The organism is Herpetosiphonaceae bacterium (assembly GCA_036374795.1).
Classification (GTDB): domain Bacteria; phylum Chloroflexota; class Chloroflexia; order Chloroflexales; family Kallotenuaceae; genus LB3-1.
On record DASUTC010000231.1, the window covers coordinates 1 to 47419 of the forward strand.

A 47419-nucleotide genomic window follows, 5' to 3' on the forward strand; every position below is an offset into this window, starting at 1 on the left:
GTTGCGTCTTGCCGATCCCGCCCAGCCCCGTCGCGGCGGCAATCTCGACCTGTCCAATGGCTGCCGTCTCGCTCACGGTGAGGGCATGGGCCAGCTGGCGCAGATCGGCGTCCCGCCCGACAAACAGCGGATTGCGGCTGAGCGGCATCCGCGAGCCCGCAGGCAGCGGCGCAGGTGGTGGGACGGTGTCGAGCGGCAGCAGTGCAACCGGTCCTGCCACGCGGGCGTGCGGCGCGGCACCCCGAGGGGGTCGGGCCGGGGGTAAGCGATCTGGGCCGCGTTCCCCACGCGCGACCTGCAGAAACACCGCCCGCTCGTCGGGGGAAATCTCCAAACAGCCGACGAGGCGCTCGGCAATCTGGCGCGAAGGCCGCTGCACGCCTGCTTCCAATTTGCGGATCGTCACCTCGGCGCAACCGACGCAGTGGGCGAGGGCGGCCTGGGTCAGATCGAGGGCTTTCCGCCGCTCCCGCAGCCATGATCCAAAAGACTTATGCGCTTGATCGTTGGGCATCGCATCGTCTCCAAACGCGCAGGTGACCGGAGCAGCCAGTGCCACCATCCGAGACACGGTGGGCGGTTCACTGTGGTCACCCGCAGCGTCCCTCCGCCCCGCAGCGACGAGCGCGGGCGCGGACGTGCGCCTGGCTGAGCAGGTAGCTGTTCCCACTATTTTAACACTATCTTAACCGGATCGGTTTTTGGATCGGTTGCCGATCCCGCAATCTGGCAGCGATCTGGTCTACTAGACCAACGGGATCGGCCTGGGGTCGATCCGCCCTGGCTGTGTTGGGTACCGCCTCAGCAGGTTCCCGGCGCAGGACATAGCGTATGCACCGCGGTCAGACACCCATCTGAGCAGTCGACCTCATGAGGAGGACTACGATGATTCGGATTGTACTCGTTGATGATCACCCGGCGTTCCGGTGGATCACCCGCCGCCTGCTGGAGCGGTACCCCGAGGTGGCGGTCGTCGGCGAAGCCGCCACTGGCATCGAGGCGCTGGAGGTGGTGGCGCAGGTCCAGCCGGATGTCGTGCTGCTGGATGTGCAGATGCCGCTGCTGGATGGGATCGCTACGACGACGCAGCTGCGGCGTGCCTATCCCGATGTGCAGATCATCCTGTTCACGGGGGGTGGCGACGATGACGCCGTGCGGGACGGCCTGCGGGCCGGGGCAGTCGCCGCTCTCCCGAAAACCACGCGCCCGGATCGGCTCGTCGCCGCGCTGCGGGCGGCGCGTGAACGGAACCAACGGGGCGTGGCGTGCGCGGCTGGGAGCGGTGGCTGACCAGGCTCCCCGCTCACACCATGGGAGGACGATCGATCAGCGGTGCGGTGCTCATCAGTTGCTCCAGCTAGGATGAAAACGTGTACGAGAAGGCGGCCGATCGCTTCGCGCATGGCCACCCTGATCGCCCGGACGAGATCCGCATTGCGCAGGCGCGGCACGAGGCTGTGGGTCGCCACGCCGTCGCAGCCCTTTCCGCTGCTCCAGTCCCACACTGGTGGTTGCGGAAATCCTGGTTTAATAGTATAAACAGGCATTCACATCCGTCCCTTACATCGGCTGCCGATCGCCGGGAGCATGCCCATTTCACACCTAACTGAGATCCCAGCATTCGAGCTGCGTTGAGCTACCATAGGTCACCTGCATCGGAGCCTCCAGGCTTCCTCGCAGGATCTTGCACCCCCCTCCTGCCCGACATTTAACGTCACAGCGTTCGAGCCGAACCACGCCCACGCGACACCACGCGTCAAGTGCATCGTGGAGGAAGCGCATCGGCTCGCGCACGGGAGGACCGCCTGCCCATCCGTGGCCGCGCCGTCTGCGTCCGCATGACCAGCAGCTCGTCGGCTCGGCCATCATCTGTCCGTTTTCATCCACCCGTTCGTTCGTGGGCGGTATGGGGCAGCACGCTGTCGCTGGACCTGCCGGTTGTCACGCGGGAGCGTTCGGATGCTCCACCGCCGCCAGACAGCGGCGTTATCTGCCCGGATCCACCTGTTCGTCTCCGTTGCCCTGATCGTCCACGGCCGTGCCGTGTCAGCCCGTGGTCCTGTTTGGCGAAGCGCACCTGGCAGACGGCACTTGGAACGCCCAGCGTGGAGCGATGGCCGACCCTGCCGGCCAGCTGAGTCATGCCGATCCCGCGCAGGCCCAGGGGAGATGCTGCTCATAGGATCGCTTTTGTATCGGAAACCGATCCCGCAGTGTGCGCGAACTATGATGTACTAGATCGGTCATCGTCGATCGATCAGGGCAACGCCCATGACGACGCTGCCCTGATGCGACCGCACCGGTTCCGCCATTCGCCCCCTCGCGCTACCCCCGGTGCGAGCGTGGGCGGCTGGCGGTGTCTCGCGTCCACGTGGGTCGGCTCCGCCGACTGAGTCCACCAGAAATCTCGATCGACCGTCCGTGCGTGTCGGTTCAATCGCACCATGTTGTCGCTGTCCCCTGCCATGTGTCACAAGGGAGTGTTCGGATGCACCACCGCCGTCTGCCGCTGCTGTCCAGCCTGATCCACCTGTTCGTTTGTGTCGCCCTGCTGCTCCAGAGCAGTGCCTGGCCCGCCCCCACCAGGGCCGCCAGCCTTGCGGTCACCCAAAATCGTCCACCTGTGGCGGACGGTGGCGGCCCCTACACCGTCGCGGAAGGCGGCACCGTCCAACTGGATGCCGCCGCATCCACCGATCCTGATGGTGATTCCCTCACCATCGCCTGGGATCTTGACGACGACGGCACGTATGAAACATTCGGGCAGGCGGCGACCTTCTCGGCGGCACCCCTGGATGGCCCGCGTACCTTTCCGGTCTATCTCCGGGTCTGCGATTCGCACAGTGCGTGTGACACCGACTCGGTGGATCTTGAGATCACGAACCGCGCGCCGACGATCGGCGCGGTGAGCGCGCCCCGCGATCCCCTCACCGTGGGCAGTGTCGTCACGGCCACTGCCACCTTCACCGATGCCAGCGTGCTTGATACGCACACGTCACGCTGGCACTGGGGTGACGGGACGACCAGTGGTGGCACGACAACCGAGACGGGCGGATCAGGCTCCGTCACGGCGACGCACCGCTACCCCACCCCTGGGGTGTACACGCTGAACGTCGATCTGTTCGACGACGACTGCGGCACGGCGCAGGCCCCCTTCCAGTATGTCGTGGTCTATGATCCGAGCGGCGGCTTTGTGACTGGCGGCGGCTGGTTCGAATCGCCCGCCGGTGCCTATCCCGCCGATCCGACACTGCGCGGACGGGCCAACATCGGCTTCAACGCGAAATACCAGGCGCTCTCGACCACCCCCACCGGCCAGACCGAATTCCAGTTCACCGCCGGCAACTTGGCCTTCCGCAGCACGCGCTACGACTGGCTGGTCGTCGTGGGCGGGCAGGCGCAGTACCGCGGCACGGGCACGATCGGCGGCGGCACCTACAGCTTCCTGATGACGGTGGTGGACGGCGACTATGCCGGCGGCAGCGCCGCCGACACGTTCCGCATCAAGATCTGGGACGACGCGCGGGCCTTCGTGGTCTACGACACGCAGCCGGGCGCGAGCGAGCGTGCGGCGCCAACCACACCACTCGGCGGCGGCTCGATCACGGTCCGCACGTTGGGTACCATCCCTCCACCCACGCCGGTGCCGACGCCCAGCGCAACTGCCACGCCGGAGCCGGGCTGTGTTCCTTCGGCCACGCCCACACCGGCGCCGACGCGCACGCCCGTGCCGACGAACACACCGACGCCGACACCGACGAATACACCGACGGCCACGCCCACGGATACGGCAACACCTACGGCCACCAGCGAGCCACCGACGCCGACTGCCACGCCGACGGACGGCCCGCCATCGGATCTGACGCCGCGCGGGCTGTGGTGGAGCAGGAAGACGACCACCACCATCAGCCTGACCTGGGAGCCGCCCACGGACGCGGCGAGCGTCACCGGCTACGACCTCTACCAGGGGAGTACCCGCCTGACGACCACGACCGACACCGCCTACATGGTCACCGGGCTGACCCCGGATACGGAGTACACCTTTACGGTGCGCGCGCGGGATGCCGCCGGCAACCTGTCGCCGCCGAGTGCGTCGGCCACTGTGCGGACCACGGCGCTTGAGACCCTGCCGCCTGATCCGGCGGTGATCGCGCCACCCTCGGATCGCACGGTCAGCAGTGATCTCGCCAGCGATACGGCCTTCCTCTACACCGGCCCCAATCCGATCCAGGTTGGCGTCGCGCCCGGCACGATCGACACGCGGCGCGTGGCCGTGCTACGTGGGCGTGTCACCGACGACGAAGGCGATCCGCTCCCCGGCGTCACTGTCGCGGTGCTGGATCACCCGGAGTACGGGCATACACGCACGCGCACGGATGGCATGTTCGATCTGGCCGTCAATGGGGGCGGAATCGTCACGCTGACGTACACCAAGGAGGGCTATCTCCCGCTCCAGCGGCAGATCCCCGCGTCCTGGCGTGACTACGAGTGGCTGCCGGAGGTGACGCTCCTGGCGCTCGATCCGGTGGTGACGACCGTCGAGCTGGATGGATCGAGCGAAGCCCTGCTGGCCGTCGGCAGCGTGGTTACGGACGCCGACGGCACCCGCCAATCGACTCTGCTCTTTCCGTCCGATGTTACCGCCACGCTCCAGCTCGCCGACGGCTCAACGGAGCCGCTCTCGACGCTCCATCTGCGGATCACCGAGTTCACCGTGGGCGAGCGCGGTCCGAGCGCCATGCCGGGCACCTTGCCGCCCAGCAGCGGCTATACCTACGCCGCCGAGTTCAGCGTGGACGAGGCACTGGCGGCGGACGCGACGGTGGCATTCAGCCAGCCGCTGGTCAACTATGTCGAAAACTTTGTCGGCTTCCCGGTCGGTGGGATTGTGCCGACCGGCTACTATGACCGGACCAAGGCGGCCTGGATCGCCTCTGACAACGGGCGGATTATCAAGCTGGTAGGTATCACCGCTGGCCTGGCCGACCTCGACATCACGGGCGACGGCGTGGCCGACGACGCGGCCGGCCTCGGCGTGACCATCGAGGAGCGCCAGCAGCTCGGGAGCCGCTATGCCGTGGGTCAGGAGCTGTGGCGGGTGCTGATCCCGCACTTCACGCCCTGGGATCACAACTGGCCATTTGGCCCGCCGGATGGCGCGATCGGTCCAAACGGCGGCCCGCCGAAGGATCGCGATACCCCGGAGGACAATCCCTGCACGCGCGGCGGCTCGATTATCGCGTGCGAGAATCAGACGCTTGGCGAGGAGATCGCCGTCAGCGGCACGCCGCTGCACCTGCGCTACGACAGCGATCGGGCCAAAGGACGAACAGCCGCGCATACGCTGGAGATTCCGCTCAGCGGCGCGAGCGTGCCCAGCAGTCTGCGCGAGGTCCGGCTGGGTGTCTCGGTCGCCGGGCAGCAGTTCACACAGACGCTGGCGCCGGCAGCCAACCAGACGCAGACCTTCACCTGGGATGGTCGCGACGCCTACGGGCGGCGCGTCCAAGGGAGCCAGACCGCAACGGTTTCCGTTGGGTTCGTGTATGGCGCGGTCTATCAGGAGCCGGCCGCGTTCGCGCAATCGTTTGGGCGCTTCGGCACGGGCGTTGCAATCACAGGGAATCGGTCGTTGAGCGAGGTCACAACCTGGCAGCAGTACAGTTCGACGCTCGAATTCCTGGACGCGCAGGGGCAAGGGCTGGGCGGCTGGACGATCGATGCTCACCACACCTACGATCCCGTCGGTCAAACATTCTTTCCTGGCAGCGGCGATCGGTACACCGCTCAGGGGATTGGCCACACGATTGAGACAACCGCAGGCGGTGGGCCGGGCGTACCCGGTGACGGCGTCCCTGCCACCTCGGCACCGCTGTACAGCCCGGAGGATGTGCTGTGGGCGGCTGACGGCAGCCTCTACATTGCCGACACCGCGAACCACCGTATCCGCAAGATCGCGCCCAACAGTGTCATCTCGACCGTCGCGGGCAACGGCACGCGCGGCTTTGCGGGCGATGGCGGTCCGGCGACCAATGCTCAACTCTACAACCCGTCAGGCATCCTGCAAGACGCGGACGGTGGCCTCTTCGTCGCCGATACCGGCAACGACCGCATCCGTAAGCTGGACAGCACGGGCCAGATCAGGACGGTTGTCGGGGGTGGGCCTGGCGCACCCGGCGATGGCGGGCCGAGTACGTCCGCGCCGCTATCCAACCCGGAGGATGTGCAGTGGGCGGCTGACGGCAGCCTGTATATCGCCGACCGGTCTAACCACCGCATCCGCAAAGTCGCGCCGAACGGTATCATCTCGACCATCGCCGGAAACGGGACGCAAGGCTTCTCAGGCGATGGCGGCCCGGCCACGAATGCCCAACTCTACAATCCGGAAGGCATCTGGGTAGGGGCCGACGGGACTTTGTATATTGCAGATGACGGAAACCACCGCATCCGCAGGGTCAGTCCCGACGGCATCATCACCACGGTGGCGGGCGGCGGCAGCACGCTTGGCGATGGCGGCCCGGCGACCAGCGCGCGACTCTTCGATGCCTACGACGTCGTGCTGGGACCAGATGGCAGCCTGTATATCGCTGATGCCTGGGATGGGCGCATTCGCAAAGTTGCGCCCAACGGCGTCATCACGACCGTCGCCGGGAATGGGAACTATGGCTTTTCCGGCGATGGCGGCCCAGCGACCAGTGCGACCTTGGGGTTCCCCATTGGCTTGGCACTCGGACCAGATGGTAGCCTGTATATCGCCGATGCCGGGAATAATCGTATTCGCAAAGTCAGTCCCAGCGGCATCATCACCACAGCGGCTGGTACAGGAGCGCAAGGCTTCTCAGGCGATGGTGGCGTGGCGACAGCGGCGCAGCTCAATTTCCCGACCGACGTGCGTGTAGACACGGCAGGGCGGCTATACATCACGGACTCCAGCAACCAGCGCATTCGGCGCGTGGACGCCAGCGGCGTGATCACCAGCCTCGTGGGTGGCGGCAGCACGCTTGGCGATGGCGGCCCGGCGACCAATGCCCGACTTGCCAATCCATCAGGCATCTGGGTCGGTGTCGACGGCAGTTTGTATATCGCCGACGCCTCTCACCACCGCATTCGGCGCGTAGACACCAATGGCATGATCAGCACGATGGCCGGCACCGGCAGCGCCGGATATGTTGGCATCGGCGACGGCTATGCCGCCACTCAGGCCCGCTTGAACGATCCGTCCGCCATGGCGTGGGGACCAGACGGCAGCCTGTATATCGCCGATACCGGCCAGCATCGTATCCGCAAGGTCAGCCCCGATGGTGTGATCACGACCGTTGCCGGGAACGGGACGCCAGGCTTCGGAGGCGATGGTGGTCAAGGCATCTACGCGATGCTCGGCTATCCAGGTGGCATTGGCGTCGGTGCGGACGGCAGCCTGTATATTGCCGACACCTGGAATAACCGCATTCGCAAAGTCAGTTCCGATGGTGTGATCACGACGGTCGCTGGGAACGGCACCCGAGGTTTTATGGGTGATGGCGGCCCGGCAATCAATGCGCAACTGGACAACCCCGAAGGCATCCGGATGGGGGCTGATGGTAGTGTGTATATTGCCGACACCTGGAATAATCGCATTCGCAAGATTGCACCTGACGGGATCATCACCACCGTCGGCGGCGGCGGTGGTTGGGGATCTCGGGGCGATGGCGGCCCGGCGACCGCTGCCGAGTTGAACAGGCCGAACAGCGTTGCGCTCACGGCAGATGGCAGCCTGTACATCGCCGATACCGGGAACCACCGCATTCGGCGCGTCGGATCTGACGGCGTGATCACCCGCGTGGCAGGCACCAACACGGCAGGCTATGGACGTCCCGGCGACAACATTCCCGCCACGCAGGCCAAGCTGTATCTCCCGTACGACGTAGCACCCAGCGCGGATGGCAGCCTGTACATTGCTGATGAGCGCAACGCCCTCATTCGTCGCGTCGGGCCGGACGGGATCATCACCACGGTTGCCGGCACGGAGGGGACGGCGGGCTTCTCAGGCGATAGTGGCCCGGCGATCAATGCTCAGCTCAATGGTCCTGAGAGCGTCGCCCTCAGCCCAGATGGCAGCCTGTATATCGCCGATACCCGCAACAACCGCATCCGGCGCATCGGACCCGATGGCATCATCACCACCGTGGTAGGTACCGCCACCTGGGGTTTTAGCGGCGATGGCGGCCCGGCGATCAACGCCCAGTTGGACTGGCCGACCGACCTCTCCGTCGCAGCAGACGGCAGCCTGTATATCGCCGATGCCGGAAATAACCGCATCCGCAAGGTCAGTCCCAACGGGATCATCACCACGGTGGCGGGGAGCGGCGATTGGGGCTTCTCAGGCGATGGCGGTCCCGCCCTCAATGCACAGTTCGATTGGCCACAGGGCATTGCGCTCGCGGCAGACGGCAGCCTGTATATCGCCGATGCTTACAACGACCGTATCCGCAAAGTCGCGCCCAACGGCATCATCACCACGGTGGCCGGTACCGACACGGATGGATTCAGCGGCGATGGCGGCCCGGCGACTGCTGCCGAGTTGGACTATCCACACGCTGTGGCCGTTGCCAGAGACGGCAGCGTGTATGTAAGTGATTATTCCAATCGCCGCGTCCGCCGGATTGGGCCGGATGGCGTGATCTGGACCGTGGCAGGGACCGGCGCCTGGGGCGATGGCGGCGATGGCTTCGTGGCCACCAGGGCGCAGCTTGGCGGTCCGGCAGGTCTTGCTGTCGATGCCGCCGACCACCTGTATATCGCCGACATGGATACGAATCGCGTGCGGCGTATGCAGCCACCCCTGTCGGGCTTCAGCGGCGTCGACGAGGTTGTCCTGCCGTCGGCAGATTTGGCCGTGCCGTCGGCAGATGGACGCGAACTCTATCTGTTCACGGCGACCGGCCGCCACCTGCGCACCCGCGATGCGCTGACGGGCGACATCCTGTACAGATTCGACTATGACGCGGCGGGGCGGCTCATCACGATCACCGACCGCGTTGGTCTCCAGACCCGGATCGAGCGCGACGCGGACGGTACCCCGGAGGCGATCGTCGGCCCCTACGGCCATCGCACCAGCCTGACCCTCGACGCCAACGGGTGGCTTACACGCATCACCAATCCGGCCAATGAAACCACGCAGGTGACCTACACCGCGGATGGCCTGCTGACGTCGCTGACTGATCCGCGCGGTGGCGTGCATACCTTCAGCTACGACGCGCAGGGCCGGCTGATCCGTGACGCCAATCCGGTCGGCGGCGTGACCACGCTCACGCGCACCGGAACCGCGCAAAGCTACACCGTGACCGTGAAGAACGCGCTGGATGATGCCACGCGCTACACCGTCGAGCAACTCCCCAACGGCGATCGACGGCGGACGACCACCGCGCCCAACGGTGCCGTCACCACGACCCTGACCAAGCCGGACGGCACCGAGATCACCACCGCTCCTGACGGCACGATCACCACACTGGTCAAATCACCCGATCCCCGCTGGGGCATGCAAGCGCCCTATATCTCCTCCCTGACCATCACAACGGCGGACGGCACGCGGTTCCTCACCATCACCGCCAATCGCACGGTCACGTTCAGCTATCCTGGCGATCCGCTGACTCTCCTGACCCAGACCGATACCCAGACGGTGAATGGTCGGACCACGACCAGGGTGTACCAGGCCACGACCCGAACGTTGACCACGACGACACCGACGGGTGAGCGCACGAGTGTGGTCCTCAACCTCCAGGGCCAGCCGATCCGCACAGACACCACCAATCTGGCGACCACGCTCTTCGACTACGATGCCCAGGGCCGCCTGATTCGCACCAGCGAGGGTACGGGTGTCATCACGCGCACCCAAACGCTGGCCTATACCGCCCAGGGCGATCTGGCGAGCCACACTGACCCGCTCGGCGCGACGACCAGCTTTACCTATGATGCCGTCGGTCGCGTGACGACCCAGGTGCTACCGACCGGGCAGACGCTCACCTATAGCTACGACGCCAGCGGCAACCTTCTGAGCAGCACCGATGCGCAGGGCGTTCTCACCACCTCCACCTACGATGCCCAGAACCGCCGGACGAGCCGGACACTCGATCCCGATGGCCGGGCCGTCCGCACGACCTATGCCTACGACACCGCCGACCATCTGATGGAGATCGTGGAGGATGCGGGCAGTGGCCGTCTCAATGTCACCACGCGCTACGAATACACGCCGATCGACGACCAGGGCTACGCGATCAGCGAGCACATCGATCCGCTGGGTGGCATCACCCGCACCGGCTATACCGTCTTCGGCGAACCCAGCAGCATCACCGACCCGCTGAACCGGACCACCACGATCGGCTATACCGCCCAGGGCTGGGTCGCAAGCGTGACCACGCCCGGCGGATTGCGGACTACCACCACCTACACGAGTGACGGGTTGCCTGCCCGCGTCTCCGATCCGCGTGGCAGCACCACCGTGATGACGTATGATGCGGCGGGCCGCTTGGCGACACTCACCACGGGTGCGACGGCGATCGGCAGCGTACCCGCGCTGAACCACACGACGACCTACGCCTACGATGCGAACAGCCGCGTCACCAGCGTGACTGATCCCCGCGGCACTGTGACCCGCTATGCCTACGATGCATTCGATCGCCAGACCAGCGTGACCGATCCGCTCGGCACGCTCACGACCTATGGATACGATCTGAATGATCAGCTCACCGGTGTCATCCAGGCCGCCAATGTGCCGAGTGAGGCGCTCGCCGTCGCCTACAGCTACGACGCGGTGGGCCGCCTGCTGACGGAGCGCGTTGATCCCGATGGGCAGAACCTGCGGACGGAGTACCGTTACAGCCGCGCGGGTAGTAGCGATACCTGGAATCTCCAGCAGGTGATCGATCCACGCGGCAACGCGACCGCCTACCGCTACAACACGCTGGGCCTCCGCGATCAGACCACCGATGCGCTCGGCAGCACCTGGAGCCTCAGCTACGACAACCTGGGCCATGTCACGGCCCAGACTGATCCGCTCGGTCGGAACAGTACGACCAGCTACGATCCGCTGGGCCGCATCACGGCGATGACCGAGGATGGCCGGACCCAGCAGTGGAGCTATCACGGCGACTCGACCCTCGCCAGCTTCACCGATTTCCTGGGGCGGATCACCCGCTACAGCTACGATCTGGACCGTCGGCTCACCGGGGTGGACTATCCCACGGGCACTGCCGATCCCAGCTATACCTACGATCCCGCTGGCAATGTCACGCGCATGACCGACGGCTTGGGCACGACGGACTACACCTACGATGCCGCGAACCGCGTGATCAGCCGGGCGCGCGGGGGTCGCACGGTCGGCTACACCTATACCCCGAACGATCAGATCACCGCGATCAATTATTGGGGCCAGGGCCAAGTCAGCTACGGCTACGACGCCGCCGGGCGACTCACCAGCCTGACGCCGTGGAACGCCAGTCCAACCAGCTACACCTACCGCGCGACGGGGCTGCTGAAGACGCAGACGCGGGCGAATGGCACGACGACCGCCTATGGCTATGACAGCGCCAGCCGCCTGACCAGCATCCGGCACGCGCGCGGGACGACGCTGGAGCAGATCCAGTATGGGCTCGACGCCAACGGCAACCGGACGCAGCAGACCAACGGCGATGGCGTGACCACCTACACCTATGACGCACTCAATCGCCTGGTGGAAGCCAGCTATCCGGCGATCGCTAGCGGTCCCGCTGCGAGCAGCGTGGCGTATGGCTACGATGCGCTCGGCAATCGGACGACCGTGAACGGTGTCCCGACCTACAGCTACGACGCCAGCGGGCGGATCACCAATCCGGGCTTCAGCTACGACGCCAACGGCAACCTGCTCAGCGACGGCACGACCGCCTACAGCTACGATGCTGCCAACCGGCTGATCCAAACGGTGCGCGGCGGCACGACGACCAGCTACGCCTACGACGGCTGGGGCAACCTCGTGCGCGAGACGGTCGACGGCGTCACCACGGACCTGATCGTGGATGAAGCCACGTCGTTGCCGACGATTCTGGGCGAAGTCGGCGCAGACGGCACAGTGCTGCGCTATACCTATGGCCCCGATGGTTTCGCGGCGCAGCAGCGTGTGAGCGGCAGCGCGCAACCTGTCGCGTTTGCGCTGCTCGATGGCCTAGGCAGCGTGCGGCAGCTCACGGATAGCACCGGTACCAGCGTGCGTACGAGCAGCTACGACGCCTTCGGCACCATCCGGCACCAGACCGGCTCCGCCACGACGCCGCTTGGCTTTACCGGCGAGCGCAGCGGCACGGCGGACGGCCTGCTCTATCTCCGCGCGCGGCACTACGCGCCGGAGCTGGGCCGGTTCCTCCAGCGGGATACGTTCGCGGGCTTCATGGACCGACCGCAGTCGCTCAACCGCTATACCTATACCGAGAATAATCCCGCGACGCTGATCGATCCGAGCGGGCATGCGGCGGCCAAACCCTGTCCGAGCAAGCCGAAAGACAATGACGGACCCAGGCCGGATGGTGGCATGGTGCCATCGTGTAATACCAAGGCTGCCCTCAGCACCGCCCTGGACTTTATCCCGGTGGTCGGCGATGTGAAGGGCGTTGCGGAAGCGTTTACCGGCTCTGATCTCGTGACGGGCGAAGACCTGGGCAACTGGCGCTGGGCAGGTTTAGTCGGAGCAAGCGAACTGCGATCCTTGCGTCACCTTGACAAGGTGACGGTCGGCGGGACGGGCAAAGCGTATGACGCCGCCAATGGGCAGGGCTTGTATGTGCTCCGGGACAGCGCGGGGAACGTGAAGTATGTCGGACGCGGTGATGCGCCGGCGCGAGGAGGGCAGCACGCGAAACATCCAACCAAGGGCCAGTACTGTCAGGAGATTCTGGCAAACAATAATCTGACGGAGGCGCAAGCCACAGGGCTGGAGCAGCGCCTGATCGATGAGTTTGGACTGTCAAAGAACGGCGGGCAGCTTGACAACAAACGGAATGAAATCGCGAAGACCAATCCGAAGTATGATGAGTATATGCAAGCAGCGGAGGCGCTCTTCAACGAGATCTTGAAGCGGGCTGCATCGCGACCGTGATAATCTGTGAACGGTCGTGGGGGTAGGCACGGCCTCGTCGCGGCGATGCGTTGTCGTGGTGGGGCCGCCACACCCTGCCGCTAGCCGTCCATGCACAGCCCGCGGGCATGCCGGTCTGGGGGTACCGCATCTCGCCACGTGGGCCCATCGCGGGTCATCAGACCACGACCTTTCGTGACCGATCCATGACCGTCAACGTGACCCAGGGAGGACTCCTGGCTCCCTGGGTCGTAGCGCCACTGAAACATCCGTGGCGTTCGCGTCAGCCGGAGTACAACAAGGAGGATCATGACGACCAAACACCAGGTGAAGGAAGGCGATATTATCGCCATCCCGTTCGACGACCAGCGCGTCGCTGCCGCGCTTATTCTGCATGTCTCGAAGGTGTTCCGCAACGCGATCCTGATTGGCATCTACGAGCAGGTCTTTCCGTCGATCGACGCGATCGATCTGCAGACCCTCGGCGGCCCCTTCATTGGGGTGCCGAATTATACCGGGAAGCAAATGGTGCGCGATGGCGACTGGCCGGTGATTGGCAACAGCGCCGCCTTGTTCGCGGCAGCCACCATTCCTGAATTGCGGGTCGTCGATACGGTGTATTACAAAGACACCCCCGTCCGCCTGCTTTCTGCGGAGGAGGAAGCACGCTATCCGGTGCATACGGTAGCGGGAAAGGGCTATGTCGAACAAACGTTGCAGCAGCACTTTGGGAAGCGTTGAGCGACCTCTTTCAATCCTGCGCTCCAGTCTCAGCCAGGTCGAGCAAATCGGTGAAAACGTGAACGAGGCTTGGACCGCAGAGGCCGGAGCAGCGGTCCAGCCGGTCGAGAATTTCCGTGGCGCTCGGTGAGAGCAGCGCACTCTATCGCTGCTCTTTGCTTCGTTTTGCCACGATCCTCTCCTCACGCCGTCTCGAAGTACGGTGGACGTGCGGGGCGGGACGATGGTCCCCGCCGTCGATTCCTTCCCGTTCGGGTTAGACCTGATAGGCAACGCGCCACAGGTACGGCGCACAGGATTCCGTCAGCAGGACTCGTGGTCGTTGGCCAAGGTTCGACCGAACCCGGGTGGCAACGGCGGCCTTTGGGGAATAGGCGTGTCCATGCCAGATCAGGCCACCGAGCGGAATATCCGCCTCGGAGTAGCGACCGACGACCAGGTCCTGCGCGTCGCGCCCAATCAGGTACATGCGTGACTCACCGGTTGCCGCTCCCTGAACCCACCCGGGCACGATCCCAAACTGATAGCTGGATAGAAACCCGTCCGTCGGCTTGCCGATCGAGATCGGCGGCGCGGACAGATAGACAAACTGCTGGAGCACCTGGAGGATCTCTGCCGCGTGGGCCACATCCTGCCGCTCACCAGCGACGGCGAGCTGATCCACCGTGATGCCCCCAGCGCCGTGCGTGTTCCAGGTGGATGGCTCAGGAATGATGTGGCGCAGCGCGCCGCGGCGGTGCAACTGCTGCGCCTGTGCCACATCAAAGGCAACGGGGTGCTTCTTCCAAAGGCGATGTGTTGGCGTCGTCACGTGCATACCGGTGTTCCTCGTGCCGCTAGGCTGCCTCGTGCTGATCCGATCGGGCGGGCTGCGGTGCCGGAAACGGAATGATCGTCGGCTCCGGTTCGGCGCCGAGGCCATGTTGGCGCAGCACGGCCTCGGCGCGGAGGATCGTTCGGCGCATCCCGTGTCCATTGAGTCCATACAAACGGAGGTTGATTTCTCCCATGAGGCAGCAGGTTTTGTCTATGTCTTGCCCGAAGTACCGGACGAGTCCCAACTGGTTCATCCAGTCGTCAAAACAACTTGCGCTGGCGAGCAGCATCGCGCCGCTTCCAACACAGGGGTCATAGACGGTGACGGGTTCGTAGTGCTCGATCGCATGGGGGGATCACCCGTGCGATGAACCACGCCTGCGCCACCTCGCCTTCGAGGAGACTGCCCGCCAGGAGCGCCGCCTGCGCTGCGGGCGATTGTTCAATGGCGGCCTGAAGGTGGCGATGGACCTCCGCCCGACCATCGCCGATGAGCAGTCGCGCCATGACGGTCGTGACCGACATGGGAGTAAAATACTGGCCCAGCCCCGTGTGCGGCCAGCCCCACGCCATGTAGATGAGGCCCACAATGTCCATGTACCCGACCGTCGCGCTCAACCGCAGCTCGGCAAACGCCTGGAGGAAATAGTCGAGATACTGCTCGTTCGCGCCCTCGCGGAACGGATAGGTCGTGCGCAGCCGCGCCAACAGCGCAGCGACGTGCGGCGGATCTGCGGCAAGGTCGCCCGTCTCGGCGAGCGCCTGCTCGTGCTTCGGCTCCATGTCCAGCAGGGCATGCACCAGCTCCAGCCAGTCGGTAAACACATCGTCTGGACGGCGACCGACGACGGTGCAGCGTTCGAGCAGCTTGATGATCTGCTTGACCGTCCGCGCCTCAAACGCCTGGCCGTCATCAACGGTAGGCGTGGATCGCGCCGGCGGGATGATCTGCCCCTCCACATCGGAGGGTGCGCGGTTGCTCGCTGTTGCTGTTCGCTTGGGCAGAGTACGTTTAGACGCCATGTGCGGCTCCCGGAGTGAAGAGTCGTGCGCGGTCGAGATTGGGTCGCTGGAGGACCGATCGCTCGGCAGCGGAGGGTGGGATGTCCCTCGCTGGTCTGAGCACGGTGGGCTGCTGAACGCGCTGCCGGGTCTGCTGCCCGGCGCACTGCCGTCCCGTGCTCGGCGGGCACGGGCTGGCGACGACGGCGCGGTGCCAGCAGAACCGGTGATGCAGGAGATCGCTGGTGTCCATGGTCACCCACCAGCCGATGTGCGCAGCCAGCGCGTCAGCTGCTGGCGCTGCGTGCCCAGGCCGCCCTGGGCGATGACCAGGCCGGGGAGATCCAGGAGGGCGTCCGCGCGAATCAGCGTTGAGCGGTACTGGTAGCCCATGACCACGAGTGTTGACGTGATACCCGCGAGCATCGGAACCACGATCTGCGTCCACTGCGCGCGGAGCGTGGATTCGATCTCCAGCACCCGTTGAGCCGTCATCCGGCGATCGTAATCGGGGATCGGATCGGTTGGCCGGAGGAACCCAAATTCGGCGCTCAGAATTAGCACCTGCGGCAGCGGAACGCCCTCGCGTTCCGCCTTGTTCAGAATCTGGTAGGCTCCCCCCGTGTAGCGCGCACGTGCCGGCAGGAGGCCAGGATCAGGGCGCTTCGATTGGGAGCAGGCGATCAGCAGTAATCGCTGGGACGCTGGCTGGAACATGGGGTGATCCTTTAACGTGGTGGTGCGGGAGACAAAGACTCGAACGTTGTACCCTCCGGTTTTGAAGACCGGCGCGCTACCAATTGCGCCACTCCCGCCCGTGGGGCGCACCCGAGGCCCGCCCAGGATTCCGTCTTAGGCCGCCCGCCGCTGCTCGCCGGTCAGCCAGAGCGTGGTGTCCGGCAGCGTCCAGGTGATGATCGTGATGTGTGGCTCGTCGCTCGCCGACTCGCGGGCCTCGCTCTGATCCAGATCGGCGGCGGTGCAGCCATGCGCGGCGATGGCGTGCTCGCGCAGCGCCGCCAGCTCGTCGTGGCCGGCCTGCTGGGCCTCCGGCAGTGCCGCCGCCGACGCGCCGCAAAGCTGGCACTGGAGGTTTGACACCCCCGGCTGCGGCGCGGGTGTCATCTGCCGCAGCTCGGTGGCGAAGCGGCAGTCCGTCGCCAGCTTGTCACCGGCGGGGCGAATATCGAGCAGGACCGGGCGGTTGAGCTGCCCGTTCATGGTCATACGCTCCGTGCGCACCGTCACGACCATAGCACGCTCCCCAGCGTCCCAGCGGCGCTGGAGCTCGTCGCGCTGCGCGTCGGTCATGCCCGAACCCACCTCGCCGATCGACACGAGCGTGCCGCCCTCGTCGTACAGGCCGCATGCGATCGCGCCGACGCGGCCCGTGTTGCGTCCCTTGCCCGGCTGGATGCCCATGACCACGACATCGAGCGTGTTGAAGCCGAACTTGACCTTGGTCCAGGCCCGCGTGCGGGCGTCCTGGTAGGTGGCGGTCGCGTCGCGGAAGACGAGGCCCTCCCAGCCCGCAGCCATGCCGCGCGCAAACAGCGCGCGCTTGCCCGCCTCGTCGGCGGCGACCTCGACCAGCAGGATCGTGTCTTGCTGCCCCAGCGCGCCGATCACGGCCTTGAGCAGCGTGAGGCGCACATCCTGACGGGTGGCGAGCTTGCTGGTCATCGCCGGGCAGGCCAGCAGGTCGAAGGCGACAAAGCACTGGCACGTGGCATCCATACCGACGTAGAGCGCTTCCTGCCCATCATCCGTTAAGCCAACTAGCTCGCCATCCAGTGATGTCTCAGCGGGCAGCTTTGCCGCGATCGCCGCGATGTGTGCCGGGCATGGAACTTCGCCCCCGCTCCGGTTGGTCATGATCACCTCGCCACCCGCCAGCACATGGATTTGTGCGCGCCGCCCTTCCATCTTGCGTGTCGCAATCCAACCTGGATTGCTCAGGAACGGCTCGGCCATCGCCCTGATGCGGGCCACATCGTCGGCGATCGGCAATTCCTTTGCCGCTTCGCAGAGCATCACTGCCACCGGATAGGGCGTGGCGGGTGCAGCACCTGGGGTCGGAGCGGCAACCGGCGCGCTCACCGGCGCAGCGGGGTGTTCCGGCGGGCTGGGGTGCGCTGTGGCCTGGGCGGTCGACGCAGCCTGGGGTGCCGGAGCGGGTGCTGGCTGGGCGGGCGCGGCGGGCGCGGGCGTGGCCGGAGTCGTCTGGGCTGCCTGGGCGGCAGCCTGCCGACGAGCAAACGGCAGCAGTGTCAGCGGACGACCGACCTGCCAGAGCTGATCGTGGAGCGGCAGATCGCCGTTCGCATCCAGGCTCTTGCTCCAGGCTGCCGCGCCGTAGGCGCTCATCGTCCCCGCCAGCATAGTCACATAGGAGCGCGGGCTGCCTTTTCGTTTCTTGTCGGCCTGTTTGAGCAGCGCCTTGAAAGCGTCCTCGCGGCTGGAGCCACTGTAGAGGGTTCCCTGGGCGATAGTGCCCTGCGTGTAGGCGTTCACGACGAATGTGCCGCTTCGGTCCTCAACGAGAATCTCGTAGGTGGCTCCAGTGTGGGCCATGCCCCCAAAATATCCAACCAGCATCTCTGCGCTCCTTGAACGATGGCGAATGGGTCGCGTGCGCGGGTCCGTTCTTTCCTTGCTATAATTGTAGCATAATAGGTTACAGTTGTCAAAATACCAAAACGTTTTGCTATGATACGGGTTTTTTTTGCTGGTCCCTGCGTCGGAGGTGGGGCAACGAGGTGGTGCGCCCAAGGTCTATTGGGCGTACCTGGGGGAATGGGGAACGGTGGATGCGGAGGTCACGGACGCCCGCGACCTCGAAGACCCAGGCGACGACCTAGACCGTGCTGCTGATCAGGATTGGCGTGGGGCCGCCGGCCATCGCTTAGGCAGCCGGTGGCCCCACCATCGCTGCGTGCGCGACCGTTAGCGCCGCATTGAGTCAGGCCGCTCGTTCGGCTTCGTTCATAAAGTACGACTCAGGAAGGTCATATGCCGCGCCGTCGGCCTGGCGGATCAGATATTCCCACTCCTGACGCCGAATAATCCCGATGACCCGTCCGATCGGCGCGCCGTCGTCTCGGCTATACAGGAGCTCACCGAAGGTATAGCGCGGCACCGTCTCGCTCGCTGCCGATGGCATACACGCCAGGATGGCCTGCCAGCGACCAATGCGCGTCTGGATCATCGCGGGCGTTACGCGCGTGAGCACATCGACTGGCAGCTTCCGCGCAGGCCCGCGATACGGCTGCTGGCTGGAACCGAAGCGGGGTTCGAGGGTCGCAGGGGAAGAGAACGGCGCGCCCGCGACGGAGCCGTAGCGGAATGGCCATCCCACGGGATGCCACGTGGATCAGAAACACCAGGATGCGCTTCTGCCGCGGTCGATGCCGATCACGGTGGCAGCGTCACCAATCTTGATTCAACAACATCTGCAATTCGTCGAGCGTCTGCATGATCGTGCGTTGGTTCTCCAATAACCGCTGAATAATGACCCGCGGATCGTCGTACTGGATCTCAGGTGTGCGTTGCGGCTGGTAGCGACGCGCATCGAGTTCGTAGGCTGAACCGAGCGCTTCGACGGGCGTTTCCCAGGTTTCCATGGTTTCCAGATCAATGCTCACTGGTTCGGGTGATCGCCGTGAACGGTGCGCACGCTGCGGCGCCACTGGATAGGCGTAGAACCGGATCTGCGTTGTTCGACCTTCCGCCTGCACCATCAAGATGCTGGTACTCACGCCAGCAAATGGGTAAAACACGTCGCTGGGCAGCGAAATAATCGTCTGCAGCATGTGGTCTTCAACCAGTGTTTTGCGGAGTTTCACCAGCACCTTGGTCGAACCAAACAGCATGCCGTCGGGGAGAATCACGGCGATCCGGCCACCGCGGCGCACCTGCTTTAAGATCGCAGCCGTGAACAGGATCTCGGTTTTGGTTCCCCAGGCTTTCAAGTCGGGACGCACATCGGGCAGATAGCACGCTCCGCCAAATGGTGGGTTGCTCACGATAAAGTCATGCTGCGTTTCATCAGCGTCGGCGAGCGTATCGCGCTGGGCGATCACCTGGCGCGGTACACGGGAGCGCCCAGGGTGCTGGGCGGCGGATCGGGGCTCGGCCGATGGAATCCAGCCGGCCGAGCGTACGAGCAGGGTACTGCTGCCTAGATCGGCCATGTGGTCGGGTCGTCGTGGTGCGGTGATGGTCGTCATGTCGCTGCGCGCATCGTCGCGGGCATGGGCAGGTGCCATGCCTCGCGCGTCGTTCAGGAGATCTGGCGCGACGAGCCGCGCCGATCCTCGTTGGTCTGCAGGCCATTGGGGACCACCGGCTGCCGGACCCAATTGTGGACGGTTTGCACATGCCCCGCTCGCACATATTTGGCCACCGACTGGCGGAATGCGCTATACGGGAAGGCATCGGCCAGGCGCACGACGTAGCCTTCGCACGGGTCGCCATCGAGGACGGGCTGGTACATGCCCTGAATCAGCTGCTCGTCCCAGATGCCGCGATACAGCACGGGGACCAGGCTCAATTCCAGTAAGGCGGTCCATTCTTCGGTTTCCGCCCACGAGAGGCAGTGGTTGCGATCGCTCCACATGCTGAACACCTGGAAGTAGCTGCCGAGATGGCTGTAGGCGATCGAGTGGCGCGCATACAGGTTTTCGCCGCACACGCGATAGCCAGGTGGGATGTCGTAGGCAATCTGCGCGTGCAGCTGTTTGACCCAGCTTTGTGAGGGATGCGCCGCCGACGCCACCGAGCGCCCGTGGATGCCATCCCGGTAGAGCGTGGTATTCGCGCCGTCCATCTTCGCCGTGACGACGACCTCGCATCCGACGAAGGCACGCACATCGGCCAAGGCCAGGTCGTCCTCGGCGCGACCGGGACTCCACGGCAGATGCGGCGTGCGTGGATACTTGACCCGATCGCTGAACAGATGGTGGACGCCGCCAGCGCGCAAGATCCGCTGCACCGACTCGTCGTCAAAGAGTTCGCCGCGCAAGCGGGTCCCGTTCGCTACTTCGTAGTTGCCCCATTTGTCGATGCGATCCGCGTCATAAAACTGCGGTGGTAACAGAATCTGGCGAATGCCGGCAGCCTGGCGGATGTCGTCACAGCTCAGCGTCGTTTGTTCGGCGGCGATATGATGATCGGCGCAGAGCGATGCACCGTTCTGGAGATAATAGCCGCCATCCGGCCACAGCCGCCGCTCGACGATATGGTGGGCGTCCTGAGCGGGCGCGCCACAGATGACACAGCGGTGGTGGTCGCGCTCAAAGACAGCATCGCGGAATTGGGTGCGTGTTAACAGCATCGACCGCCTCACGATCGGGTTGCAGGCCAAAAGAGTAGCGTACCAGGCAGATGGATGAACCGCTAGACCTCCCGGATGATCGTTGGCGTTTCGTCCGTGAGACCGGGAATCACCAGCCAGAACCACTGTCGGCATTTGAAGAGCCGCAGTTCCAGCAGGTCGTCAGGAAAGGTCTGGCCGCCATGGCCCTGCCAGTGGCCCAGATGCGTAAGCTGCTGCTTGGCGCACGGCGGACAGAGATCGCCGGGCTGGCCTTTGTCGATGGTGTAGCCGTCAGCGGCGGGATCGAGCGGCTGGGGAGCCGGGATGCGTCCGTGATCGGCATCTGGGCAGGGCCTCCCGCCGAGCTCCGCAGCGACGATCCCAGAGCAGATCAGCGTGTCGGGGTAGATCGTGCCGTCGGGACTGAGAAACAGCGCCCGGGGGGCCTGCATCAGATGATTGGGCTGGGTATCGTCAGGAAGCTGCCTGTGGGGGAACGTCGTCATAGATCGCTCGTCCTTTCATGGGGTGACACAGAGCACCAGATTAAACCAGTGTCGGCGACACCATGTGCTGATGGTCGGTCATGCATGCTCGCCGTTTACTCGAGGTAATCCCGCAACCTGGCTCCGAACGCTGGATGGCGCAGCTTGCGCAGGGCTTTGGCTTCGATCTGGCGGATACGCTCGCGAGTGAGGCCATCGACGAGTGTGCCCACCTCTTCGAGCGTGCGGCTCTTGCCGTCGTCGAGGCCATACCGCAGCCGAATTACGCGGCGTTCCCGATCGGGAAGCCGATCCAGGATCGTGTTGAGTTGCTCCCGCAGCTGTGCGTGGGCAACCATCTCGAAGGTTGCGGTACATGTGTGATCGGCAACCAGCTCGCCGAGCCGGATCTCGTCGCCGTCCTTCCCCTCAAACACCGGTGCCTCCAGCGATTCCGGCAGGGCCGTTCGATTCAGATACGTCATGTACTTCTCAAGCTCCCATCCGAGGGCATCCGCCATTTCTTGGTGGCTCGGCGTACGGTTCAGGGTGTCCGCGAGCGTCGATCGAGTGCGGTTCACGAGCACGATCGTCTCGGTCATGTGGACGGGCAGGCGAATCGTGCGGGACTGGTCTGCAATCGCGCGCGTCACCGCCTGGCGAATCCACCACGTCGCGTAGGTCGAGAACTTGTGCCCCTTGGTGTAATCGAACTTGCCGGTCGCGCGCATCAGCCCGATATTCCCTTCTTGGATGAGATCGAGGAAGGTTAACCCGCGGCCCCGATAGTTCTTCGCAATGCTGACGACCAGGCGCAGATTCGCCTGGATCATCTGCGCGCGGGCGTCCGCTCCCGTCTGCACCAACTGCTTGAGGGTGCGTTTGGTCTCGCCGTCCAGGTTCGCATCCGGATCATCGAGCTGGTCCTGCGCGAACATTCCCGCCTCCATGGCCTGGGCGAGGTCGACTTCTTGCTGCGCCGTCAGTAATGGGGTCTGCCCAATTTCACGCAGGTAGCGCCGCACCGGGTCGTCATCCACATCGACATCCACATCGGGATCGGGTTCGTCCGCTTCCACCTCCAAAAGGTCTGAAGCGGTTGGCTCGTCCGCTGGCCCGGTTGCGCTACGCTCGATCGGTTCACCAGTCACCATGGTGGACCTGCATGATGGTAGGTCACGAACGGCTGGTGCGATCTGTGGGTTGCCTGGCTGTGCAATGTCTCCCGTCTCAGTGGCCGGAACCTCGGTACGCACACCGCCCGTACTCATTCCACGCGATGGTGGTGCAGCGACCTGAGGTACCTCGCCACCCGTCAGCTGGTGCGCCTTGATGCGATGCAGCTTGATCGGACGACCGTCTGGCTTCTGAACAGAACAGCCGGGGTAGCCACAGGGGACAGGGTCGCGATCATCCGTTCGCGTGTCCGGCATCACGCGCGTGCCCGTACCACCATCCGTATCAATCGCCTGAGCGGCGGCGAGGCTGGGCCGGGGGGGAATAATCGTTATGAGCGCCATACCATCTCCTTGCGACGAAGCCACGTCGTCTCTGCCGCCATGCGCGCTGCTGCCGGTGCGGCGACCGATTGTTGAGTCAGTCGTGTGCTCGCGCTGGACGCGCATCTGTACCAGATACAAATGTAACATCATGGATTATAGTTATCAATATGTGGAATGGTGATACTACAATCATTGTCGCATGCTCGTTTCGGTCTCATGCTATACTTGTGGCTCAGAGACACGGGGGTACTGATCTGCTCGCTCGTACGAGGTACGCGCAGCGCTGGAGCGACACACCGATGGCTGAGGATCGTGTGACCATCTCGATTGCCGCATCGCTGAACCGCCGGATCGGGCGCGTGGTCGATCGGCTCCGCGAGCGCGAGCTGCTCGCTGGGGGCGATCCCGCGCCGCGCCGCACGCCGCTGATCATTGCCCTGCTCGAAGCTGGCCTGCAGGAGGCGCAGCAGCTCCGCCAGCAGGGGCAGATTCCGCCCGCAGTGCGGCGGCGGTACCCGGAGCCGGGCACGACAGTCGCCGTGCCGCGCGCTTTGCAGCAGCGGCTCCAGATCGAGTGCCACGCCCGGACCAACGAACTCCCACCGGCGCAGCGGCAGACCGTCGTCGTGCGGCACCTGGTCGACACGATCTTAACCGCCGCCGTGGAGCGCTACGAGGCTGCGCTCGCGGCGGGCGAGGGAACATCGGATGGCTGACATCACCGACTATGAAAGCCAGAATCCGCGGGTGGCGCTGCCCAAGGCCGTCTTTCTCCGCGCGGAGCTGGCCGCGCTGCGCCGCTCCCGCGAGCAGGCGCGGCGTGTCACGCGCCGGGAGGTCGTCGAGGCGGCGATCCGCGCGTATCTCACGCAGGCCGCGCAGGCCCGCGCCGCGCAGCAGCCGATGCAGGCGGAGCGCGTCGTGATTCGCTCGGGGTCGCCGACGGTGCGGATCAGCGCGGCAGTGCGCGCGCAGCTCGCGGCGGAAGCGCGGCAGCAAGCGATTGAGCAGCAGCAGGACGTAGCGATCGGGCAACTCGCGACGGCGGCGGTCACGCGCTACCTCGACGACCACCACGTGCCCTTCCCGAAGACGAGCGGCTAGCGCCGGCTGGCTGGCGGGAAGGCCCGTCGTCGCAATCGCGCGGAGGTCCGGGATCGTGCCGTCTGCGCCTATTGACAACTGTAATGCACATTGGTACAATGCTGCTGGCGATCAACGAACAGAAAGGACGCAGCCATGCCACGCATCACGCCACAAGAGTCGCCGGATAAGCGCCCAGTTGCCAGTTGGTCGACGGGCAAAGAGCGGCTCGATAGCGACAAGACCTTTCGCGGCTGGTTCATCGACGTCGGCCTGGACGACCGGCTCGACGCCGCCGCCACCGCCGCCGGCTGGGAGCAGGGCACCCTGGGCCACCTGGGTGGCAAAACCGGCCTGCATTGGCTGCTGCCCTCGCCCTGCCCGCTCTATATCCTCATTGAGGGCATCCCCTACACCGCCATGTCGGCGCTCGTGAAGACCGATGTCTCGTACAGCGGCCTCAAAGCCTGCTGGCCGCCCGACGGCCGCAGCGTCCTCGGCTTCCAGGCGCTGCATCCCGATCTGCTCGCGGCAGGCTATCAGGAGCCAATCCCGTTCTCGGTCAAGTCCACCTCGACCGACGATCTGCTGGCCGCGTTGCTCAAGCACAATACGATCCTGGATGCCTGCGAGGCCGCCGCGAGCAGAAAAGGGACGCCCCGCACGTTCGAGTTTTGGGAAGTGGCGCTGCCGCTCGGTCCCGGGGCGAAGGTCACGCGCGGGAAGGAGCTGCAATCGCCGATTAGTCCGATCGTGTGCCTGCATCCCGAACGGCCCGACACGGCGTACTTGCGCACGCTGCTGGCCCCGAAGCTGGTCGGCGACATCGTGCAAGCGAAGTGGGCGCAGATCACGACCTGGGCGGCGGATCGGCAGAGTCGGACGAGTGGCGGCGAGTAGGCTAGGACGGTCCTCGCAGCAGTCGTCAGCTTCTGGAAGCCCCTGATGCCTGATCGTCCACCACCTGAACCAGCGGACATCGTGTGCGAGCCGGGCGGTGCGAGCTATGATCCCGCTGCGTCGATCCTGGATGACGCACGAGCGGCGGCGCGACGCCCGTGGCCGTACGATATGCTGCCGAAAGACTATTTGATCGTCAGCGGACGGTACCAACGATTCCGATCGTCCACCGCGCTGCCTGCGGAACCACGTGAGCGACCTCAACCGACGGTGCTGTCCGAGCAGGTATCGCTGCATGCCGTGTGCGACCGCGACCAACCGAGCGATCCGCATGGCTCCGCTTCAGACCCAGGACCGACCACCACGCCCACCACCCTCCCGCCGCGGAAGCGTCCACCAACCGATCCCAGGCTGCGCAAACGCTCTTTCGCGCTGCGCACCAAGGCAAACACGGTGCGCGCTCAGCATCCAAGGCAGGCCCGGCTGCTGGACGCGCAGGCGGAGGCGCTGCTGGAGATCATTCCCGACGATGCCCCAGAGCGGGCGCGCAGCACCACACGTCCGCCTGCTCCAACCGCTGAGACGGTCGTCGGTCGCGACATCGATCTGATCTGGCTGGCCGGGAAGCGGCGACAGATCGAACGGCTCGCGCACGGGACCGTCGAGGAGCAGGAGCGGGCGCGCGGGCTGCTGGCGCTGCTCACGCCCGTGTTTCAGGCCGTCGGGGAGCCGCTGCCGATCGTTCCACCGCCAGCCCGGGTCATCGTGCTGGCCGACCATCACGCGCGAAGCGCGGAGACCCAGGATGTCTATGCCGCCGATTCCACGTCGGAGGCGCAGTGTGCCGCGTAGATGGGCGCGGTCCGTGCCTGACCGGCGGCGCGGACCCCGTGTTGACAATCGCAAGCCAGACTGGTATATAACCATCCACAACCAAGGGACGACCATGCATGTATTCCACCACACCCTACGGGCCGTCCGTACCGCCGTTCGTATCGGGCTGCTCGCGTGCGGGACCGCAGCGGTCGCAGCCGGAGCCGCAGCTGTGCCGAACCAGACACCCGCCGTGGCCGTCGTCTACGTCCCGCTGATCGTGGCGGGGACGGGCGTGAACGTGGCGACGCCGACGCCGACCCTGCCCGCGCTTCCGACCCCAACGCCGGTGGATCGCGCCGCCTATCAGGCCGAGGTGATCCGCCTGATCACCACCTATCGCATGGACAAGGGCTGCCCGGCGGCGATCGAGCAGCCGATGCTCATGACCGGCACCCACACCTGGAATCAGACGATCGTCGAGACGACCGTCATCGCGCATTCGCCGATGGGCTACTACGGGCAGTTCGGCTACGACAGCACGAACCAGCGCCAGGGGCCGGTCGAGGTGATCCAGGTCGGCGGGGCCAGCCCGGCGGATGCGGTGCAGGCATGGATCGACCATGCGCCGCACGAGCGGCTGCTGCGCTGGTGCCCGCTGACCGGCGGGACCTATGAGATCGGCGTGTCGTATCTCGAACCTGGATATTGGGTAGGTGCCATCGGCTGGTGGGACGCGCCGACGGCGACTCCCACGGCGTCGCCGACCGCGACGGCGACGCCGACCCCAACCGCCGCACCCGAAACGCCAACGCCGACGGCAACGCCAACCGCACCCGCGACGCTCACCACCGCACCACCCACGCCGCCTCCCCCCATACTCACCCCGACGCCGATGCCGTCGGCTCCCCCCACGCCGACGGCCACGCCCGTCGATGCCGCTGCGTACCAGGCGGAGCTGATCCGGCTGATCAACACCTATCGCGCGGAGCAGGGCTGCCCGGTGGCCCGTGAGGAACCGATGCTGATGGCGGGCACCCACGCCTGGAATCAGACAATGGTCGAGACCGGCGTGCTGGCGCACGCGCCGATGGGCTATGACCAGCAGTTTGGCTACGAGGGCACGAACAACCGGCACGGGCCGGTTGAGCTGATCCGCTTCGATCCGGGCACGCCAGCCGAGGCGCTGCGCGCCTGGACCGCCGTGTCCGCGGACGAGCGGCTGCTGCGGTGGTGCCCCTTCGCGGGTGGGACCGACGAGATCGGGGTGTCGTATCTCGAACCTGGGTATTGGGTCGCCGCCATCGGCTGGTGGGATCAGTGAGGAGCTTTGCATGACCGAATCAGGAGGCCACCTCCGCGTGCGCGTACGCCTGCCGGAGCTGATCGCCGCGGCGCAGGCGCAGTGGGGCCGGGTGCGGACGCGGCGGCCCGTGACGCCGATGCAGGTGCGCACAGGCGTGCAGGCGCATCAGGCGACGATCGAGGCGTACCTGGACGACAGCGCCGCCAAGGTTCGCTTCGAGATGCTGGCCCGCCTGTGCTGGTTTTTCGGCTGTCCGATCGACTCGCTGCTCGGCGTTGAGCAGGACGGACGCGCGCCGGCCCCCGTCGTGATCGGCCGCGCGACGATGCCGGAGCAGTTCCCGCCTGCCGGCAGCGGCGCGATTCGCGTGCTGAACTTCATGCCCGGCGAGGTCGCGCTGCACGTGCCGGGCGTGCGCGCGGCGACCGATTGGCATCGGGAGGCCGTGCTGCAGCTGGCCGCCGGTGGGCAGACCGGGGTCGGGCGGCAGACGCTTACGACGCTCCTGACGGTGCTGGGCCTGGCGCGCGTGAGCCAGTTGGTGGAGGTCCAGTGCGATCTCGATGCCGCCGACCCATCGGCGACCAAGCTCGCCGATGCGATTCGGATCATTGAGCCGCGCCCGACATGGCTGGCGCACTGGGAGGAGACCGTGCAGCAGTGGCGGGGCCTGGCGGAGCAGACGCCCGCTCCCGGTGCCGTGACGCCGGTGGACCTGGCCGCCCTGCGGTATCTCGCGCGGCAGTGGCAGCCGACCATGCTGGGGCGGCTCGATCTCCTGGCGGCGGGGCTCGGTATCCGCCGGAGCTTCCTGCGCGCGATACTGGAGCAGCAGGTCCACCCGGAGATCAGCCCCAACGATCTCCCGCCCCCGGTCCAGCGGTTCCTGGACGACGTTGCCCCGATCGACTGGCATGCCCAGGCGGCGGCGGACGCGGAGCAGGCGTATCAAGAACACCGCTCGCGCACCACCTGAGCCTCAGTCACGCGCGAGCGGTTCGAGCACCTGGGATTGCACCAGGTGCCGCCAGTGCGCGGCCACCTGTTGCGGCACGGGGCCGCCGCGCACCAGCACCCCCAGCTCCATGTTGAGATTCAGCGCGTAGTGTGTGAGGTTGGCGCTCGACACGTAGGCCAGCGTGCCATCCGCGACGGCGCACTTGGCGTGGAGCGCGCCGGTCTTGCCGCTCGCGTCCTGCGGTCGCCGGTCGCGCGGCCAGCGCAGCACCGTCGCGCGGTCGACCACCTGCGCGCCCAGCGCGGCCAGCCCGTCGTAGGCGATCTTCCCGGCGCTCGCCTGGGGCGACTCGACGATCAGCCAGAGGCGCGCGCCCCGGTTTGCCGCCCGCGCCAGCGCCAGCCCGATCTCCGGCACGTCGTAGACCGCGAAGGCCACGATGATCAGCTCGTGCCGCGCCGCGTCGATCACCTGCTGGAGCGCCTGGGCCGTGCGGCGGAGCGGGATCGGGCTGGCCGGGCCGGTCCAGACCAGCTCGACCTGCTGCTGGGCCTGCACCTGGGCGGCGGTCGCCGCGGCGGACTCCAGCGCCAGCGCCAGGCTCTCCGGCGTGACCGCGGGTGCCGCCTGCTGCCAGGTCGCGATCAGCCCGGCCAGGGTGTTCCGGGCGTGCGGCGTGCCGGCGGCCTGCTGCGCGCGGGCCAGCAGCGTGCTCCACGCGCCCGGCGGGACCGTCCGCAGCGCGGCGGCGACCTGGCCGATCACCGGCGCGGGCAGCTCGAGCGCCAGGGTCGTCAGCGCGGCGAGCAGGGCCGGCGGCGGCGCGCTCATGCGATCCCCGGAAAGAACGCCAGCGCGCCGGTGTCGAGCGTCGGCACCAGCAGCGTCCGGTCCAGAAATTTATTGCCGCGCTCGCACGAGGTTTCGGGCGCGTGCAGACAGGCGTGGCAGGCCGCGCCCTGGACCACCTGCGCGTCCAGCAGCGGCGTATGCTCCGCGCAGAGCGGGTCGGAGGTACACAGCCGCATCGCGCTCAGCGCGGCGTCGAGATGGCGGCCCAGCTCGCCGGGCGATCCCAGGCTGACCAGCCCGCCGAGCGTGCCCTCGCTGTCCGGCGCGGCGGTGTAGAGCAGCAGGCCGGCCATCGGGCCGTCCTCGGCGGTCGGCGGCAGGGCATAGATCCGCTCGCGGATGCTCGCCAGCGTGTAGCCGCATTCGAGCGCCAGCTGGCGTATCAGCGCGTGGCTCAGCGAGTGCAGCAGCACATAGCGCAGGCCCGGATACGGCACCGTCGGGTCCAGGCGGCGGCGCCGCCGCCACTGCCGGTGCGCCTGGGCAAAGGCCCGGTCGCGCTCGGCCAGCGCTGGCCGCGCGCGCAGCCACTCCATGATCGCGTCCTCCCGGAACTGAAGAAACAGACCCTCGCCATGCACTTCGGTCGCCGGCACCCAGGTCGGCGCTTTGCGGGCGAGCGGCGCCCGCGTCTGCTCCGGCAGCTCCAGCGCCTCCTCGAAGTCGCCCGGCGAGGCGATGCGCGTAAAGCCGAGCAGCGCGCTGACCTCGCGCAGCCGCTCGACCAGCACCACCCGCTCGATCACGCCGGCATACGCCGACGGCGGCGGCACCTCGACGACCTGAAAGTGGGGCAGGCTGGGCGCGGCCTGCGGCGCGGTCAGCACCTGCCACTCCGGCGCTTTGAGCGCGCGCGGCTCGGACGCTGGGCCCGCTCCGCTGCGCTTCCGCTCGATCGCCGCCCACACGTCACCCGCGCCGTAGTCGATGAGCTGCGGCAGGTTGCCGAGCTGCATCAGCAGCTCGACGTTCTGCTGATTGACCAGCTTATCCAGCACATGCCAGTGCGCCTCGACGAGCTGGCCGAGCCGATCGACCGCCACGGGCACCGAGAGCGCCGTGAGCGTGATGCCGAACCAGCTATTGGACGCGCCCAGCAGGATCGTCTTGAGCGGCTGCGCGCAGCCGGTCTCGGCGAAATCGCGCAGATGCGGGCGGCGGCCCCGGCAGGCGGGTAGATTCTGCTGTGCCTCCTCGCCGAAGGCATCCGACATGCGTCGGCGAGCGCCGCAGCCGGCGCACTCCACGTCGATCTCCGCCGCCTCGCCGGAGGCCCCCAGCTCCTTCAGGCGCAGCGGGCCGTTGCACGCCTGCGCGCCCCGGTGGACGAAGAAGCGCCAGGGAAAGTCGTCCAGGTGGCCGTGCTCGCAGGCGACCAGAAAGCGCGCGGGCAGGACCGCGGGCGGCGCGCCGGGCCGGGCGCAATTGCTGTGGATGTAGCGCGTGCGCTCCGGGCGGGCCAGATCGGTCTTGAGCTGAACGAGGCCGGAGTCGAGCGGTGCCAGCAGGCGGCAGTAGGGGCACAGCAGCCAGCGCGGAAAGGTCGCGACGGGTACGCCGACCTGCGGCGGCTGCGCGAAGGGATTGGCCGTCGGCGGCGTGGTGTCGCGCGGCGGTCCGAGCAGCCGCTCCACCTGCTGGCCCAGCTCGCGCTGCACCGCCGTCAGCAGGCGATCCTCGCCAATCTCTTGCGCGCGCCGGGTATCCCAGTCGTCCAGGCCCATGATCATCACCGACAGGTGGGGCAGGTCGATCACCGCGCCGACGCCAAAGGTATGCAGCAGCTGGCTGGGTCGCACCTCGCCGACGGAATATTTCTCGAATATGGTCATCTCGCGTCCTCTCTACTGCGACGGCTGCGGCTGCTCGGCGCTGGGATCGGGCACCAGCGCGGCGACAAAGGGCGGCTCCTCCTCGCTGCTCAGGCCGCGCTCGTCGAGGATCAGATCGACCGTCGGCTCGACCTCGCGCAGCGAGTTGAGGCAGGTGAAGGTCTGCCAGGGGCCTTCTTCCGGGCGGTGGAGCAGCCCGACGGTCAGGCCGTCGCGCTGGCTGCGATAGCCCAGCGTGCGACCGCCGGCACTGCGCTGGGCCTCCTGCTCCCACGCATCCACGCGCTGCTTGAGCGCCTGCTCGATGAGCGCGGCGGTCGTCTGCCGGGTCGTCACCAGCGCGGCGCGCCGGGCAATCGCCGTCATCGCCGTCGTGATATACGGGTGGCTGCGCTCGATGCGTCCGGCGCGGTTATTGGCGTTGAACTCCATGCCGAGCAGCCGGACATACGCCACCAGCAGCGCCGAGAGGCCGCGATCGATCGCGCGGGCCGCGAAGGGCGTGACCGAGAGCGCCTCGACGTGCTGGTAGAAGGTGGCGTGGTAGTGCTCGAAGCGCTCGTAGTGGCTGAGGTCGCGCGGGCGGGTCCAGTTATACACCGTGCAGACCAGGCCCGGCGTCGCGCGTCCGACGCGGCTGGTGGCCTGGATGTACTCCGCCGTGGTCTTGGGCTGCCCGGCCACGACCATCAGGCCCAGGCGGCTCACGTCGACGCCGACGGCGATCATATTGGTCGCCAGCAGCACATCCAGCGGTCGCGGCAGATCGACGGCGCGCCCCGCCTTGCGTGCCTGCGTCCGCTGCGCCTCGATCGCCGGATCGAAGGGCGTCTCCAGCAGATTCAGCACGCGGGGAATATCGGTCGAGCCTTTGCGCGAGGTCAGCTCTTCGAGCAGCAGCCCGCTGCGCTTGGCGAGGCCGCGCTGGTCGGTCTTGGCGAGCCGCGAGCGCACGTCGTCTTCGACCAGCCGCCGCATGCCGCCCAGCTCGCGCATGGCGTTGAAGTAGCCGACCAGCGTCATGTACGGGTCCGCCGCTCTGCCGTAGCGCTCGTAGAGCCGCTGGCTGGCCGCGAGATAGGCGACATACACGCGGATCAGCACGGCCTTGAGCCGCTTGCCCGACGCGCAGATCCCGATGTATTTCCGCCCGGGCGTGTCCGGGCCGGGCGCGCGCTGCGTCGCAAAGAAGTTGTCGCCGGCATCCAGGCCCTGCGGCGGGAAGACCGCGACCGTGTGCAGGAAGAGCGCCTGCATCTGGTCCGCCGCCCGCCGGATCGTCGCGGTCGAGGCGATCACCTTAGGCCGCACGCGCATGCCGCCGACCTCCCAGGACGACAGGTGATCGACGCCGGTTTCGTACAGCCCGACCAGCGTGCCGAGTGGGCCGCTGATCAGGTGCAGCTCGTCCTGAATGATCAGGTCCGGCGGACGCAGCGGGCCGTGCGGTCGGGTCTGCGCGGCGGGCAGCCCATCCTTGGCCGGGTGGCGATCGGCGTCCGCGATCTCCGGCGAGCGAAAGCCGTGCCGCTCGCAATAGCCGTCGACCTGGCCGAAGAGCATCTGGACCGGCCCTTTCCAGGGCATCTGCGCGAACTTATCGACGGTGGCGATCAGCAGCGCGGGCAGGCGGCGGTAGATCTCTTCATCGACGACCAGCACCGGCAACCCCTCGCCGGGAGCCTGCCGCTGGCTGAAGGGGCAGTCGCCGAGCTTGTCGCCACAGTAGAGCAGCGTGCGGCCAGCCGTCTTGTTGACCACGACATGCTTGCCGGGGTCGATCGCGGTGCCGCACCAGGGGCAGTGGGTGAGCTGATGGGGCGAGCCGCTGCCGCCGAAGGCGCTGGGCTGGCCGCCGTCGCGCTTGAGCGCCTCGGCGCTGCGCTCAGTGGTATTGGGCGTGGTGCGCTCGCCGACCCACAGCCCGATGCGGAAGGGTGTGGTGCCCCAGCGGTGATCGCCCTGGGCAACGGCAGCGCGCCGGATCGTCTCGCAGGCGCAGATCAGCGCGGTGGCCCGCTGGAACTGCTGGAGCGTCAGCAGGCGCAGCGTGTAGCGCATCAGCACCGCGACGCCCTCCAGGCCGGAGCGACCGGCGACCACGCCCTGCAAGCGCCGGATGCCCAGCGTGTAGGCCGTCAGGCCGAGATACGCCTCGGTCTTGCCGCCGCCGGTGGGAAACCAGAGCAGATCGGCCAGCGCGTCGCCGTCGCCGGTGCGGTCGGGATGGCGCAGATCGGTCAGCGCCGGGAGATTGATCAGGATAAAGGCCAGCTGGAAGAGCCGCCACGAGCGCTGCGTCGGCACGTCAAGCTCCTCAATCGTGGCGGCGCGCCCCCGCCTGCGCTCCTCGGCCCAGCGCGTATGGACGCGCTGCTGCCACATGGCGCGGTTCATGAAGCGAAACGCCTCCGCCGCCTGCTCGTCGGCATCCAGCAGCGCGATCCCCGCCGCAATCCGGTCGCGGGCCAGCATGCAGCGGTCGAGCACCTCCTCGGCGACAGGCGCGTACTCGGCCAGGCCCTCCGCAGGGTCGCCGATGCGTGTCCGCTGCCGGGCGATCCAGCGCGTATACGCGGCGATCAGCGGCTCAAGCGCGGCAGAGAAGCCACCACGCGGCAGCTCGGCGAGCGCGCGCATGTCCAGCTCGACGCGGGCGATCTCCGGAATCTCGTCCGCCGTCGGGCTGATGGTGGGGCCGACCTCGTAGCTGGGCACGACGCGCGTCACGATCGCGGTGGCGCAGGTGGGATCGGCAGGCCAGAGCTGGGCATGGACGGCCACGCCGTGACCGACGGCAAACTCGACCTCGTGGCGGTAGAGCATCGCCATCGCCTGGTCTTCGGCGGCGGCGACGGCATCCGCGGCGGGCGGGCGGCGCAGATCGGCACGTCGGCGGAAGATCGGCGCGCCATCCGGCGCGGCGACGCGCAGCTCCGGCTGGAAGATCCAGGCGGTATCCCGGCTGCGCTCCGGCTCGTCCTGCTCGTTGATCAGAAAGACCGTCACGCTCCAGCAATCGCCCATGCGCCGCGCCGCCGCGCGCACGCGCACCTCCGGCTGGTCGGGATCGGGACTCCAGCTTGCCGCAGCGCCGTCGGCGAGGGCGAAGGGCGGGATCTCGCCGCCCATCGGCTGGCGCTTCCAGATCATCTGCGGCTGCTCGGTCGTGGCCGTGGTCAGCGTCGCGCTTCGCGCGCGCTGGTAGCGGCCCCAGTGGGCGGCGATCCGCACCGCCGTCGCCGCGCCGTCGACGGTGCAGGTCAGGCCAAACGAGGAGGGAAACATGCTCGACGCCTGGCTGACGCCCGCATCGACCGGCCCATCATCGGGCGCGTCCTCGCCCGTGACCTGAAGGCTGTCGAGCGTCTCCTGGACGAGTTGCTGGCGACGCGGCGCGAGCATGCCGACGAGGTAGCGGTCGCGCACCTGGCGGTCGGTTAGCTCTTCCTCTTCGCCGCCGACGGGTCCAAGCAGGTCGGCGAGCACGAGCTGCTCCAGCTCGTCGCGGAGCGCGGCTGGTGTGGGTGGGTGGAGAATCACCGGATCTATCGTCATGGATACCTCTACGTTGCGAACGCATCATCAATGGTTGCTTGTCACTGAGCAGGTGGTCATGACGCACACCTGGACAGGACACGTATAACCTGCGTTACTCACGCTTGAGAAGCTGCCCAATAAGGGGCAGACCGACTAAAATGCCTTGAATACCGCTGCCTAAAATGAGGAGCGAAATATAATCCGATGCTGTTCCGAACGCTTTGCCCTCAGCAAAGTACACCGTTTGTAGCCCGGTGAGCACGGCGAGGAGTACAGCAAGTACGATCAGCCCTCGTGTCAGGACATCCCGTGTAAGTCTCAAGATTTCCACTGGGGCGTGTTCTGGAGAAAGAAGCGCATCTCCAATCGCCTTAAAGGGGTGACTATATCATTTTGGGAAAATTGTACGCTAAGGGGGAAGCAAGACCATTCAGCTGCCTCTATCTGTACGCTAAGGATTTTTTTACCTGTTTACGATGTTCCCAGCTGCATGGCCTGTTTCTGTAGGACTCCCGTGTGGCGGAGATTCCAGCGATACTCGCCGGTCAAAATAATCTTCTCCCAGCCCAACGGGGCCAGATGTTCCAAGTGTTCTTCCACGATGGCCTTCCCTTGGGTTTGTAACGTGGTGATCGCCTCTTCCAAGGCCAAGGTATTCCAGAGGATAATGGCGGCGAGCACCAGATTGAGGCCACTCGCTCGGTTGCGTTGATCTTCGTACGAGCGATCCTGGACGATCCCGCGTCGGTTAAAGAACACGGCGCGGGCGAGGGCATTTTTGGCTTCGCCTTTATTGAGGCCAATCGTGACCCGTCGCCGCAACTCCACATTCTGAAACCACTCCAATGCATACAGCGTGCGTTCAATACGTCCCATCTCCCGTAGCGCCAGCGCAAGTCCATTTTGGCGTGGGTAGGCTGCGAGTTTCCGCATGATCAGCGACGCGGTGACGGTGCCACGTCGAATCGATGTCATCAGTCGCAACACATCATCCCAATGTTCTTCGATCCGTCGCGCCTGAATGGTTCCGCCAATCAGGGGGGCTAACCGCGGATACAGTGATGGCGCGTCGATCGTGTAGAGTCGCCGATCGCCCAGATCGCGAATGCGTGGCGCAAAGCGAAAGCCTAACGGGGGACATAGGCCAAAGAGATGATCGGTGACGCCGCCGGTATCCGTGTAGTGCTCCTGGATCTGGAGATCGGTTTCATGGTAGAGCAGGCCATCCAAGACATATGGCGCTTGATGTGCTGTCGCGCTAATCGCTTTGATGTAAAAGGGCGCGTACTGATCGGAGACGTGCGTGTAGAACATGATGCTTAAATCATGCCCGTATTTCGCGTTCACTTGCGCCATGGATTCGCGGCGGCCACCCACGGGAAAACGCTGCGCGTCTGAGGATGATGTCGTGCCATCGCCCCAATACCGAGCGAGGGGAAGTCGATGCTGGAAATTGACCAGTTCCGCCAGTGCCTTACTATATGTGTCGTCCCGCACGTACCAATCCGTGATCCAGGACAGGCTCTGATACGACATGCCAGGGCACGCGTTCGCCATTTTACTGAGCCCTAAATTCGTTGCATCCGCCAAAATCGCGGCAAATAAACCGCCCTTATCCTTGGTCACCACTCCAGTATGCAGATGCGTAAAATGCCGGCTAAACTGGGTAATTCGATCGATTTCAACCAGGAGGTCCGTAATTTTGACCCACGGTACCTGGCTATAGGCGTGGGTGATTAACGTTTCGACTGCCGCTGGTACGGCTTTCTCCAAGGGTTTGATCGAGAGTGATCCGTTCTGGAGTTTGACATCTGCGAGCTGGTCCTGCGCCAGCAAGGCATCCACCCTGGATAATTCGGCATGGAGCGCGTGGCGACGTTCCTCAAGATAGACATGCACGTCTGTGGGGATCGCAAGGGGCACATCGCCCATCTGCTTGAGGTACTGCCAATCTTGGTTCGGTATGAGATACGCATCGAATGCCTTGAATTGGCGACTCCCGTCAACCCAGATATCACCCGATCGCAAGCCATTACGGAGTTCGTTTAACGCGCAGAGTTCATAATAATGTCGATCGATCCCACTGGTTGTAAAGACATGGTTTTCCCAACGGGGTTTGACGAATGCCATCGGCGCGCCAGGTCGCACTTTTTTGAGATCCTGCGCGTTCATCTGCTTGAGCACGTCGAGGGCCTGCAACAGTGACCGACTGCTGGATGTTCCCTTGAAGGCGAATGTTTCCAGCAGCACTGGCGCGTAGCGACGAATTTGGGTGTAATACGCGTCGAGATAGTCAAGATAATCAAAGTCGGCTGGCTGGGCCAGCTGTTCCGCTTCGGTGACGGTTAGAATAAACGTTTCCCACGGCACGACCGTCTGGATGGCAGCGTAGGGATCTTGGGCCGTCTCACGGGCAGCAATGAGTGCTTTCCCAATATCCGCGTACAACCGCACTTTTTCATTGATCGCCTTCCCGCTCTTCTGGAAGTGTTCCGCGTGCACGTGCTCACTCTTCCGCAGGTAATGGGTCATGACCCGATCATGCATATCCAAGATATGATCCGTCAGGCTGGCCGCCGTCTCGATCAGAAACGCGACAAGTGTCGCGTAGCGCCGTGTCGGCTCGAAGCGTTGGAGAAATTGCGGCGTGTATCGCGTTCCCTCACGTGCCAACTTCAGTACTTGATTCTGGTGGAGTTGCCGCGCGCGATCGTGGTCAATCCCCATCGAGCGGATGAATTGGAGCCGCTCGATCAGCTTCAGAATCGTCGCGGGTACCGGCTTCCCAACCGGTTGTCGTAACCAGGCTAAGGGGGTGTATGCGCGATCTGGCGGGATGGTCAGGAGCGCATCAAGCTGGGCACACTGCTCAGCGGTGAGGTCTGCCGTCAACCGTTTAAAAATCTGTCGCTGCGCGCGGCGGCGGGTTTCCCAGGCAACCCGTTCAATCAGATAAAGTGCTGGGGCAATAATCTTCCGCAGCCGCATTTCCTCAACTAAAGCAATCACGAGCGCCATGCCATGGTCCGTACTCAGCGCTGTCGGCAAGAGCCAGGTTGCTAACTCGCGATAGGTCGACCGAGTGAACGGACGAAACCCAAAGTGCTGCTGAATCTCGCTGAGATGTTCGCGACGCGTGGTATCCCGTTCACCATAGGCGGCAAAGACGGTTGGATCAATCTGGAGTTGTGCGGCAATATAGGCCAGGATCGCCGTGGGAATCTCTTCGCCGGCCCGCAGTGGACGACCAGGAAAGCGGAGATAGGCCAACTGCACGGCAAATCCAAGACGATTATGATCACGTCGACGTTGGTGGATCACCGCAAGCTCATCTGGCGAGAAGGTGTAGAATCGAACGAGATCCCGCTCTGGTATATCAGGAGGCATGTCTGTGAACTGCGAACGTTGCGCCGGCAATAACACCTCGCGGGTGGGCATGATGCACCTCCTTAAATTAGGTGGACGCAGGTGGACGTGCAAGGAACAACATCACGGTGTGGGAATGAGGCGGATCGTCGTTGTTTGCTGAGATGCGCTGGGGGCTGCGGCATCAGATGCAGAATGTCTACTAAATGCTATTAGCAGACATTCTTGACCTTTTCCTCGCGTCATAATGTCTGCTAATGCTGCTTCGTACCCGTCTTTGTAATGTCTGCTAATATACCTGCACAATACATGGAGTGCAGCCATGAAACGATCTGCCATCCCATCCATTTCATCTGCGGGTCAACAGGCGATCGAGCTGTATCGTCAGTATCTGCACGACGAGCAGGATCTCAGCGCAGATACATGTCGCAATTACCTGAGTGATCTCCGTCACTTCGCTGCGTGGTGTGAAGGAAGCTGGATGGAAGGACAGGAAGCAACACGTTCGTTTAACCCACAGGAGATTGGGGCCTCGGTTATTACCCAGTATCGGGGCTACATGCAAACGGTTTGTCGACTCCAGCCCGCAACGATCAACCGACATCTCATCAGCCTCAAGCGATATTTTGCTTGGGCGCGTGAGCGCGGCAACATTGCACATGACCCCGCGAAAGTAGTGAAACTGATTCCGTCTATACGCCAACCGCCGAGGCATGTGACGGATCAAGAGGAAAATGCAGTGATGGCGGCGGTGATGAATTACGGCTCGCTCCGCGACCAAGCCTTGCTGATCCTCGCACTCCATACCGGGTTGCGCGCAGAAGAATTGTGCAGCCTTCAGCGATCAAATGTCACCCTCGGCAAACGAAGCGGACACCTTGCAATCTATGGCAAGCGTAACAAATATCGTGAGGTTCCCTTAAATGGGACAGCGCGTACGGTGCTTGATGAGTATCTACCGACGCTTCCTCTTGGAGGTGCATGGCTCTTTGTTTCCAACAAACACCAGCTGCTTCCTAATGGGTCCAAGCAATTGGCACCGCTGACCGAACGTGCACTCGGCTATATCGTCGCAAAGTATGCACGGCTAGCAAACGTCGTTGACCTGAGTCCGCATGATTTGCGGCATCGTTTTGGCTACCGGATGGCTAAGACGGTGCCGCTCCATCGTCTCGCACAGATTATGGGGCATGACTCCCTCGATACAACAGCGATCTATGTGCAGGGTACCAAGCAAGATCTCCAGCAGGCGGTTGAAACGATCTCGTGGACGTAATGGTTTGTTTCATGGTGTATCTCGCAGTGATAGCCTACGCCAAAGAATTGGCCCTGTTGTTAAGCAGCGGAACCTGGAGCAGGGCCAATTCCTAGATTAAGGTAGATCATTAATCTTCCTAGGACAGAAGATTATATTGCCGCAGCGCCTCCTCATCTTGCTTCAGGATAATGTCATACTGCCCAGCAGTTGCATCAGTTCCTTTGATGATTCGGTAGGTCATCCCACTCGCGAGCGCTGTCTGTGTGGCGAAATACTGCTTCGCAAGCACAGTAGGTGCTTCGATCTGGTGATCACCCTTCACTTCAACAATAATGAACTTTCCATCCGAGTCCCGCACTAAAAAGTCAGGATAATAGCTCCGAATAGCATGCGAGTCTGGATCGATGTATTGCACATAGAAGTCTGACTGGCCATGTGTCAGCATGCCGGTGAAGTAGATCTTGTCCACCCGACTATCCCGCAACAAATTCCAGAATAGGCTCCGCTCTGGATTTGAGTCAAAGCAGTACGTATCCAAGTGAAAGCTTTTCTCAGCGTAGTGTCCAGCATCAGGTTCCCGCACCACCATCTCCGGCTTGGCACGCATTTCGTAGAAGCCGTCCGGTGGCATTTTTACGAGATCAACTTGATACTCTTCCTTGTTCGTGAACGCATCGATCTGAAACCGTTCCTTAAACAGCCGTGGAATGATCCAATCGTACAGCAGTTCGTTAAACTCGTTCACCGCAGCCAACACGCCAGTGACTCCTTCTGCTGACTGCGTAATCAGATCCTCAACCTCCAAGCACGGCACGTTCAGGTAGCGTGCAACCTCAGCCACCAGCATGAGTTCACTATATACGCGCTGGTCTCGCTGATATGAAATATCCTCATGCTTGATAGGACGGCTCGTCGCGAGGAGTCCATCATACTCGGTGTGTAGCAGTCGGTACTGGTCCCTCGGTGCTTTTTCTAGCTCCAGGCTAAAGCCCGGTGTTGGTGTCTTCTCACGCATCTGGAACAGATGCCGCACGCGTTTGAGTACCACTTTCTCAATCGGCAGCTTCACTCGCATGCGTACTACTTCACTCGTCTGACCGCTCTGCTCCAGGTCGGCGATCGATACGCGGAAGTTCTCTTGTAGCTCATCTTGGAGGATATTCATGTTCTCAGTGCTGAGATACACATGCCCCGTGTGCTGCACACCGCCGATTGAGCGCAAGCAGCGCATTGATGCTTGCAGCACGAAAATCCGCGATTTCGGTTTTCTGTACAGCGCTACGGCAAAGAGGGATCGGCAGTTCCAGCCCTCTCGCCCCTTGTTCACGAGCAAAATAAACTGCTTGTTCGAGCCGGGGGTGTCAAGTCGGTTGAACTCGCGAATATCCTCGTTCGACGTCAGCTTGGCATCACCAACGTTCACCAAGATCTTGTCTGTGGAAATGCCATGCCGCACGAGCGCTGCTTCCACGGCTGGCCGCAGCTCCTTTTCCACCTCGTCGATCGTAGCCGCAAAAAACGCTATCTTTGGCAAGAGGCCCTCGTGCCGCTCCTCTAGCGCAACATGCTGCACAAAATGATCGATTGCGATACTGACGAACTCTGCGGTCTTCGGATTGGTGTAACCGTGCGTCCGCACCTTTTTCAAAAAGCCCTTATCGATCGCCTCTTGCAATCCATAAGCATACACCACCTCCGGCAAAATCTGGTCTTCTACATAGGGGGTACCCGTAAAGTTGTAGCACGCTACTACATGTGTCTTCGCCTGCTGCAATTTCCTGGCCAATTCATCGATCGTCAACCGAAGGCTCGTCTTCGACTGTTTAAGGCCCATATCCTGAGCTAATGCGCTCCCGAATGCGTGGTGTGCTTCGTCAACATAAATTCCAAGTTGCCCCAGTCGCTGCAACTTCTCAAATCGTTGGTTGGTCGAAAGCTCCTGCTCATCCTCGGGCGCGCTATCGTACAGGTCGGCAAATTCCTCATACACCGAGCCGTTGTCATAGGTTGGCCTACCGCTGCCCATCAGCTTTTCCAGCGGCGATTTTTCCTGGTGCTGCTTTTTCAGAATAATCTTCTGCGTGTTCGAGATGATGAGGTTGAACCGCGAGCGGTCGAGCACATTAAGCGTCATACCTGCTTCATCTAGGAAGTGGAAGCGGATATGTGCATCCAACCAGTTCACATATTCAGGCGGCACGACCAGCGCCTTATCGAACGTCTGAATCTCGCGCAGTGCCTCAAGCACCGTCCTGTCTGGTGCAAATACCAATGCGTTATGGCAGTACTTCCCATCTTTGGGGAACTTGTTGGCGAGCAGAAACTCGTAGAAAATACACGTCGCCATCAAGATTGTTTTGCCTGTCCCCATAGTGAGCGCGAAGATGTAGTTCGGATATGACCGTGCAAACGAGCGCATATGCTTGAACACACCCTCATAGTCTTCGGTCGTGAATTGCTCCAGGAAGCTTGTCTGACCGGCGTAGTCGATCGCTGTCTGGCTGCGCTCTTCGAATCGCCCCGTTCGCTCCGACCACTCCTTGAAAATGGTGTGCACAGGTTTGTTATCCAAGAACTCTTTGAGGAACACATACATTTCTAGCGCCTCGAACTGTGGCTGGCGTAGGTACGCCTTTGCATTCGTTGGATCATTGTGATCGAGGTATTTTCTTGTCAGCTCACGATAGTTCTGCCGGATGCGCCCGCGATTCTGCTGGTAGAAGTCACGCAGATAAGTGAAGAACGCAAAGTCGAGTGACGTACTTCGAGGTCCCTTAGCCATAGCGTACCTCTTGCTCCAGCGACTCAGAAAGCAAATCGGTGATTTTCACCCGAATTGTGCCGGCATCTTCAGGAATGGCGTAGCGCCCGGCTACCATCCTATTCTCCGGTGGAATATCCACGACCGCTGGTTGCAGCACGGCACCATCGTAGTTCCAGTCGATCATTACTGACTCAACCAGTTCACGCCAGTCACCCACAGTTTCAGCTTGTACGCTTAATTTAGCGAGCAGGTTCATGGGATAGAATCGCTCAATGACCAGATACCCACCTTGGATGGTGATTCGCGCTTGCGAGTCGCGCTTGAACTGGATTTCCTGCTTATCTCGCAGAATATCTACGACCTCCACATCCAAGACGTATGGGCTAACTTCCTGCTTGAGATGTGCTGCCAAGCCAGGCTCATGCCCCATACACACGAGCATAACCTTTTCCACCGGCTTGTTCGGATTTTCAGCACGCCGTCGATCAAACGCGCGGTAGTCAAAGCCGGTAATAAGTTCGTTCAGGTCCTGTCGTGTCGCAATGCGATTGACTGGTAGCACCTTCACTAGTCGCCCATCTTTCTCACCATCGAAGATATTACCAGCCTGCAAGCGATTCACTTCAAGTGCCTGCAATAAAAGATCTTTTGCTTCGACCGGGTTACGGAAAACATCATAGTGGTTAACGTTGTACACATCAAAGCCGGTGTACAAGGTCGTTGCCTCACTAGGCACCACTCCCTCATCGTTCTCGTCAAAATTAAGTCTAAGATTGTCAGCGGGAATAGTTTGAGTGGTACTCAATACTTTACTCACGGTGACAAGTCGTTTTGTTGTGATCTGGACTGCCCCAAGATTAATATCTGCGCCGATGAAGCGGCGACCCAGCTTCATGGCAACAGCCTGCGTCGTGCCGCTACCCATAAAACAGTCGAAGACAATATCACCAGGCTTGGAAGATATTTTTATTATTCTTGCCAACAATGCCTCAGGTTTTTGTGTCGGATATCCAACTCTTTCTTTTGCCATTGGATTGATCACAAAAATATCTGCCCATAGATTAGAGACTGGCTGGCCAGGATATTCGTCAAGATAGATTTTTCTATAAATTCTCTCACCTCGTTCAGGAAAATACAATTTCCCTTCCCGGTCCCATCTCTCCATTAGTTCTTTTGAGATTGACCATCCATTTGGTGGGGGTGAGTAACCTTTATATTCATAAATGAGATTTTCACGATAATTAGGACTCACGATAGGAGACTTCATATATCTTCTACCATTGTCATCGTAGTTCGTAAATCTCTCCTCGATATACTCTTTAGCTTCTAAAGTATCCCGAGAATACACGGCGTTAAACTCCGCAGATTTACTTTTGACATACAAAAGTATAGTGTCAGTTGCAATATCAAACTGATTCGATGGATTAGAGCTTCCGCCTTTTCTCTTCCATATAATCTCGTTTCGGAAATAATCCGATCCAAATATCTCGTCAAGCATGAGACGTAGGTAGTGTGATTTGTGCCAATCGCAATGAACATACACAGAACCATCATCTGCTAACAGCTCTCGGAGTAAAATAATCCTTTGATACATGAACTGAAGATACTCATCATTTGTCCAAATATCTGTGTATTGCTTTTCTTCAAATGCACTTTGATCATTAGTCGCAGTTTGCCCCCGAGCACGAACTATAAGCTTGTAGTCTGCTTTGCTATCAAAGGGAGGGTCAATATATACTAACTTCACCTTCCCACGAAACTCTTTCAGCAAATGACTCATTACCTGTAAATTGTCACCCCAGTAGATTTTATTGCGCCATCCTTGTACTTCCGGGCCATACGTTTCTTTGTGCTGTGCCGGATAGTACTGCGTTGATGTGAAGGGTCGCTTTCCATGCCAGTGGAGCATGGGATAGCCCTTAATAGGCTCAAATTTGTATTCCTCTACACGGTCGAGTTGCTCTGTGTCCTGCTGTCCCACGCCTGGTTGTCGTAGTTGGTTGCTCATCATCAGCTCCTGAACTTCCAATCCTTCATATCACAATAATGTCGCATGTCACACGACGCACAGCGCTTGATTGGCCGCTCGGCGATAGCAAAGTCCTGAGCCTCAATCCGCTGCACCACCCCGTCAAACGTCTCAATCGTATGCTCGATCGAGCGGTTGTCCTTCAAGAACGTAATGTATGGGTTGCCGCCTTCCTCGCCAGTATAGTAGAGATGGGTCTTACTTACCGACATTCCCATCCGCTGCTCGATAATATGCGCATACACTTCAAGCTGGCGTCGGTACTGGTTGAGCCGGTCGCGGTCTTTCGGATCATTTACATCCAGCTTGCGCTCGGACTTGAAGTCTACCACTTCAACCGTGTTGTTCTCGCCAACGACCAGATCGACCTTACCCGTCAGAATGTATGCGTCCTTTACCAGCGAAACATCAACCTCTGCCTCGCGCAAATGTGACCAGTCACCCTCGTAGCGCCGGTAATAGCGAAGCACATGTTCTAGAGCTAACCCGCGCACAATCGGCGATAGATACACGCGCTCGCGCTTGGTCAAAAACGCGTAGTTCGTATCGAACCATGTTTCAATCTGGGCTACAGAAAGCTGTTGTTCCCGACCTCGCAGCACGGTCTTATGAATGTCCTCAATCGTCTGGTGGACCAACGTACCGAACAGGATCGGACTCTTCCGCACCGGAGCAAACGCCAACTCCTGAAAGAAGCGATACTGCTCAGCACAATTCTCGAACACGGTCAGATGCGACGTAAACGAATACTCGCGCTTGAGCTTGGTCCGTTTGACATGTTCCAGAGGAACAGCAGCCACATCCACCGCTGGGTCACGCCACGCTGGCAGATCATCATAGTAGGCATCAAAATACTTCGAGGGTGTCCGACCCTGACCTTTCTTCTCCTGCGCGGTCAGTACAAGCATGTTCTGAGCACGTGAAAATGCGGTGTAAAACAACCGGCGAAAATCATAAAACTTGGTCTGTGCCAGGGGCTCATAGGCTGGTCGGGACAAATACCCTTGTTCCAGCTTTTCTTCCAGCGCCGTATGCTGCTTGCGTGGCACGGCATTCAGTGAGCCAACGACCACCACCGGGAACTCTAACCCCTTGGCCTGGTGGATCGTCAAGAACGAGACGTGACCGCTCGGCGCATACTCCGCCTCGTCCTCGTATTCGTTAATGCCACCCTCTTCGAGGAACCGCAGAAACTGATTGAACAGATCACGCAGGTTTTTGTCGAGGAATTCCGGGGTCAACACGCTGATATGATGCAGATACTCGAACTTATTCAACATCTGCGAAAACAGGCCCAAATTCCGCATTGGCCGGCTATCGAGGAGTCCCCTTTGTAACAAGCTATCATCCAGGTAGCGACTGAATAGGGGAAAGCGCAGCAGCTCGTAGAACAACCCCGAGAACGCATAATCGGCGTTTTGCGTCAGCGTTCGATGTTGATCCGCGCGCCGGCGCGCCCATTGCAGCAGGTTCGCATGCTCCGGTTTTCGCAACTCGATCGCAAATGCCCGAAAACATTCCTCATCGTAGTACTTCCAGATCAGCAGCTCAGCGTCGGACTTCCACTTCCGCACCTGGGCAAACTGAGGAAACAAGAAGATCAGCGCCCCGATCATCAGCCGCACTTCTTCCCGATCGAAGAACTGATTCGCGCGTGGGGAGTACACCGGTATCTCGTTTCGCTCAAGGTATGCTGCAAGCGAGCGCACCTGGTCATTCTTGACGGAGCGGAACAAAAATGCGACTTGGTTCCAGTCAGACAGCGTTCCGCCATCACGGAGTGCGTGCAGAAATGCCAAAACCTCGCGCTCCCATGCAGCGCTCGTCGAGGCGGGCACCTTCATCACAACCGGCACCGCTGGAAATGCAGCCTCCCGTGGCACGATCGTCTTATCATATCGGAACGCCTGGCCGTCTGCGCTCCAATCCTGATCACTCATCCATTTGTTATAAAACGTGATGATGTCCTGATGTGAGCGGTAGTTGACTTCGAGCGCAACCTGCCGGCACACGCCCGCCGGGAACTTGTCCTTGAACTGCAGAATGTTGCGGATGGTCGCGCCCCGAAAGCGGTATAAACCCTGATCGTCGTCGCCCACCACGCACAGATTCGGTCGTTCACCTGAGGCCAGTTCGAGCAAAATCTGCTCTTGAATCGCGTTTGTGTCCTGGTACTCATCCACCATGTAGTAGGCAATCCGCGAGCGCAGGGCGTCGCGCGCCTCGGGATAGTGCCGCAAGAGTTGCAGCGCCTCGAACTGAATCGTCGAAAAATCAAGCGCGTTTGCTTCCTCCAGCTGCGCTCGGTACAGCCGAGCGCACTCCCCCAGTGCCCGTATCTCTGGATCTGGCGCTGCGTATAGGATGTCCAGGTCGAGTGCTTCTTCGCTCACCACATTCACCCATCGCAGCAAGCTCTCGGTGCGGTGCCATGGACCCACCTTTTGCGCATCACCGGCGATCAACTCGATGCCCGGTACATCGTTATATGCACTCAGCCGCTGGTAAATAAAATACTGCTGGTCGAACTGATCCATCATCACAAAGCTGCGCTTCAACCGCGTCAACTCGCGGAACTCCTGCAGCCAGCGCAAACAGATCGCGTGGAATGTGCCCAGGTACATCTCATTGAGGTTGAGTTGCACCCCAATCTCCATGAGTCGGTTTGAGATACGGGTGGTCAATTCCTGCGCGGCCTTGTCGGTAAACGTCACCACCATCAGCTGTTCGGGCGCAATCTGTTTCTCTGTGATCAGAAAGACGATGCGCTCGACCAGCGTGAACGTTTTGCCCGAACCAGGACCGGCAATAATCAGCAAGGGGCCTTCCGTAGTGGTAATAGCAGTGCGTTGTGCAGCGTTGGCTGACGACGAAATGAGCGGACCAGCCATGCAATCTACTTTCTCAAGGTCGAGCCGACCTCAGCGACAATACAGCATGAATTTCGTGTGTTACAGCTATCAGTGCGGTGATGAACATTAGGTACGCGACGAGGACAACGACGCCCATATCAACGCACCAGCTATTATAAAAGTTGCGTAGCAAAAAACTAATGGCCTATTACAAAAGCTCAGCGTCGGATGCTCGATCTTTCGCCGCTAGATCTGCCGCGAGAACACAAATGTGGGCATGTCTGCATGCTCGTGCATGAATGACACCAGCGCATCGATCATCCCAACAAAATAGCCTTCTTTCATACTGGTAACCTGACCATTCAGCTGACGGGATGCAGCGTTCAAACGCGCGATATCAGCGCGAGACATGATGATCACCTCGAAGCGTGCATCTTCTTCGCGCTGGACGACCTGATAGATCACCCGTCCAATGACTCGGTGATCACCATGGTTAGCGAGCGTCGTATCTTCCTCACCTGCTTCTGGTACCGTGATCTGGCGCGCCAAGAAAAGGTCAGAGCCAATCTGGAACTCTGTATGGATACGCGTGAGCCATCCCCGCACGCGGTGACCGGGATGCCAACTCCACACTTCCTCCTCGATGTCGCTCTCGTCGATGTCCTCGCTGTCGATATAGCACATGAGACTTCTCCGATCCGGATCGCTGTCCACGAATCGGTTGACCGTCTCGTCGTGTTCACTCCAATCGTCCCAATCACCCATGATGACCTCGCTGATGATGTTCGTGAACATGCGGTTGGCTGCTCTGCAACGCAGATCATGGATCTCCTGGCCTCAGACAGAGGGGCGACGAGATCCTTCCAGGAAGTGTACGCTCAGTGCAGCAGGTTGCCATACTCTCGTACTGGGCTGTATGCTC

30 protein-coding genes are annotated in these 47419 nt (G+C 62.7%); 10 read left to right on the forward strand and 20 right to left on the reverse strand.

Translation table 11 applies throughout. The annotated features are described in order from the left end of the window. On the reverse strand, positions 1 to 514 hold a 514-nt coding region (locus VFZ66_17155; protein HEX6290916.1), incomplete at its 3' end, for a helix-turn-helix transcriptional regulator. 371 nt (positions 515 to 885) lie between these two features. On the opposite strand from VFZ66_17155, the gene VFZ66_17160 reads away from it, so the two are divergent. The 3 genes from VFZ66_17160 (at position 886) to VFZ66_17170 (ending at position 13822) form a co-directional block, all read left to right on the forward strand. Beyond that, entirely contained in the window at positions 886 to 1290 is a 405-nt protein-coding gene (locus tag VFZ66_17160; GenBank protein ID HEX6290917.1) for a response regulator transcription factor, read from the forward strand. Between the two features lie 1198 nt (positions 1291 to 2488). Beyond that, complete coding sequence (locus VFZ66_17165; protein HEX6290918.1) at positions 2489 to 13102, forward strand: SMP-30/gluconolactonase/LRE family protein; 10614 nt, start codon at positions 2489 to 2491, stop codon at positions 13100 to 13102. A gap of 288 nt (positions 13103 to 13390) precedes the next feature. Beyond that, complete coding sequence (locus VFZ66_17170) at positions 13391 to 13822, forward strand: Imm26 family immunity protein (GenBank protein HEX6290919.1); 432 nt, start codon at positions 13391 to 13393, stop codon at positions 13820 to 13822. A 256-nt stretch (positions 13823 to 14078) separates the two neighbouring features. On the opposite strand, the gene VFZ66_17175 is transcribed toward VFZ66_17170, so the two are convergent. The 11 genes from VFZ66_17175 to VFZ66_17225 form a co-directional block, all read right to left on the reverse strand. Continuing rightward, complete coding sequence (locus VFZ66_17175; GenBank protein ID HEX6290920.1) at positions 14079 to 14639, reverse strand: hypothetical protein; 561 nt, start codon at positions 14637 to 14639, stop codon at positions 14079 to 14081. 19 nt (positions 14640 to 14658) lie between these two features. Continuing rightward, entirely contained in the window at positions 14659 to 14787 is a 129-nt protein-coding gene (locus tag VFZ66_17180) for a hypothetical protein (protein ID HEX6290921.1), read from the reverse strand. 163 nt (positions 14788 to 14950) lie between these two features. Then, complete coding sequence (locus VFZ66_17185; GenBank protein HEX6290922.1) at positions 14951 to 15661, reverse strand: hypothetical protein; 711 nt, start codon at positions 15659 to 15661, stop codon at positions 14951 to 14953. Continuing rightward, positions 15651 to 15893 (reverse strand): hypothetical protein, encoded by a 243-nt coding sequence (locus VFZ66_17190; protein HEX6290923.1) that lies wholly within the window; start codon positions 15891 to 15893, stop codon positions 15651 to 15653. The genes VFZ66_17185 and VFZ66_17190 overlap by 11 nt, the downstream gene beginning before the upstream one ends. Positions 15894 to 15895: 2 nt before the next feature. Next, on the reverse strand, positions 15896 to 16357 hold the full coding sequence (locus VFZ66_17195) for a hypothetical protein (protein HEX6290924.1): 462 nt from the start codon (positions 16355 to 16357) through the stop codon (positions 15896 to 15898). Between the two features lie 135 nt (positions 16358 to 16492). Further along, a complete protein-coding gene (locus tag VFZ66_17200; protein ID HEX6290925.1) occupies positions 16493 to 18238 on the reverse strand; it encodes a hypothetical protein in 1746 nt (581 codons plus the stop codon). Positions 18239 to 18602: 364 nt separating this feature from the next. Next, positions 18603 to 18998: a hypothetical protein gene (locus VFZ66_17205; protein HEX6290926.1), complete on the reverse strand. Its 396-nt coding sequence runs from the start codon at positions 18996 to 18998 to the stop codon at positions 18603 to 18605. Positions 18999 to 19068: 70 nt separating this feature from the next. Further along, positions 19069 to 19908: an N-6 DNA methylase gene (locus VFZ66_17210; protein ID HEX6290927.1), complete on the reverse strand. Its 840-nt coding sequence runs from the start codon at positions 19906 to 19908 to the stop codon at positions 19069 to 19071. A gap of 14 nt (positions 19909 to 19922) precedes the next feature. Next, on the reverse strand, positions 19923 to 20975 hold the full coding sequence (locus VFZ66_17215) for an RNA ligase family protein (protein ID HEX6290928.1): 1053 nt from the start codon (positions 20973 to 20975) through the stop codon (positions 19923 to 19925). Positions 20976 to 21037: 62 nt separating this feature from the next. Beyond that, the gene (locus VFZ66_17220) at positions 21038 to 21463 is read right to left on the reverse strand and encodes a hypothetical protein (GenBank protein HEX6290929.1); all 426 of its coding nucleotides are present in this window, start codon (positions 21461 to 21463) and stop codon (positions 21038 to 21040) included. 95 nt (positions 21464 to 21558) lie between these two features. Then, entirely contained in the window at positions 21559 to 22962 is a 1404-nt protein-coding gene (locus tag VFZ66_17225; GenBank protein HEX6290930.1) for a sigma-70 family RNA polymerase sigma factor, read from the reverse strand. 281 nt (positions 22963 to 23243) lie between these two features. On the opposite strand from VFZ66_17225, the gene VFZ66_17230 reads away from it, so the two are divergent. From VFZ66_17230 to VFZ66_17255, 6 genes are all read left to right on the forward strand, one after another. Next, on the forward strand, positions 23244 to 23660 hold the full coding sequence (locus VFZ66_17230) for a hypothetical protein (protein ID HEX6290931.1): 417 nt from the start codon (positions 23244 to 23246) through the stop codon (positions 23658 to 23660). Then, positions 23653 to 24048, forward strand: coding sequence for a hypothetical protein (locus VFZ66_17235; GenBank protein ID HEX6290932.1), 396 nt, complete (start codon positions 23653 to 23655; stop codon positions 24046 to 24048). The genes VFZ66_17230 and VFZ66_17235 overlap by 8 nt, the downstream gene beginning before the upstream one ends. 135 nt (positions 24049 to 24183) lie before the next feature. Beyond that, entirely contained in the window at positions 24184 to 24927 is a 744-nt protein-coding gene (locus tag VFZ66_17240; GenBank protein ID HEX6290933.1) for a hypothetical protein, read from the forward strand. Positions 24928 to 24972: 45 nt separating this feature from the next. After that, positions 24973 to 25779 carry a hypothetical protein gene (locus tag VFZ66_17245; protein ID HEX6290934.1) on the forward strand — a complete coding sequence of 269 codons (807 nt, stop codon included), beginning with the start codon at positions 24973 to 24975 and terminating at the stop codon, positions 25777 to 25779. Positions 25780 to 25972: 193 nt separating this feature from the next. Then, entirely contained in the window at positions 25973 to 27064 is a 1092-nt protein-coding gene (locus VFZ66_17250; GenBank protein ID HEX6290935.1) for a hypothetical protein, read from the forward strand. Positions 27065 to 27074: 10 nt separating this feature from the next. After that, positions 27075 to 28022, forward strand: coding sequence for a helix-turn-helix transcriptional regulator (locus VFZ66_17255; GenBank protein HEX6290936.1), 948 nt, complete (start codon positions 27075 to 27077; stop codon positions 28020 to 28022). Positions 28023 to 28025: 3 nt separating this feature from the next. Here the strand turns inward: VFZ66_17255 and drmC are convergent, their stop codons facing one another. From drmC to VFZ66_17275, 4 genes are all read right to left on the reverse strand, one after another. Further along, positions 28026 to 28835, reverse strand: a complete 810-nt coding sequence (drmC, locus tag VFZ66_17260; protein ID HEX6290937.1) for a DISARM system phospholipase D-like protein DrmC — start codon at positions 28833 to 28835, stop codon at positions 28026 to 28028. After that, a complete protein-coding gene (locus VFZ66_17265; GenBank protein HEX6290938.1) occupies positions 28832 to 30688 on the reverse strand; it encodes a DUF1998 domain-containing protein in 1857 nt (618 codons plus the stop codon). Before VFZ66_17265 ends, drmC begins: the two co-directional genes overlap by 4 nt. A gap of 12 nt (positions 30689 to 30700) precedes the next feature. Then, positions 30701 to 34246: a DISARM system helicase DrmA gene (gene drmA, locus VFZ66_17270; GenBank protein HEX6290939.1), complete on the reverse strand. Its 3546-nt coding sequence runs from the start codon at positions 34244 to 34246 to the stop codon at positions 30701 to 30703. A 453-nt stretch (positions 34247 to 34699) separates the two neighbouring features. Then, on the reverse strand, positions 34700 to 37666 hold the full coding sequence (locus VFZ66_17275; protein ID HEX6290940.1) for a Tn3 family transposase: 2967 nt from the start codon (positions 37664 to 37666) through the stop codon (positions 34700 to 34702). Positions 37667 to 37916: 250 nt separating this feature from the next. On the opposite strand from VFZ66_17275, the gene VFZ66_17280 reads away from it, so the two are divergent. Further along, on the forward strand, positions 37917 to 38870 hold the full coding sequence (locus tag VFZ66_17280; protein HEX6290941.1) for a tyrosine-type recombinase/integrase: 954 nt from the start codon (positions 37917 to 37919) through the stop codon (positions 38868 to 38870). 118 nt (positions 38871 to 38988) lie between these two features. Here VFZ66_17280 and VFZ66_17285 read toward each other — a convergent pair whose 3' ends face one another. The 4 genes from VFZ66_17285 to VFZ66_17300 all read right to left on the reverse strand — a co-directional run bounded on the left by VFZ66_17285 (position 38989) and on the right by VFZ66_17300 (position 47292). Continuing rightward, positions 38989 to 41634 (reverse strand): hypothetical protein, encoded by a 2646-nt coding sequence (locus tag VFZ66_17285; protein HEX6290942.1) that lies wholly within the window; start codon positions 41632 to 41634, stop codon positions 38989 to 38991. After that, a complete protein-coding gene (locus tag VFZ66_17290) occupies positions 41627 to 43624 on the reverse strand; it encodes a site-specific DNA-methyltransferase (protein HEX6290943.1) in 1998 nt (665 codons plus the stop codon). Before VFZ66_17290 ends, VFZ66_17285 begins: the two co-directional genes overlap by 8 nt. A 2-nt stretch (positions 43625 to 43626) precedes the next feature. Next, positions 43627 to 46536, reverse strand: a complete 2910-nt coding sequence (locus tag VFZ66_17295; protein HEX6290944.1) for an ATP-dependent DNA helicase — start codon at positions 46534 to 46536, stop codon at positions 43627 to 43629. A gap of 207 nt (positions 46537 to 46743) precedes the next feature. Next, a complete protein-coding gene (locus VFZ66_17300; protein HEX6290945.1) occupies positions 46744 to 47292 on the reverse strand; it encodes a hypothetical protein in 549 nt (182 codons plus the stop codon). Between the last annotated feature and the right edge of the window lie 127 nt (positions 47293 to 47419).

Bases quoted from the DNA above. Each gene is read 5' to 3' on its own strand.
- VFZ66_17160 (HEX6290917.1), top strand. From the start codon at position 886: ATGATTCGGATTGTACTCGTTGATGATCACCCGGCGTTCCGGTGGATC.
- VFZ66_17165 (HEX6290918.1), top strand. From the start codon at position 2,489: ATGCACCACCGCCGTCTGCCGCTGCTGTCCAGCCTGATCCACCTGTTC.
- VFZ66_17170 (HEX6290919.1), top strand. From the start codon at position 13,391: ATGACGACCAAACACCAGGTGAAGGAAGGCGATATTATCGCCATCCCG.
- VFZ66_17175 (HEX6290920.1), bottom strand. From the start codon at position 14,639: ATGCACGTGACGACGCCAACACATCGCCTTTGGAAGAAGCACCCCGTT.
- VFZ66_17180 (HEX6290921.1), bottom strand. From the start codon at position 14,787: ATGCGCCGAACGATCCTCCGCGCCGAGGCCGTGCTGCGCCAACATGGC.
- VFZ66_17185 (HEX6290922.1), bottom strand. From the start codon at position 15,661: ATGGCGTCTAAACGTACTCTGCCCAAGCGAACAGCAACAGCGAGCAAC.
- VFZ66_17190 (HEX6290923.1), bottom strand. From the start codon at position 15,893: ATGGACACCAGCGATCTCCTGCATCACCGGTTCTGCTGGCACCGCGCC.
- VFZ66_17195 (HEX6290924.1), bottom strand. From the start codon at position 16,357: ATGTTCCAGCCAGCGTCCCAGCGATTACTGCTGATCGCCTGCTCCCAA.
- VFZ66_17200 (HEX6290925.1), bottom strand. From the start codon at position 18,238: ATGCTGGTTGGATATTTTGGGGGCATGGCCCACACTGGAGCCACCTAC.
- VFZ66_17210 (HEX6290927.1), bottom strand. From the start codon at position 19,908: ATGGCACCTGCCCATGCCCGCGACGATGCGCGCAGCGACATGACGACC.
- VFZ66_17215 (HEX6290928.1), bottom strand. From the start codon at position 20,975: ATGCTGTTAACACGCACCCAATTCCGCGATGCTGTCTTTGAGCGCGAC.
- VFZ66_17220 (HEX6290929.1), bottom strand. From the start codon at position 21,463: ATGACGACGTTCCCCCACAGGCAGCTTCCTGACGATACCCAGCCCAAT.
- VFZ66_17225 (HEX6290930.1), bottom strand. From the start codon at position 22,962: ATGGCGCTCATAACGATTATTCCCCCCCGGCCCAGCCTCGCCGCCGCT.
- VFZ66_17230 (HEX6290931.1), top strand. From the start codon at position 23,244: ATGGCTGAGGATCGTGTGACCATCTCGATTGCCGCATCGCTGAACCGC.
- VFZ66_17235 (HEX6290932.1), top strand. From the start codon at position 23,653: ATGGCTGACATCACCGACTATGAAAGCCAGAATCCGCGGGTGGCGCTG.
- VFZ66_17240 (HEX6290933.1), top strand. From the start codon at position 24,184: ATGCCACGCATCACGCCACAAGAGTCGCCGGATAAGCGCCCAGTTGCC.
- VFZ66_17245 (HEX6290934.1), top strand. From the start codon at position 24,973: ATGCCTGATCGTCCACCACCTGAACCAGCGGACATCGTGTGCGAGCCG.
- VFZ66_17255 (HEX6290936.1), top strand. From the start codon at position 27,075: ATGACCGAATCAGGAGGCCACCTCCGCGTGCGCGTACGCCTGCCGGAG.
- drmC (HEX6290937.1), bottom strand. From the start codon at position 28,835: ATGAGCGCGCCGCCGCCGGCCCTGCTCGCCGCGCTGACGACCCTGGCG.
- VFZ66_17265 (HEX6290938.1), bottom strand. From the start codon at position 30,688: ATGACCATATTCGAGAAATATTCCGTCGGCGAGGTGCGACCCAGCCAG.
- drmA (HEX6290939.1), bottom strand. From the start codon at position 34,246: ATGACGATAGATCCGGTGATTCTCCACCCACCCACACCAGCCGCGCTC.
- VFZ66_17275 (HEX6290940.1), bottom strand. From the start codon at position 37,666: ATGCCCACCCGCGAGGTGTTATTGCCGGCGCAACGTTCGCAGTTCACA.
- VFZ66_17280 (HEX6290941.1), top strand. From the start codon at position 37,917: ATGAAACGATCTGCCATCCCATCCATTTCATCTGCGGGTCAACAGGCG.
- VFZ66_17285 (HEX6290942.1), bottom strand. From the start codon at position 41,634: ATGGCTAAGGGACCTCGAAGTACGTCACTCGACTTTGCGTTCTTCACT.
- VFZ66_17290 (HEX6290943.1), bottom strand. From the start codon at position 43,624: ATGAGCAACCAACTACGACAACCAGGCGTGGGACAGCAGGACACAGAG.
- VFZ66_17295 (HEX6290944.1), bottom strand. From the start codon at position 46,536: ATGGCTGGTCCGCTCATTTCGTCGTCAGCCAACGCTGCACAACGCACT.
- VFZ66_17300 (HEX6290945.1), bottom strand. From the start codon at position 47,292: ATGTTCACGAACATCATCAGCGAGGTCATCATGGGTGATTGGGACGAT.